Raw genomic sequence first — 57671 nt, forward strand, 5'->3', positions numbered from 1 at the left:
TGATCCGCCCTGGGGTGATCCTGACGCTAAACCAGCGTGAAGCTCAGCACCTTGGCATGCAGGAAGATATTGCCGGTTTTTGCCAGCGGTTATGGTCAACCACCGGGCAACTGGTGGTTGTGCGCTGCGGCGGGGAAGGCGGATATTACTTTGCCGGGCCGGACGATCAAGGCTGGATCGCCGCTCGTCAGGTCAAAGTGGTAGACAGCATTGGTGCTGGCGATAGCCACAGCGCCGGTTTGCTAGCCGGGCTGGCACTGGGCCTGACCGCCCGCCAAAGCATGACGCTAGCCAATAGCATCGCCGGTTACGTGGTATCGCAGGCCGGTGGGGATTGTGCGCCAACCCTGGCCCAGCTCCTGGCCAGCGAGGAACTCAATCCTCGCTGATAAACTCGTACATGTCGCTGCGGCAGAAGCTTTCGCTGTATTCGATCGGCTTTTTCCGGCTGTCGAACAGCGTTTGCTTGATGATCAGCAGCGGCATAGGTTCTTTCAACTGCAGCGCTTGCAGGGTTTCACCGTCGCTCATGGCGGCGCTGACCTGGCTACGCAGCGATCCCAACTCCACGTTGTTCAAACGGAAGTAGTCATACAGAGAAACGCCAATATCATCAACGTTGGCTATCGCCTCCGCCACCACATAAGACACCGCCACCGACATGGGGCGCTGATCGATAAAGTGAATACGTTTGAGTTTGTACACCGGCGTATGCTCGGCTAGCGACAGTTTCTCGGCCAGTGCGCTATCCGCTGGGATTTGCTCACGGCTGATCCACATGGTGTCCGGTTTACGGCCTTGCAGCATCACTTCGCGTGAAAAGCCTTTCACATCCGCCAGCGAATAGGCCAGTTTAGGTTGAGCCACGGTATTTTGAATGAAGGTGCCATAGCCCCGCGAGCGGCCGATAATGCCGTCCTGCTCCAGGCAGGCAAGGGCTTTGCGTACCGTAATGCGCGAGATCCCCAGCCGTTCGGTGAAATGGCGCTCACTGGGCAGAAAATCCCCCTGGCTCAATACGCCAAGCTCAATGGCCTGCCGTACCGATTCGTTAAAGCGCAGGTAGAGCGGCATAGCGCCAGCGCTGGTCAGATCGTGTTGCAGTTTGTCCAGCAGGCGCTGGTTGGGATCCGTGCTCATAGTCGACCGAAATCCTGTAGCCTCAATGCGATAGCTTATTTAAGGTGATTTCGCCGGGCGGTGCAACCGTGCACGGTGAGATCGGTGGAAATGGTTGGGCCTGGCAGACCAGGCCCGTTGTGGTATTTACTACTGAGAAGGTTTGGTGGCGCTGCTCTCCCGTATTTCTTTGACCTGATCGGCGGTGACTGGAGCGGCGTTATTCCCCCAACTTGTGCGTACAAAAGTGGCTATCTGGGCCACCTGCTGGTCGCTCAGACGCCAGCCAAAGTCCGGCATGGTTAGCCCGGTAGGGGCGTCTAAAGTCATCGGCGTACGTGAACCATGCAGAATGATGCTGATCACCGAAGCCGGGTCTTCCGCCAGCAACGCCGGATTATGGGCCAACTGTGGGAAGGTATTGCGATAGCCCTGGCCATCGCTGCGGTGGCAGGCGGCGCAGTTGTCCAGATAAGCCTGCCCGCCTGGGTTGCCTTGGTCGGTGCTGTAGAGTGCCAGCGGCTGGTTGGCCGTTGGCGTTTTCTGCTCATCCCCCGCAGGTAGCGATTTCAGATAGGCGGCGATCGCCTGCAAATCCTCGTCGCTCAGGTGCTGAGTGCTGTCTTGTACCACGTCTACCATGGAGCCAAAGGCGGCAAATCTGTCGCTGTGGCCGGTTTTCAGGAAACGAGTCAGATCTGCCGCGTTCCAACTACCCAACCCGCTGATTGCATCGCCACGCAGGCTGGCGGCGTGCCAACCCTCCAGCGTCCCGCCGCTCAGATAGTCGTCATCCGTCTGGTTCAGCGCCTTCTCCTGCAAGCCAATGCCGCGTGGCGTATGGCAACTGCCGCAGTGGCCCAATCCTTGTACCAGATAGGCCCCACGGTTCCATTGTGCGCTTTGGTTAGCGTCTGGCTGATAGGCGCCATCCTCGCGGAATATGCCGTCCCACATCGCCAACGGCCAGCGCATATTCAGCGGCCATGGGATATCGCTAGCCTTGTTCTGCTGCACCACCGGGGTTACCCGTTGGGTGAAGTAGAGATACAGATCGCGTATATCCTCATCATTGATTTTGGCGAAAGAGGGATAGGGCATGGCCGGGTAGAGCCGAGTGCCATCGCGCCTAATGCCTTTACGCAGGGCGTCAGCAAACTCCTGTAGATCGTAGGCACCGATGCCGGTGGTTTTGTCTGGGGTGATATTGGTGGAATAGATCGCACCAACCGGGGTGGTCATCTTCAGCCCACCGGCGAACGCCATGCCACCTGGCGCGGTATGGCAGGCGGCACAGTCACCGGCGCGGGCCAGATATTCGCCATGAGCGATTTGCCCGACCTGGTGGGTATCCTCGGCGGCCAGAGCGCTGGCGCTTAATACCAGCAAGGCCAGCAGCGAGGGGGTTAATCCTTTCATCGTCTTCTCCTTGCGTATCAGGCCTGAACCAACGGGCCGGGGTTGTTCAGATACTGCTTACGGATCGCTTCCGCTGAATAATAGGCCAGCGCACCGACGATCCCGGTGGGGTTATAAGCCAGGTTCTGCGGGAAGGCGCAGGCGCCGGTGACAAACACGTTGGAAACGTCCCAGCATTGCAGATACTTGTTCACCACGCTGGTTTTTGGGTTGTCGCCGGTGATTGCCCCGCCGGTAGTGTGGGTGGATTGATACGGACGCACGTCATAGTGCGAACCGCTGCCCATCACCGAAATCGCCATCTGCTTCGGCTCCATGGCTTTGGCGATGTTCGCCATCTTGCTGGTAATGTGCTGGGTCATTTTGATCTCGTTAGCCTTCCAGTCGAAGGTCATGCGCAGCAGCGGTAGCCCATAGGCATCCCGATAGGTGGGATCGAGATCGAGATAGCAGTCGCGATAGGGCATCACTGAGCCTTCAGAGCCAATGCTCATCGAGTGCTGATAATTATCTTTGATACCTTGTTTCCAGCCACTGCCCCAGGTGGGGGTCCCCGGCGGTAACGACATCTGTTGGATCGGGCGGCCACCGGTGCGGGTGGCGGAAATATAGGCGCCGCCGATAAAGCCTAGCGCGCCGTGATCGAAGTTTTCCGAGTTGAGATCGTCGATCACCGTGCCCGCGGCTCCGGCTCCGATAAACGGGTTGAAGTGGGTGTCCTTATCGTAAAACAGCGAAATGCCGCTGTTCATCTGATAGGCGTAGTTCTTGCCGACAACTCCTTCGCCGGTGACGGGGTCATAAGGTTTACCGATGCCGGAGAGCAACAACAGACGCACGTTATGCAGTTGGAAGGCGCTGAGGATCACCAGATCCGCCGGTTGTTCAATCTGTTGGCCCTGGGCATCGACATAGGTGACACCGGTGGCCTTTTTGCCACTGCTGTCCAAATTGACCTTGATGACCTGTGACTGAGTACGCAATTCAAAGTTTTTCCGCTTCATCAGCACCGGCAGAATGGTGGTCTGTGGTGAGGCCTTGGAATACATAAAGCAGCCGAAGCGCTCACAGTAACCGCAGTAGTTACAGGGGCCGAGTTGCACGCCGTAGGGATTGGTATAAGGCTCCGAGCAGTTGGCTGCTGGAATGCTGAACGGGTGATAGCCGAGCGACTCGGCCGCCTTACCAAACAGCGAACCGGAATAGAGCTGCTTGAGGGGTGCAGTGGGATATTCGCTGGTGCGTGGCCCTTCGAACGGGTTGCCGCCTTTGATGATGTTGCCTTGCAGGTTACCGGCCTTGCCTGCGGTGCCACAGACCTTCTCGAACTTATCGAAGTAAGGCTCCAGCTCGGTGTAACTGAGAGGGTAATCCTGCAACAACATGCCTTCGGGCACCCATTTGTCGCCATACTTTTCCGTCACCGTCGTACGCATTTTCAGATCGGCGGGCAGGGCGCGCCAGTGCATGCCGTTCCAGTGGACGCCTGCACCGCCAACGCCGTTGCCGGGCAAAAAGGATCCAAGCTGACGATAAGGCACGGCGAAATCCGCTGGCGTGTGGCGCACGGTGACGGTCTCGTGCGCCATCTCCTGCTCCAGTTTCAGACGGATGCCATAGGTCAATTCGTCGGCAATCCGTGGATAGGCAAAATCAGGGTAAGTATCGCGCTGCTCACCGCGCTCCAGTGCCAATACGCTCAGGCCGGTTTCGGTCAGTTCCATGCCCATAATGGCACCGGTCCAGCCAAATCCGACAATCACCACGTCTACCGGTGGCTTTTTTATCGTGCTCATTTATGCATTCCTTTTGCTGGAGATACTTACCGGGCCAAGGGGATAGGCCTGATTAGGATGATCGACCCAGTCGGTGTAATCCGCCCGCGCACCAGGGAAACCGATCAGTTTCCATGAGGCCATCGACTGGTTACCGCCGTGCTGCGGATCGGCCAGATAACCCTCTTTGGTGTTTTGCAGCAGTTGGCTGAAAAAGGCTTGACCGGGCAGGGCTTCGGAATCCAGCTCACCTTTCTCCAGCGCCGTCAGGATTTGTTCTTGCTGGCAATGTTCCAAGTCTGCAAAGGCTTTCTGGTACTGCTGCTGGCAGTGCGCATTGAGGCCTCGAATGCCAATACGGTAGGTATCACGCGGCGTCAGTTTGGACTGATAACCCAGTTCGGGGGCCGAAGGGACAAACGGCGGGTGCATATACCACAGGCCACCGTGGCCATAAGGCGTTTCCATCTGCTTATCGATAAAAATCGGCACGCCTTCTTCGACGGCACCGGGGCCATTGCTATCGCTGGGGATCAGTCGATCACAAGCCGCCAGCAGGAAGCGCCATTCCTCGTTATTGAAATAAGCGGGAACATAGTGAGAGGAGACACCCGCCGCCGAGGCTGGTGAGGGCGTCATCATCAAAACGCTGGTGCTTCCAGCGGCAGCCAGCGGTATTAGTGCTAGCGTTTTCTTTAGAAAGTTCCGCCGAGGCGGTTCTGGAGAGTGCTGTCGAGACATTATTCCACCTTGAATATGTTTCACAGAAATGCCCGCGTGGCCGCAGTCTTGGGCCGTAAAAACGGGCAGAGGGAGTTGCTATTCCATGACCAATAATGATTAGCAAGCTACTGGTATGGTGATTCAAGTTTAAGTCTTGGCAGCCAAAACAAACAATAAAGCATCTGTTTCAAAACATTTTCTTCACATTGTTTTTGATTTAGATCATTTCATTAACAGTTTACCTTGACTCATGCCCTTAACAGGCGGTTGGTGATTGGTCTAGTCGCTGGGGGTTAATTGGTCTGTATGCTGCGATCTGGCATCGGTATATGCTGTTGCGGAGAACCTACTTTTGCAGCAACCAGACGGATTACTTTTATGGCGATAAATCAATATGGTCAGCCGGTGGGCGAACCCTTGGCGCAATGGCATGCCTTGCCACGGCCGCAGGAGGTGACGCTGACGGGCAAATTTTGCCACCTTGCGATGTTGGACGCCGAGCGGGACTTTGCCGCGCTATTTGCGGCTTACCAGCTTGCGCCAGATGGACGTGACTGGACTTACCTGATGAGGGAGCGGCCTGAAAGCCCGCAGGAGATGCGTGCGCATCTGGAAAAACTGCAGGCTAACCCGGCGCTGGTGAATCTGGTGGTGTTCGATTCAGCCACCGATCTGCCCGTCGGTACGGTGGCCTTTATGCGGATTGAAGAGGCCAGCGGCGTGTTGGAAATTGGCCACGTCTGTTGGTCACCGCTGATGAAGCAGCGCTCCTGCGCCACCGAGGCGATTTACCTGATGTTGCGCCACACCTTTGACGAGTTGGGCTATCGCCGTTGTGAATGGAAATGCGATAGCCTGAATGCGCCTTCCAGGCAGGCGGCACTTCGCTTTGGTTTCCACTACGAAGGGCGTTTTATGCAGGCATTGGTCATCAAGGGCCGCAACCGGGATACCGACTGGTTCGCCATGATCGACCAAAACTGGCCCCAGATGCGTAGTGCGTTCGAAGGTTGGCTGGCTGACGAAAATTTTGGCTCCGATGGCCAGCAGATACAGCGTTTGCAGGCGTTTATGCCTTGATATGTAGGGGGCGAACATGTGCATGTTCGCCCCTATGTAGCTTACTGTTCGCTCAGCGCCGCTTTATTTCTTACCTGTTTAGCCTCGAAGCGTGAAATCCACCACCAGGCCAGTGCCGAGAATACCGCGGTCATACAGACGTTGATAAAGAAGGCTTTCATCAGATCGACCCCCGGCGGGAATGCCGACGCCGTCATGCTGACCACAAAGATGGTGATCAGCACCGAAACCACGCTCATGCCAAACTTGCGCGATCCCATGCGGAACTCGCGCGGCGTATCGTCATGCTTCCAGCGGAACACGAAGTAGGCCACCATGATAAAGATCGGCGGCAGCATCGCCGTACCCGCCGTCAGGTTGATCGCGGTGTTCATCATCTGCTGTACCGATTCGGAACCAAAGCCGTTAACCACCAACATCACGAACACGAAGGCAAATTGCCACCATGCAGCACGAACCGGAACGCCATGCTTGTTCAGTTCGGTGGTTTTCTGGCCGTAAACGCCTTTCGGGATCTCAGAGAAGTGGATCTTCACCGGCGCAGAGGTCCACATCATCATCGAACCAAAAATGGCGATGAACAGTACGATGCCCACCAGGCGGCCTACCAGCGTTTCTGAAATGCCGAAGTACTTGGCCATCCCGGTGAATATTTCCACCATGCCGCCCGCGTAGGTCAGGTTTTCACGCGCGACAAACACGTTAACCAGCAGGGAACCGACGGCATACATCCCGCCGATAACCGCACCGGCAATGATAATCACCTTGATAAACGACTTCTGGCCCCCTTTGACGTCATTGAGGTAGGCCGCTGCCGTTTCCGCACCGCCAGCCGCCTGGAAAATCCAACACATGATACCCAACGTTGCCCAGTTCACCGTCGGCGTCATCGCCTCCAGCGTGATCGGTTGCGCCGGGACGTGATCGCCGCTCAGCGCCATTAGTGCGCCCAACACGTAAATCGCAAACAGGGCGAATACCCCATAGGCGACGACTTCGGCAATCTTGCCCAGCCAACTGGCCCCCTTGGTGGAAATATGGGTGGTGGCGGCAAACAGTACGATCGAGATGATCGATACCATCACCGGTGAAAAGGCGTATTCGCGGCCCATAATGGCGTACGACGCATAGGCAATCACGTTAGGCAGCAGTGATACAAACCAGAACAGGTTGACGAACCAATACAGGAACGACCCCATATAGGCTGCTCGGGTGCCCAGAGGCTGTTTTAGCCAATCGTACATTCCCGACTCTGAGTTCTTATTGGCGGACACAAACTCCGCGATAATAAACACAAAGGGAATGAAGTAGACCAGGGTTGCAAACAAAAATACCGGGGCTGAACTCAAGCCCAGTTCAATGTTGTTGTTGACGATATTGCGTACGTTGAACACCGCCGCAAAGGTCATCGACAACAGGGCAAACTTGCCAATCGTGCCACGTAAAGAATCGGACATAGCGTCCTCCGATGAACGACATCAATGATGAACTCAATCTGGATTGAGCGGGAGTGATTTCCCGCCCGCTTCGTTTCATAGCCAGCAGGATCACTTGTTCAACATGTAGCCATCCTCAATGGTGACCCGCAGCACCACTTTTCTTACCCGGTTATCGCCGTGGAAGCGGTAGGCTTCCTGGTTGTCAAAAATCGCCAGTTGCCCGGCACGTAATTCACAGGTTTGCCCGGTGCCTTGCAGATATTCGCGGTCGGTTTCATCGCGGTAGGCCTCAACGGGGGAAAGGGTGGATTTTTTCGCAAACTCTACCGTTTCGCCGCCCTCGAGGTAGTAATGGATGGTGAAATAACGACGATTGCCTTCAAAGGTCGAGCGATTGCGGGTGACGCCGTCTTCAATCATATAAACCAGCGTATCGCCGATGGAGTGCATCACGCCGTCTTTGATATTGGCAATGTTGTCAATGGCTTCCACACAACGGTTCCATTTACGGCCGTCACGGTAAACCACTTTGAATTGCTCCAGGTTGTCTAATACGTGCATGGATCAGGCCTCGTTGGTGGTTGGAGTGAAGAAGTCGTTGGCAAAGTCATGGTTGGCCAGCGCCTGGGCGCTGACGTCACCGGCTTGCAGTGGCATCAGGGTCAGGCCATAGCGGAAGGGCGCCATGTAAACTCGGTAGGAGTCGAGGACTTCGCTGCCCCAGGAGTTGGAACCCAGGCCCATCACCTGGTGGTCAAGGTTGAGGGTGATATAACCGCTCGGTTGCAGCTCATTGGTGTGCTGCGACTGATGCAGGTTCTGGCTGGTGTAATGCCAGGCGCTGAAGTTGATCGGTTGCTGCGGTTTGACCAGCAGGCCGGTACCGTGGCGATTGGTGAGCGCGGCCCAGCGCACATGCTGGCGGTTACCGTTGTTTTGTGGGAACGGATAGTGTTCAAACATCTCGGCCACCGTAGTCTGGTAGATATCGATCAGGTTGGCCTGCTGGCTGTCCTGATAGTTTTCTTCCGGGCCGCGACCATAGTAGTTCACCCGGTCAAAGCCGCCGTTAATGCCGACATCCAGCCCGATGGCCGGGATCACGTACGGGTAATCGCCATAACGCTCGCCGCTGAGTTCCACGTTGAGCTGGCCTTCGGCATTGATCTGGTAGCGGTAGCAACAGCGCATGCCGAAGTCGAAGACCGGCGGGGCGATGATGCTGGTGACGGTGATTTCAACGCGGCCATCGGCCTGAACGACGTCCAATGTACGGAAGTGCTCTTGCATGATTTGCAGATGAGCGGGTTCCCACAGGCCCTGATACTCTTGTTTATGGTTATCGATCATCGGTTTGAAGAAGCTTAACGTCGGAGCAGAGGCGATGATTTCTTCCCCGTTGCTCATCCAGGAGGTCAGCTTGCCGTTCACCTTGGAGAAGGTCAGCGTAAAGTCCTGGCCGCTGATGCTGTACGCCAGGCGGCTTTCTGCTACCCGTAGTGGCAGGGCATTGAGGTTGGTATAGGCTTCTGCCTGTGCTGTGTTCTCTTTGAGCTGGAACTGGTACACCGCGATGTCGTGATTGGCCGGGCTGTACAGCGTGCTGGAGTTCTTGCGCACGGTGAAGTTCACAAAGGCTTCGCGCTCATCCAGCTCAGGCAGCTCAAGGCGGATCTCCCGTGAAGAGTTGGCCGCCAGATCTTTCAGCCGCAGGGACCGCGTTGCCAGCGTTTCCCCTTCTGCGCGGATCTCGGCGGTGAGAGTGTAGTCATCCAGATTGGTAAACCACAGTTTGTTCTCAACCAGGAAGGTGCCAAGGCGAGCCTCAAGCGCGCGGATCTTGACTGGCGCAATAACCTGCTTGTACTCCCTCAGGCCCGGCCCAGGCGTTTGATCCGGGAAGATCAACCCGTCCATGCAGAAGTTGTAGTTGTTCGGATAGTCGCCGAAGTCGCCACCGTATTTGTAAAACGCCTGGCCTTGCTCATCGTGCGCCAGAATGCCGTGATCGCACCACTCCCAAACGTAGTGGCCCTGAATATGATCGTGCTGGTAAAACACGTTCTGATATTCCGTCAGGCCGCCGGGGCCATTGCCCATGGCGTGAGCGTATTCACAGATGATGCGAGGCTTGGCGTGTGGGTGTTCACCAAACTCGTTCATCAACGGCGCGCGGGTATACATGGTGGAGATGATATCCACCACCTCGGCGTCGCGGTCTTCCTCGTAGTGCACCAGGCGGGTATCGTCAATGGCCTTGGTGGCGTGGTACATCGCGTGGATGTTGCAACCGTAGCCGGACTCATTGCCCAACGACCACATCACGATCGACGGATGGTTCTTTTGCGCGTGAACGTGACGCACAATGCGATCGACGAATACCGCTTCCCAGACCGGATCGTTGGTGATGCGGCTCAGGTCGCCCACGTTGGCAAAGCCGTGGGTTTCGACGTCGGTTTCGGCCATGACGAACAGCCCGTAAATGTCGCACAGTTCATAAAAGCGCGGGTCGTTAGGGTAATGGGCGGTACGTACCGAGTTGATATTGTGCTGTTTCATCAGGATCAGATCTTTTTCGACGCGATCCATGCCTACCGCACGGCCTTTCAGATGGTCGTTATCATGGCGGTTGACGCCGTGCAGCATCACATACTGGTTGTTGATGTAGAACAGTCCATCACGCACCTTGATATCGCGGAACCCGACGCGTTGAGGTATCACCTCCAGCACGGTGCCGCTTTGGTCTTTAAGCGTGATAAACAGCTGATAGAGATAAGGGTTTTCCGCTGACCACTGGATTGGATTTGCCAGATTGATAGCAAAATGGGTCTGGGTTTGTGCGCCGAGACTCTGCTGTACCAGCAGGTTATCGTTATCAAACAGGGCATATTCAATCACGTAGTCCGCTAGCGGTGTCCCCGATAGGTTTTCGATCTCCAGTACGCAAGACAGGGTCGCGCTTTGGTAGTCGGCGGCAAAATCGGTGCGAACGGTCAGATCCTGCACGTGAACCGGCTCTTTGCCCACCAGATAGACATCGCGGAAGATGCCGGCCGTCCACCACATATCCTGGTCTTCAATGTAGGTCGAATCCGCCCACTGCATGACACGCACGGCCAGCAGGTTTTCCCCTGAGCGCACGTAACCGGAGATATCAAATTCGGCGGCCAGGCGGCTACCCTTGCTAAAGCCCACATATTGGCCGTTAACGTACACTTCAAAATAGGTCTCAACCCCATCAAATTTGATGATGGTCTGCTTCCCGTTCCACTGTTCGCTCAGCGTAAAGCTACGTTGGTAAGCACCGGTTGGGTTGTCTGTGGGGACGAAAGGCACATCGATCGGGAAGGGGAAGCCTTCGTCGGTATACTGCAGAATGCCATGGCCTTCCATTTGCCACATGTTGGGCACCGTGATCTGGCCCCAGTCAGTCATCCTTTGTGAATAAAAATCTTCGGGCACCAGCAACGGATTGGTGAAGTAGTTAAAGCTCCATTGGCCGCTGAGCGCCATAAAGTGGCTGCTGAGGGCGCGCTGAAAGGTTTGGGCACGCTTGAGTGAGTCATATGAGAAGAAGTAGGCGCGGGGTGCCATTCGGTTCTCATGCAGGTGTTGAAAGTTTTCCCAATTATTCACGTCATCTCTCCTGGTCTGAATGCTGTAGGCCGCAGTCTTGGCATGGAATGCGTCAATGTTTGGAATGATTTTAGTAAAACATTTACTAAAACATAGCCGATAATTTGTTTTGCTTTAACTCGATCACGCTTTATGTCCATGGCGCTGGTGGATCTGTGATCGGGTTAAAGAAATGGCTGATTGGTGTGGTAGGCGGAGAGAAGTGGCATAAATTGGTGGGTTTTGAGGTAAAAAAGCCCGTAATTATTAGTGTTTTTTACTAATAACAGGGCGTTTGGATGCGGGATTGGTGCTTTAACGGGCGCAGCATGCGGCGCCCCAACATGGCGAGACTTGAGCGGTCAGTTACTTGGTGGTTTCACGCAGCTTTAACTTGCTTGGCACGTAGACCTGCAGCGGCAGGGCGCGGCCATCACGGAACTTCTCCAGCAGCAGGTTGACCCCTTGGATCCCCATCATTTCCGAGTGGATACGCACGGTAGAAAGCGGTGGGAAGGTAAAACGCGCGGTCGGGATATCGTTCACGCTGATCAGGGCGATGTCCTGTGGGATTTTCAACCCCAACTCATGAATGCTGCGCAGCACCCCAATGGCAATGGAGTCTGAGGCGACAAACAGCGCGGTAGGATAATCCGCGGTAGCCAGCATTTTTTTCGCCAACTCATAACCGGATGCGCTAGAGAAGTCACCACGGTAGATATCTTGCTCACGGACCACGCCTTTCAGCCGCCCATATTCTACAAAGGCCGCTTCACGGATATCCGCTTTATTCGGCTCATCGGCACCACCGATAAAACCGATGCGTTTGGCCCCGTGCTCAATAAAGAAGTCGATAATCTCTTTGCTGATCCTTGCCAGATCGATATCCACCGAGTCGTATTCGGAACCGGGCTCATTAAAATCAATAAAGCAGATATTGTCGGTTAACGCCGCTGCCTTACGCAGGGTCTCAGGCGTGGGTTTGCTGACGATCAGTACGCCGGTGATCTTCTTCAGGTCCGGTAGCTGGTTATTTTTATAGCAGTTAGTGAGTTCAATCCCCAGCCTCTCGCACTGGGTTTCGATGCCGTGACGGATGGAAAGGTAATAAGGATCGTTGATTTCCATCTCTTGCTTATAGCTGTATAGCGCCAGCACGTGGTGCTGTACCACCGCGTTAGTCAGATGCTTTTTGGCACTGCTGGTCTTGTATTCCAGCTTTTCGGCAATTTCCAGAATGCGATGCTTGGTCTCTTCTTTGACGTTGAGCGTGGGATCGTCATTCAAAACCCGGGAGACCGTCGCTAATGAAACTCCTGCTTCGGCCGCGATATCTTTCAGCGTTGCCATATCTATCCTTATCTCACAGCCTGAACGGCAAACTTCGTTATCTGGCATTGTAAGTGATGTCGGCGAACTTTCATCAGTTTTTAGTAAAAAATAAGGGTTGTGTGATTTACGGGTTCAGTCTTTAAGGGCCGAAGGCCTGAAATCAATACCTTCAGGCCGTACTGTCAATAATACCTGGTTGGATAGCTTTTTAAACTGCTATGATTGATACTCATTAGCTTGATTTCTTTGCATTAATCGACGCGAGAAACCGTATGAAGCCTAAATCTGTCACGCTGAATGACGTCGCCGAGTATTCTGGAGTGTCGTACCAAACCGTGTCGCGGGTATTAAATCGTGCTGAACACGTTTCGGATAAAACCCGCGCGAAGGTTGAGCAGGCCATGGCTGCGCTGAATTACGTACCAAACCGTGTCGCGCAGCAACTTGCAGGCAAACAGAGTTTTACGCTGGGGCTGGCGACTACAGAACTAGCTCTGCACGCACCCTCTCAAATCGCGTCGGCAATTAAAACGCAGGCAAACCAGATGGGATTTAACGTGGTGATTTCCATGGTGGAAGATCTTAGCGTTCATGCCTGTCGCACTGCGATAAATGAGCTGTTGTCGCAAAGGGTAGATGGATTGCTGATTAATGTTTCGCTCTGCGCTGAAGATGCTCACGCAATTGAACAAGTTTGTAGCGAGGTGCCTGCGCTGTTTTTGGACGTCGACCCTGATTCTGATGTCTCCAGCATTCTGTTTGATCCCTATGAGGGGGCTCGTCAAGGGGTAGAACATGTCGTTGCTCTTGGGCATCGTGATATAGCACTGATTACCGGGCCGCTGGTCTCGATTTCGGCACGCTTGCGCTATCAGGGGTGGCTGACGACCTTAGCAGAGCATCAGCTGAAACCTTGTTCGGTGCTCCATGGCGATTGGAGTGCGGCTTCCGGTTATCAGCTTGCCGGGCAGATCCTGAGCTTGCCAAAACACCCTACGGCGATATTGGTTGCTAACGATCAAATGGCGTTAGGGGTGCTGCGCGCGCTGCAGGAGTATGGGTTGCACATTCCAGCGCAAATGTCGGTAGTGGGGTACGATGATACTGAAGACAGTGCTTATTATTACCCACCGCTGACCACCATTAAGCAGGACTTTCGGATGTTGGGGCAGGAAAGCGTTAAACGCCTGGTTCAGTGTCTGGAAGATCGACATGTGCCTCATGCCGGTTCTTTGCGTCTGACGACTAGTCTGGTGCAAAGGCATACCACGGCGGCTATAAATCAGGATAAGGTATCGCTGCAATCGTTGTCTCAGGAGTTGCTGCGTATCGCACGTCAAATCTCCGCGCTTGAGGGCAAATAGCCGCTAACGTCAGGGATCGGTTGCGATCCCTGAGCTTAATTTGTGACCGACCTCGCTTTCCCAAGTATATTTGCTTTACACCCCTACGCGCATTGTTCATTTTATTGTTAATTGTGAGCGTATAACATTTAGAGGGGAAGCATGAACTCATCTCAAACAGGGAAATCACTCAGCGCTGTTTTATCTCGTCGAGACTGGGAAAATCCTGCCTGTACGCAATACCGTCGCCTACCCGCGCATCCGCCATTTCAAAGTTGGCGCAATGAGCAAGATGCAAGAGAAGATAGGGCTTCAACTCAGTCTGCTTCGTTAAATGGCACTTGGAAGTTTAGCTATTTTAGTCAGCCAGAAAGGGTGCCGGAGACCTGGCTACAGAGCGACCTGGACAACGCTGATGAAATACAGGTGCCGTCAAACTGGCAATTGGCTGGCTACGATGCACCGATTTACACCAACGTTACCTATCCGATCCCGGTTAATCCGCCTTTCGTCCCGGTAGAAAACCCTACAGGATGTTATTCGCTCACATTCAATGTCGATGAGGGATGGCTAGCGCAGGGACAGACCCGGATTATTTTCGACGGTGTCAATTCTGCGTTTTATCTGTGGTGCAATGGTCACTGGGTTGGTTATTCACAAGACAGCCGTTTACCTGCTGAATTCGATCTCAGCGACGTTTTGGTTCCAGGGGCAAACCGGCTGGCGGTGATGGTATTACGCTGGTGCGACGGCAGTTATCTGGAAGATCAGGATATGTGGCGCATGAGCGGGATTTTCCGCGATGTCAGCCTGTTGCATAAACCCGCCACTCATCTGAGCGATATCTCTATTACCACGCCATTAAGCGACAGTTTCCGCCGAGGGGAACTGGTGGTAGAGGTGCGGGCTCATCAGCCACAACAACACCGGGTGCAGGTGCAACTGTGGCGTGAAGATGCCCTGATCGGCGAACAAACGCAGGCCTTTGGCAGCGAGATCATCGATGAGCGCGGCGCTTATGATGAGCGTACGACCCTGCGCCTGCCGGTGGATCAACCCGCCTTGTGGAGTGCGGAGAACCCGGCACTGTATCGTGCCGTGGTCAAGTTGCTCTCCCCAACGGGTGAACTGGTGGAGGCTGAAGCCTATGACGTGGGTTTCCGCCAGGTTGAAATCAGCAACGGCTTACTGAAGCTTAACGGACAGCCGCTATTAATACGTGGCACCAACCGCCATGAGCACCATCCTGAGCAGGGTCAGGTCATGGATGAAGCCACCATGCGTCAGGATATCCTGCTGATGAAGCAGCATAATTTTAATGCCGTGCGCTGTTCCCATTATCCGAACCACCCGCTGTGGTACAAGCTGTGCGATCGCTACGGCCTGTACGTCGTGGATGAGGCGAACATTGAAACGCATGGCATGCAGCCGATGAACCGGCTGTCGAACGATCCGCTCTGGCTGCCTGCCATGAGCGAGCGTGTTACGCGCATGGTACAACGCGATCGCAACCATGCCTGCATCATCATCTGGTCTCTGGGCAACGAGTCCGGCCACGGCAGCAACCATGATGCGCTGTATCGCTGGGTGAAAAGCCAGGATCCTACTCGTCCGGTGCAGTATGAAGGCGGCGGTGCCAATTCGGCGGCAACGGATATTGTGTGCCCCATGTATGCCCGCGTCGACCAGGATCAGCCTTTCCCGGTAGTACCCAAATGGTCGATCAAGAAGTGGATCGGCATGCCCGATGAAAACCGCCCACTGATCCTGTGTGAGTATGCCCATGCGATGGGTAACAGCTTTGGTGGCTTTGATCGCTACTGGCAGGCTTTTCGTAAACATCCGCGACTCCAGGGGGGCTTTGTTTGGGACTGGGTCGATCAGGCACTGAATCGCACAGATGACAGCGGCCAAACCTATTGGGCCTACGGCGGCGACTTCGGTGATACGCCTAACGACCGCCAATTTTGTCTGAACGGGCTGGTATTCCCCGATCGCAGCCCGCACCCGGCACTGTTTGAAGCGCAGCGTGCCCAGCAGTTTTTCCAGTTCCAACTGCTCGAACAGCAGCCGTTAACGATTGAAGTGAACAGTGAGTATTTATTCCGTACCAGCGATAACGAGCGGCTTTATTGGAATGTAGCCTTGGACGGGAAAGCTATCGCACAGGGAGAGGCTGAACTGTCATTAGCGGCGCAGGGGACACAGAAAATCGTATTGGGTGATATTCCCGAACTGAATGAGAGCGGTGAACTGTGGTTGAACGTGGAGGTTCGCCAAATCAAGGCAACAGCATGGTCTGAAGAGCATCATCGTTGTGCCTGGGACCAGTGGCGTTTACCTCGACCATTAACCTTACCAATGGATCACAATGACGTTCAGGCGCAGTCACCTCGGTTAAACGAGCATAATGACGCTTTCAGCATTGAGTGGGATACACAGCGCTGGCAGTTCAATCGGCAAACCGGTTTGCTTGAGCAGTGGTGGCAGGATGAAAACGCCGCTCTGTTGACGCCGTTACGCGACAACTTTACCCGTGCACCGCTTGATAATGACATTGGTGTGAGCGATGCCGCTCACATCGATCCTAATGCATGGGTAGAACGTTGGAAGAGAGCGGGTATGTACGCGCTAGAAACGCGCTTACTGCAATGTGAAGCCGATTCGATTTCACAAGGCGTGCAGATCCGCACGGCCCATGCTTATGCCTACCAAAACAGCATCATGTTCATCAGCCACAAGACCTATTTGATCGACTGCCAGGGTAAACTGCAGATTGATGTCAATGTTGATGTAGCCTACGGAATTCCAGCACCGGCGCGGATTGGCTTGAGCTGCCAGTTGGCGGAGGTTGCCGAACATGCAACGTGGCTGGGGTTAGGCCCACACGAAAACTACCCTGACCGCCAGCTTTCCGCTCAGCTTGGGCGGTGGACGTTACCGCTTTCTGAGCTACAGACGCCATACATTTTCCCTACGGAGAATGGATTGCGTTGCAATACTCGCCAACTGAAATTTGGTCGTTGGCAGTGGCAGGGGGATTTCCACTTTGGCCTCAGCCAATATAGTCAGCAACAATTAGCGGATACCTCGCATAACCATTTGTTGCGCCCGGAGCAGGGGGTTTGGGTCAATATAGATGGTTTCCACATGGGGGTCGGCGGCGATGATTCATGGAGCCCGAGTGTGAGCCCGGATTTTATCCTGGATGCTGAGCACTATAACTATAAGCTGGTTTGGCAGTACGGTGAATAATACTTATTTATCATGGGATGGATTCTTGGTCGCACTTGTTTACTCCAGTCACAGGGTTATCTATGTGACTGGGGTAGTGGGTTTAGCTCATCCCTGCAACCCGACTTTTTATAATACAGAAAAACATCCATCATCCTACCTGATGAATATATAAATAATATCGCGTACCTGAGTATGGACTCAAACGCGCTTGGGTTTTGCACAAGGAGTTCGCATGTACTATTTAAAAAATACCAACTTCTGGATGTTTGGGCTGTTTTTCTTCTTCTATTTCTTCATCATGGGGGCCTACTTCCCATTCTTCCCTATCTGGTTGCATGACATCAATCAGGTCAGTAAAAGCGATACCGGCATTATCTTTGCCAGCATATCCTTCTTCTCATTACTGTTTCAGCCGATATTTGGCCTGCTGTCAGATAAACTGGGGTTAAGAAAACACTTGCTGTGGATAATCACGGGGATGCTGATATTATTCGCACCGTTCTTTATCTATGTTTTCGGCCCGCTATTACGCACTAATATTGTCTTGGGTTCCATTGCTGGCGGGATTTACCTTGGTTTTATTTATAACGGGGGTGCGCCAGCCATTGAGGCGTATATTGAGAAGGTAAGCCGCCGCAGCTCGTTTGAATTTGGCCGAGCACGCTTATTTGGCTGTGTGGGCTGGGCTTTGTGTGCCTCGGTGGTCGGCATTATGTTCACCATCAACAACGAGTTTGTATTCTGGCTCGGTTCTGGCTGTGCCGTGATACTGGCGATCCTGTTACTTATCGCTAAACCTGAGGCAGGCAGTACCGCCCAGGTTGCTGACAAATTGGGGGCTAACAGTAAGCCGTTTAATTTGCGCTTGGCGTTCGAATTACTGAAAGACTCTAAACTTTGGTTTTTAGCCCTGTATGTGGTGGGCGTTTCCTGTACCTACGATGTGTTTGATCAGCAATTCGCCAACTTCTTCACCTCGTTCTTCTCATCAAGCGAACAAGGTACGCGTGTTTTTGGTTATGTCACCACCATGGGAGAGTTACTGAATGCGTCAATCATGTTCTTTGCCCCGCTCATTGTTAACCGCATCGGTGGGAAGAATGCGCTGTTGCTCGCGGGGCTCATCATGTCGATACGTATTATCGGCTCTTCATTTGCGTCTACACCGGTAGAAGTGGTTATTCTGAAAACCTTGCATATGTTTGAAATTCCGTTCCTGATCGTTGGCTGTTTTAAATATATCACTTCGGTATTTGAGGTGCGCTTCTCTGCCACTATTTATCTGGTTTGTTTCTGTTTCTTTAAACAATTAGCGATTATGTTCATGTCGGTCTTTGCCGGGAATATGTATGAAAAAGTCGGTTTCCACGGAACCTACCTTATTCTGGGGCTTATTGCGCTATCGTTTACTCTGATATCAGTCTTCACTTTGTCGGGACGTGGGCCGCTGTCAGCGTTTAAACCTGAACCAGAAGCCGTAAGGAATATGGCATAGTCAACGACAAGGATAATACGATGATGACGCAACGGGAAAAGTTAGCCAGCGGGTGTTTATACACTGATATGGATGAAGGTATGGCAGAAGAGCGCCTGCGCGGAAAAGAATTGGTTTATGACTTTAATCATACGCGGCCTTCAGAGCAAAAAAAACGTGAAGCGCTGATCCGTCAACTGATGGGGAGCGTCGGCAAGAACGTTTGGATTGAGCCGCCACTGCATGTTGCTTATGGTAGCCAGATCGCTATTGGTGATAACTTTTACGCCAACTTTAATCTGGTAGTGGTGGATGACGGTAAGGTGCTGATTGGCGACAACGTGATGATTGCGCCGAATGTCACGATATCTACCACGGGGCACCCAGTGGATCCTGCGGTGCGTATTACCGGCCAGCAGTTTTCTTTGCCCGTCACCATTGAAGATAATGTCTGGATTGGTAGTGGGGTCATCATTAACCCTGGTATTACCATCGGTCGTAACAGCGTTATTGGTTCAGGGAGCGTGGTGACCAAGGATGTGCCTGCAGACGTGGTCGCTGCGGGCGTTCCCTGCCGTGTACTAAGACCCATCGGTGAGCACGATCGAGTTTTCTACCATAAAGGGCGGCGTTTCACAGATAGCTCACTATAAACGGCAGGGCTTGTTATTTCATAGGGGGGCAGATTCAGCTCGGTTAAAGTTAACCCGCCCTTGGGCGGGTAACTAAAGAGCCTCTAAAGCTGCAAGGGAAGGCGCTTACTTCAGCTCGTCAACCATGGTGGTGGCGCGGCCAATGTAGTTAGCTGGCGTCATGGCTTTCAGGCGGGTTTTCTCGTCTTCCGGTAGTTCCAGGCTATCGATAAAGGTTTGCATACCGGCTGCATCTACGCGCTTGCCACGGGTCAGCTCTTTCAGCTTCTCGTACGGCTTTTCGATACCGTAACGGCGCATCACGGTCTGGATCGGCTCGGCCAGCACTTCCCAGTTGTGATCCAGTTCGTCCAGCAGGTGTGCGCGGTTCACTTCCAGCTTGCTGATGCCTTTCATGGTGGCCTGATAGGCAATCAGCGCATAGCCCAGGCCCACGCCCAGGTTACGCAGCACGGTGGAGTCCGTCAGGTCACGCTGCCAGCGGGAAACCGGCAGTTTGCTAGCCAGATGGCCCAGTACCGCGTTAGCCAGGCCCAGGTTGCCTTCGGAGTTCTCGAAGTCGATCGGGTTAACCTTGTGCGGCATGGTGGAAGAACCGATCTCACCGGCAATGGTTTTTTGCTTGAAGTGGTTCAGGGCGATGTAACCCCAGATATCACGGTCGAAGTCGATCAGGATGGTGTTGAAACGTGCCACGCAGTCGAACAGCTCGGCGATATAGTCATGCGGCTCGATCTGCGTGGTGTACGGGTTCCAGGTCACTCCCAGCGAGGTGACAAACTCTTCGCTGAAACGGTGCCAGTCCACTTCCGGATAGGCCACGATGTGGGCATTGTAGTTACCTACTGCGCCGTTGATTTTACCGAGGATCTCAACGCGCTCTAACTGGCGATATTGACGCTCCATCCGGTAGGCCACGTTGGCAAACTCTTTACCCACGGTAGACGGGGTAGCGGGTTGGCCATGGGTACGTGACAGCAGCGGAATATCACGATATTCCAGCGCCAGCCCTTTGATGGATTCGATGATTTTGCGCCAGTGTGGCAACACCACATCCTGACGCGCAGTGTGCAGCATCAACGCATGGGACAGGTTGTTGATGTCTTCAGAAGTACAGGCGAAGTGGATAAACTCAGACACGGCGTGCAGAGCAGGTACTGATTCCACTTTTTCTTTCAGGAAGTATTCCACCGCTTTAACGTCGTGGTTGGTGGTTCGCTCGATGGTCTTGATGCGCTGGGCGTCTTCTTCACTGAATTCTGCGACGATCTTATCAAGGTAAGCGTTTGCGTCGGCGTCAAAAGCGGGAACTTCTTTGATCTCTGCGCAAGCGGCCAGTTTTTGCAGCCAACGTACTTCAACCTGCACGCGGAATTTCAGCAAGCCATACTCGCTGAAAATGGTGCGCAGTGCGCTGACTTTATCACCGTAGCGTCCATCAATGGGGGAAACGGCGGTCAGTGAGGATAATTCCATCGGTAGCAACTCCTGGGAAGTTTAACAATGAGCAACGATATTTTGCGCCTGCTTGAGCAGACGATTACGGGAAAACATTAACTGCAGGCGGCTACCGCCAACCTGCTGCCACAGCACGGCGGCACGGATACCGGCGAGCAGGGTGGCACGAACCTTGGCCTGCACCTGCGGATTTTGCAGGATGGCGGGTGAACCTGTTACCTGGATGCGCGGCCCCAATGGTGCCACAACATCGACATAGATACCGGCCAGGGCGCTGATGATGGTATCTGAACCCAGTTCATAATGCGCCAACTGACGCTCCAACTGGCTCAACCGCTCGCCGAGCGTATTCATCGCCGTTTTGTTGGCGTTCAGCTTGCGCTCCAGCACCATCAGGCTGATGGTGTAGCGGGTCAGCTCGGCGGCCGGGCCTTTGTTATTGGCGTTGAGTACGCCAATCAAGGTTTCCAGCCCCATCTTCAGGTTACGCTCTTCGCCGCCGAACACCGCCAGGGTAGAAGGGGGATCCATCTGCAACAGGCTGTTGAGTGAGGTATGGAAGGCTTCGCCATCCATTTGCCCTTCGTGCGCCAACTGCTGTACCAGACGGGCCGCTTGGCTAATCCCGGCCATGGCCAGCGTGATGTCGTAATAATTCTTCGCCACGGTTACTCCTGTATACGCTGTTCAATAATGCCGCCGCCCAGGCAGATATCGCCCTGATAGAACACGGCGGACTGGCCTGGAGTGACGGCTGCGACCGGCTCGTCGAAGCGAACTTCGATGCGCTCGGCGTCTAGCGGCGTCACGGTGCAGGGAATATCCTGCTGGCGATAACGGGTTTTAACCGTACAGCGCAGAGGTTGTGTCAACGGCAGGCGATCCACCCAATGCAACTGCTGGGCGATCAGGCCGATAGACATCAGGCGCGGATGTTCGTGGCCTTGAGCGACCACCAGAATATTGTTGGCGACGTCTTTATCCACTACGTACCACGGATCTTCGCTGCTGTCTTTCATACCGCCTATGCCCAAGCCTTTACGCTGGCCGAGGGTGTGGTACATCAAGCCCTGGTGTTCGCCGATGGTTTGGCCGTCGACGCTAACAATCGGGCCAGGTTGTGCTGGCAGATAGCGGCCCAGGAAGTCGCGGAATTTACGTTCGCCGATAAAGCAGATGCCGGTAGAGTCTTTTTTCTTGGCGGTAACCAGTTCCAGTTGCTCCGCAATGCGGCGGACCTCTGGCTTTTCCAACTCACCGACCGGGAACAGGCTTTGCGCGACCTGCTCGTGGCTCAGTGTATACAGGAAATAGCTCTGGTCTTTGTTACCGTCGACGCCGCGCAGCAGGCGGCTTTTGCCGTCCACGTCCTGGCGGCGGACATAGTGACCGGTAGCGATAAAATCCGCCCCCAGATCTTCAGCCGCAAACTCCAGGAACGCTTTGAATTTGATTTCTTTATTGCACAGGATATCCGGGTTAGGGGTACGGCCCGCCTTGTACTCTTCAAGGAACAGCTCGAACACGTTGTCCCAGTACTCCGCCGCGAAGTTCACCGTATGCAGCTCGATGCCCAGCTTGTCGCAGACGGCTTGTGCATCGGCCAAATCGGTGGCGGCCGAGCAGTATTCCTCGTCGTCGTCTTCTTCCCAGTTCTTCATGAACAACCCAGCGACCTGATAGCCCTGTTGTTGTAACAGATAGGCGGTAACGGAAGAGTCGACGCCGCCGGACATTCCGACGATCACTTTTTTCTGGCTGTTGTCTGACATGGGGATCTCACGAACTTGAACACGTACTGTGCGATAAAAAAACAAGCGCAGGATTTTACCACGTTGGCCGCCTGCGCGCACGGCCCTTATTTGCCGTTAAAGCGGCCAGTTAAAGCTGGCAACCAGCGACAACGGGTAGCGTTCCGGCTGCTGATAACAACGGATCGTCTCGGCCACCAGCGGTGAACGCAGGTTTTCAGCCTTCAGGATCTGCTCGGCGGTCAGCCATAGGCAGCAGTCTATATCATCGTCTTGCGGCTCGGTGGGCAGCGGCTGCTCCAGCTCAATCACAAAGCAGAAGCGCAGAAACGGCGTGCGGTCTGGCGCGATCCACTGATGCATCCGCAGAAAAGACTGCGGCTTGGCACGGATGCCGGTTTCTTCCCACAGTTCGCGCTCGGCGGCCTGGACCAGCGTTTCATCCGCTTCGAGATGGCCGGCTGGTTGATTCCACAGGGCTTTACCGTTGATGGTTTCTTCGACCACCAAAAATTTACCGGCGGCATGAACCACGCAGGCAACGGTGACGTGCGGCTTAAACATGGCGGTTCCTTATAGTGAATCGACGGTCTGCCATTCCCCAGGTTGCAAGCTCCCCAGGGAAAGATTGCCCATACTGTAACGAATCAGGCGCAGGGTAGGGAAGCCGATATGTGCCGTCATGCGACGCACCTGGCGGTTTCTGCCCTCGTAGAGCGTGATTTTCAGCCAACTGGTGGGGATGGTCTTGCGTTCGCGGATCGGTGGATTGCGCGGCCATAGCCATTCTGGCTCTTCAACCCGTTCCGCTCCGGCGGGCAGGGTTGGCCCATCGTTCAGCGTCACGCCAAGGCGCAATGCGGCCAGATCGCTCTCCTGGGGTTCGCCTTCCACCTGCACATAATAAATCTTACCGGTGCGTTTGCCGGGCTGGGTTAGCTGTGCCTGTAGCTTGCCGTCGTTGGTCAGCACCAGTAAGCCTTCGCTGTCGCGATCGAGCCTTCCTGCGGCATAAACATCGCTGAAAGGAATGAATTTTTTCAGAGTGACGCGGCCTGCTTCGTCGGTAAACTGTGGTAACACATCAAAGGGTTTGTTGAAGATGACCACTCGCCGCGGCGCCTGGGATTTCTGGCGTGCTGCGGGTTTACTGCGGCTGAATCGTTTAACTTGGTGATTTTTAACAGAGAATTTAGTCATGGTCTTTGAGATTTCGAATGATAAGCGCATTATAGCCTAATCCGTTTCGGATTGGCGCGAGCTGAATATTCAAGTAGTATTGACACGCATCTTACAAAGCATTAACAAAAATTGCGCTTGAAGACAGAAAGGAGAGGTTGATGGAAAGCAAAGTAGTTGTTCCGGCAGAAGGTAAAAAGATTACGGTTGATGCCCAGGGTAAACTGGTTGTTCCGCATAACCCTATCATCCCGTTCATCGAAGGTGACGGTATTGGCGTTGACGTGACTCCTGCCATGATCCACGTGGTGGATGCAGCGGTTAAAAAGGCCTACCACGGCGAACGTAAAATCTCCTGGATGGAAATCTATACCGGTGAAAAATCCACCCACGTTTACGGGAAAGACGTGTGGCTGCCGGAAGAAACACTGGAACTTATTCGTGACTACCGCGTAGCGATCAAAGGCCCACTGACTACGCCAGTGGGTGGCGGTATTCGTTCTCTGAACGTGGCACTACGCCAGCAGCTCGATCTGTACGTGTGTCTGCGCCCGGTGCGTTATTATCAGGGCACACCAAGCCCGGTTAAGCAGCCAGAGCTGACCGATATGGTGATCTTCCGTGAAAACGCCGAAGACATCTACGCCGGTATCGAATGGAAAGCGGGTTCTGCAGAAGCGGACAAAGTGATCAAGTTCCTGCGCGACGAAATGGGCGTGAAGAAGATCCGTTTCCCAGAGCAGTGCGGTATTGGCGTTAAGCCTTGTTCCGAAGAAGGCACCAAGCGCCTGGTTCGTGCGGCTATCGAATATGCTATCACCAACGATCGTGATTCAGTGACGCTGGTTCACAAAGGCAACATCATGAAGTTCACCGAAGGTGCCTTCAAGGATTGGGGCTACGAACTGGCACGTGAAGAGTTCGGTGGTGAATTGATCGACGGCGGCCCATGGCTGAAAATCAAGAACCCGAACACCGGTAAAGAGATCGTGGTTAAAGACGTGATCGCCGACGCCTTCCTGCAGCAAATCCTGCTGCGCCCGGCAGAATACGACGTGATCGCCTGTATGAACCTGAACGGTGACTACATCTCCGACGCCCTGGCCGCTCAGGTTGGTGGTATCGGTATCGCCCCTGGTGCCAACATCGGTTCCGATTGTGCGCTGTTTGAAGCCACCCACGGTACTGCGCCTAAGTATGCTGGCCAGGACAAAGTGAACCCAGGTTCCATCATCCTGTCCGCTGAGATGATGCTGCGTCACATGGGTTGGTTCGAAGCTGCCGACCTGATCGTTAAGGGCATGGAAGGCGCTATCGCTGCCAAGACCGTGACCTACGATTTCGAACGCCTGATGGAAGGTGCTAAGCTGCTGAAATGTTCAGAGTTTGGCGACGCTATCGTTAAACACATGTAATTGTGATTTAGCGTAACATGATAACGGGAGCTTATGGCTCCCGTTTGTTTTTTCCCCTTCAAAAAATCTTCTGCAAAACTGTATGAAAAAAAGCCAAAACTCGATGTTGGATCAGTTAACTGCAGTTCGAATGTTCCGCTTTTTCTTGGCAATACTTGATCTACCATTTTGACGAATCTATTCCAACCATACCCATTTGCTATTGCCAGTCTTTGCATCGTTATTATTGAGTGCAGATGTTGAGCTAACATTGGATTATGGCCAAGCAATGGCGTGCAGGTATGAGCGGTATAAGCGGGCTTGATTGCACAGTTTGCCCTGGTTGATGAAACTGCATGGCGTAGAGGATGAGGTAACCGCGTTCTTAGATATCTTGGTGATTGAAGCGACGGCGCTTTCGGTTATTCATGAGAAATGAAGGGGAAAGTTATAGGAAAGCTAATTCTTACAAGGATATGGCATTGTTTTTACCTCCTCAGTAGTCTACTTGTTGGTTTTGTTAGCAATGATATCCTGTTACTCTTTAGCCTAAAATATTGAAGGGATAGGGGCATGAAAAGGCTACTTCTGACGTTAGGAGTGATAACTCTCACGGGGTGCGTTAACCCCTACACTTATAGAGAAGATCAAGAGATTGTCGCCTCTTTTACGACATCTAACGGAGTTCAGGAGACGCAGGAATGTATCTTGGTTGCGTGGCAAAGTAATATGACTGGGGGAGGAGCTGTTACATCACAGAAAACAGGGAAGTACTACAGCATCATTTCGATAGCGGATAATGCAGATGTCTATAGTGATGGCGGCATAACCAAGATTGATTTCTACTCGCTGAGAGGTTCACTGGACCCGTGGCGAGGAGTAAAAAAACGAACAGAAGGAATAAAATCCTGTCTATAACCACCTTCGGGTGGTTTTTTTACGCCTGGAGAAAAGCATGAGTGACATTGTAAGTATTGCTCTGCGTGTCGATACCAGCAACTTGCAGAGAGGAAACAGTGAGCTGGATAAATTCCAGCAAAAAAGCGTTGGCGCGGAGGGAAAGGATGGTCGTCTTGGCATTACAGGTACGGCTAGCGGTGCCAGTGTTGCTTTGACCGATGGTTCAGGAAATGTGCTTGAGCTGGGAAAACCCAGCAAAAACTTTTCGCTCCAGAATGGTAATAACACCCTTCCTTTTACCGTTTACCTTCAGGGAGATGGTGTGCCGGAAAATATTCAAGCGGGTGATTATCAGGCTATGGCTGGTTTCATGCTGAAATTCCAATAACTAAAAATTCACTATTGAGTATCGGGAGCCTATGGCTCCCGTTTGTTTTCCTCAAAAACAGATCAGCAGCCAAACGCCGATGAGCTTTATCTTTGCTGCAGAGCAGTAAGTAACTTATGGGTAAGCGAAGCTATCTGCGTATCGCTGCCAAAATCCATTTTATTGGTTTTTTGTTATATATCAATTTGTTGCATGGTTTTCTTATATGGAATTGCAGTGCTGTTAGAACAATAGAGAAATCCGGTCTTTCATATAAGAACGTTGTTTAATTTATTGATTTTAATGGTAATAAATGTTTTGCCCTGCATTTTATACTACTTCACTAAGAATATTCTGTTCTTGGCGATAATATTTATCCCAACAGCAAGGCAGTATGCAACACCGAACGAATGATTCGTGATGGGGTAAGGGATAAAGGTTCGCTGAAAAGGCTTTCAACACGGAACTACCATTCATTGATATCTTGTGAATGTATTTCTATTTGATTTTATTGCACCAGTTATTGTCCTGCATTTTCAATGCTGTGTTATTGCCGATATGTACTCGTCATATTTATAGAGTTATGTATTGCATAAATATATCCACATTTTTGTGGGTAACCTATTAGTTTAATGACGTAAGGTCACTAGGAATAAATATGAAAAAATTAACAGTTGTAGCTTCCCTGGTTGCGGTATTTGGTTCAGTGGGTCTGGCTCAGGCCGCTTCTACCGGTACCATCACCTTCAACGGTGAACTGACCGCCAACACCTGTGATGTCGTAGTCGATGGTCAGACGGCAGATGCCACCGTCGTGCTGCCAACCGTTGGCACCAGCCAGTTGAACGGCGCGACCCAAACCGCTGGTGAAACGGGTTTCGTGATGGCACTGAACAACTGTTCAGGCACACTGCAGACTGCCTCAGCCTTCTTTGAAGCGGGGGCTTCGGTAGATTCCGTGACCGGGCGCCTGAAAAACCTGACTGGCACGGCTTCCAACGTCAGTCTGCAACTGTTGGACGCATCCAGCACGTCTCGGGCAGTGATCGAGGCCGGTAACGCGAATCAGGTGACCAACACCACTTATCAAGATGTTACTAGCGGTAGCGCTACCCTGCCTTATGCAGTGCGTTATTATGCTGAAGGAGCCACTACTGCTGGCACCGTGATCAGCAATGTAGTCTATTCTATTCAGTATCAATAAGCAGTTTTAGAAGGGGGGAGTCATCCCCCTTTATCTCCCGTTGGGTTAGGAGTTTTTTATGAAACTTTTTCCTCTAAATACTGCGCGTCAGGTTTGCACTCTTGCCGCGATTGCCCTTTTCAGTGGCAGCAGCCTGGCCAGCGTGGTACTCACCGGAACTCGTGTGATTTATCCGTCGGACGCCAAAGAAGTCAGCGTCAAAATCAATAATGTCGGTCCCTCGCCGGTACTGCTGCAGAGCTGGATAGATAATGGCGATCCCAATGCCAAACCTGCGGCAATCAAAGTTCCCTTTGTACTGACTCCACCCATGAACCGGGTTGAGCAGGGTAAGGGCCAGACACTACGTATCAGCTATGCTGGCGGAAGCTTGCCAATGGATAAGGAATCGGTGTTCTGGCTGAATGTGCTGGAAGTTCCGGCCAAGAGCGAAGCCAAAACGAACGAAAACCGTCTGCAAATGGCTTTCCGTACCCGGATCAAGCTGTTCTATCGTCCGGCGGGCCTGCAAGGCAATGCCAATGATGCTTCTAAAGCGGTAACTTGGAACACGCAAGGCGGCAAAGTACAGGCAACCAATCCCACGCCGTTTTATGTCAACTTTGTGAACCTGTCAGTCAACGGCAAAAAACTCGATAACGCCATGGTGGCACCGCGCTCAAGCATGGTGTTGAATCTGGCTGGCAATGGGGGCAACAAAATCAGTGGGAGTGTTGTTAATGACTATGGTGCGGTCAACCCCTTCGATGCTGTAATAAAGTAACATAATAATATCTATCACTATTTTTATATTTAAGTCTTAGTGATAGACCCGGTATCAAGCTCTTGAGGGGGCGGGATGTCAAAATTTTTGCGCTACGCTATTCGTGAGCCGTTCGCCTCTTTGGCGGTAGCGGCGTTATCGATTTTTGTGGCGGGAAGTGTCAACGCGGCAACTGAAAACGCACCGCAAACCAGTGCCAAGAGCCTGGAGTTCGACTCGTCTTTTTTGAACGTTGATGACGTTCAGTCGGTCGATCTCAGCCGTTTCGCTGAAGGCGCCTCAGGGTTGCCCGGAATTTACAAAACCGCGCTGTATGTTAACGATCAACTGATCAGTAATACCGATATTGAATTCAAGTCTCGGGCCGATAAGTCGGTCTATCCCTGCCTGACCAGCGACATTATTAGAAATATTGCGTTCAACTACGAAAAACTGCCCGCCGACTTTTTAAAACAGCAGTCTAGCGGCGCCCTATGTATGGATCTGCAAAATAAGCTTCCTGAAGCACAGGTGAACTTCGACAGTAATGAACAACGCCTGGATATCATTATCCCTCAGATTTACATGCTCAATATTGCCCGGGGCACAGTGAGCCCGGAATTATGGGACAGCGGTATCCCGGCGTTCCTGCTTGGTTACAACGTTAATGGTTACACCAGCGAATCGCACGGCAACACCTTTAACTCGCTGTTCGCCGGGGTGAACGCCGGGCTGAACGTGGGGGCTTGGTATTTGCGTCACAACGGCTCTTATAGCCAGATGAGTGACGGGCCCAGCCAATACAGCAGTATTAATACCTATTTACAGCGCGACATTCCGCTACTGAAAGGGCGAATGTTGCTGGGGGAATCGAATACTACCGGGCAATTGTTTGATACCTTGCCTTTTACCGGGGCTCAACTGGCCAGCGACGAGCGGATGTTACCGGAATCCCTGCGTGGCTATGCGCCGGAAATCCGGGGGATCGCCCGCACCAATGCTCGTGTGACCGTGACTCAGGGGGGCCAGGTTTTATATGAAACCACAGTGACGCCGGGGGAGTTCCTGATTAATGACCTTTACCCGACCGGTTACGGTGGCGATCTTGTGGTTACCGTGCGTGAGTCCGATGGCACCGAACAGACTTTCAGTGTGCCTTATGCTTCGGTGGCACAACTGCTGCGCCCGGGGTCATCGCGCTATTCCGTCACTGCGGGTCAATTGCGTAGCGAAAACCTGCGTGATGAACCGACTCTATTCCAGAGTACTTATCAATATGGCCTGACCAATGCCATTACCGGCTATGGTGGCTTGCAAATCAGCCAGGATTACTATGCGGTGCAGGTAGGGGCGGCATTGGGGATCCCGATAGGGGCTCTGGCCTTTGACATCACTCAGGCCGGCACGAAACTGGGTGATAGCACCGATGCGAACGGGCGGAGCCAGCCAGGCGGCACCCTAAGCGGGCAGCGTTACCAACTGAGCTACAGCAAGCTTATCAGCGAAACCAACAGCAACCTTTCGGCGGTCTTCCATCGCTCTTCTTCCCAAAACTACCTGGATTTTCTGACTGCCGCGCAAACCCGTGATGCGGCAGAACAGGGGAATTTTCTGGACTCCATATCACGAGTCAAAAACCGCCTGACGCTGACCGCCGGGCAAGGCTTGCCGGATAACTGGGGGCAACTGTATGTCAGTGGCTCAGTGCAGGATTACTGGAATCAGGATGGCAGCGACATACAGTATCAGGTGGGGTATAACAACCGCTATAAGAGCCTGTCATACGGCATCAGTGCCAACCGCAGTCACTCAAGCATCGGGCAGATGCAAACCAACTACCTGCTAAGCTTCAGCTTGCCACTGGGCCGGAATGACGAACTCCACACGCCACAGCTGAGAATGGACCTATCTCATGACAGCAGTGGGCGTTATGGCCAGCAGGCCACGGTATCTGGTACCTCCGGCGTGGAGAATCAGTTCAGTTATGGCATAACCGCGATGAACGCCAACCAGGGGATGGGGACCAGCGGTTCGGTGAATGGCAACTACCGCAGCCGCGTCAGCGCACTGAGTGGAACCTACAGCACCGGGAAAGGCTACCAGAGCGGCTCTGCCGGTATGACAGGGACGGTGATCGCCCACGCAGGAGGGATCACCTTTACTCCCTACACCTCAGACACCTTTGCCCTGGTAGAGGCCAAGGGAGCAGAAGGGGCCAGCGTGTCGTCGTATCCTGGGGTGAACGTTAACTCCCGCGGCTATGCAATGGTGCCTTACCTGAATCCCTACCAGATGAACGAAATCAGTATTGATCCGAAAGGCACCGCAGGGGATGTTGAGTTGGATAACACCAGCCAGAAAGTTGCACCGTATTCCGGGGCGGTGGTGAAATTGAAATACAACACTAAACAAGGGACGGCGATTCTGGTGAATGCGACCTATCAGGGGGAACCGGTACCGTTCGGCGCCGATATCTTTGATAGTAAAGGCAACAATGTGGGTTCAGTGGGGCAAGGTGGGCAAATGTATGCTCGTGTAGCGGAAGACAAAGGAGAGCTGATTGTGAAATGGGGCGCCGGTAGTGAAATGCAATGTACTGTGGGGTATATGCTGATGCCGCAGGCAAAAAACAGCCCCGTTTCGGCGATCCAGGTCTTCGATTCAGTTTGCCAATAGGGCTAAATAGGTTAATGGACAGAATACTTAAAAATCAGCCCCCGGTGACGCCAAAAATAAACAGAATACATATTTTGGGTGCCTCTGGAGTGGGGACAACATCGATCGCAAGACGATTGGCTGAACGAATTGATTGCCAACATTTTGATTCCGATGATTTCTATTGGCGCAACACATCACCGCCCTATACCGTGGTGTATCAAACTCAAGAAAGACAACGGCGCCTGTCAACTGCATTAGCAGCCCACAGACAGTGGATACTGAGTGGCTCGCTATGTGGCTGGGGCGACATGTTTATCCCATTTTTTGAGCTAGTGGTCTACGTATACGTAGAAAATGAAACTCGTCTTGAACGTATCCGCCACAGAGAGTCAATGAGATTCGGGGATGCCATTTTACCCGGCGGTGATCAATATGAGCGCTACAGGGAGTTTGTCGAATGGGCTGCAGCGTATGAGACATCAATTGACGTCAGTAGAAACGCTGTCCGGCATCAGCAATGGCTGGAAAAAGTAAATTGCCCCATTGTTATGGTCATCAACCACAGAACAGTTGACGATGCGGTGAATGACATTATGGCTCATATGCGGATGGGAAACTGATGGTAGTTTAGAAGCAGTGCTCTTATTCCAACCGAGTTGAGCGTCAGAGGTTGGGAGTTCATACTCACGGTGCAAGCCACACTGGAAATCTCGGGATAAATTCCTAAATGAAGAGGGTAGGCACTACCCACTCACTATACACGGATATAATGGCCGTGTTTGCCATATCCATTCAAACAACGTTCCGAAGTCCCATGTGGTCTTTGCCGCTATCGAGCCCATTGATAGCGGTTATTTTGCAGCCACTCCCGCCTATCTCAGCCGACGCAGTTCGTTCCTGGCACTCTCAATCTTCGCGTTTACGGAAATAATGTCCACAGTGGGGGCAGATCAGCGTGACGTTTTTTTTCACCTTGCTGCGATTTTGCGGCGAACTTTTTGCGCATTCAGGGCAGGTGACATCAACGGGGGCGTCACCGAATAGCTTAAAAGCATCAAAGAAAGACATCTTTTTCACCGGGTAGAGGTAGGAGGAGTTCAGTGTACCTTTATCGCTCGGTGATAGCTCCACATAGATTGGTAAACCACTGGTAGAGACGTAGCTAGCCGCGCGCTAAAAAGGGAGTAACAAGTGGGATGACGGGTCAGGGGGAAGAAAAAAGCCCCGCAAAAAATGAGGGGCAAACACAACAACACCAGGGAAATCATTGATGATTAATCTGCTATTACTATATGTTTTTTGAGACGAGAGTTCATCAATAAATTGCTGCATTATTGCAACATTATAGTTAATTAATTTGTATGCATTTGGCTTTATTCATACGTTTTGTGAATTTGTTCGCTATTTGTGAGCAATAAGCGCGCATGCTGGTTGTTTTTTGTTGAATTGATGGCTTGGGGGATGGTTTCTTGCTCCATCACTCCGTTCCGGACAGAATGTGACTTGAATCACATCGGGCAGATCCCCTATATTCCCCACCATAACGAAGTTGTCGTGTTGCGATGCAGCGGCGCAGAGAGTTTTACATTTGTCCGGAGTTGTTGATGGAGTTAACTACGCTTTTGCTTTACGTGATTGCCGTCAGTGCGGTGATGGTGACGCCTGGCCCGTCCATGCTGTTGGCGCTAAACAATGGTGCAATCCACGGTATGCGTATTGCCAGTTACGGTTTCCTGGGGGCGGTATTGGCCGATCTGTTGCTGATCGGCGCCGTCGGTTGCGGACTTGGGGCGTTGTTGCAGGCCTCTGAGCAGTTGTTTGCCGTGGTGAAATGGGGGGGGGCGTTATATCTGGTCTACCTGGCCTGGGTGCTGTGGCGAGCGCCGGTAAAGGCGTTGGCGGTAAACGCTAGCGCCGCCGCTGCGACCGGGAAAACGGCATTCCTGCGTTCCCTGATGGTCGGTTTGTCCAACCCTAAGGGCCTGCTGTTTTTCTCGGCCTTTCTGCCGCAGTTTATTCAGCCAGAAAAGCCGATCGCCATGCAATACCTGATCTTGGCATTGGTCAGCGCGATGATCGACTGCGTGATGATGACGATCTATGCCTACGGCGGCCGCCATGCGATGCGGAAATTCTCGGCGAACGTGATGCGCTGGGTAAACCGTAGCTGTGCTGGCATGCTTGGCGTATTGGCCGTAGGTGTTGCGCTTTATCGGCGTAGCGATGTGAGCTAGAGCCTATCGGTTAAATCAGCGGGCGCAGCATACTGCGCCGCTACTTGGCGAGAATGTCTAGAGTTTCAGGGAGCTTACCAGCTCCCTTTTTAATAGGTGACTGCCTGTGTTAGCAAAAGAGGACAGCTTAGGCATATGACCTACTGACGGATCTGCAGTTAACTCGCAGCCCGGATTGTTCCACGTCATAGCGGTATAGTTCGCATCTGATTGGTAGTAGTGCTGGTAGATGTGAAATATATGCACCACGGTAGTCACCGTTAATATAATCACCAACGCAATTAAAACGTAAGTGATTTTAATTTTGCTCAGAAAATTCTTTTTCTCTTTACGAGGTAATTCAGGCTCGCCCTGATTAATTGCGATCTCTTCAATGGCGACATCACTAGCTATTCTTAACCCTACTTTTGGTATGGTTTCTATGATGTTTTTATCAATACCCATGCTCTTGATGATCCGCCGTAGCGTGCTCAGGCATTGGTTGAGATTATTATTGCTGGCCTGTAGACCGTAATCATCCCACACTTTTTGCAGAAGCACTTCTCTCTCAACAATTTCTCCTTTATTTTTAATAAGAAAGGAGAAAAGTCGAGCTGCAGACGAGGAAATAGTGACGATTTCTTCCTGAAGTTCCTGATGATAAAAACCGACGCTATTCGGGCAGAAAAGGACATCTCCTTCGATGAGATATTGAGGCTTTGTCATGCTGATTCACTCCATGTCAGACAGTGTAATTAACTTAATTAACGTTAATCCTAAGTCTTATAATATTGTTTTTTTGTCGGTAGAGCAACAAAGAAGCAATATAAAATATAGTGTAACCAGCAAATTTCAGTTTAAAATCCGCTCTATTTCGTAACGGCAGTTATTAATATTAAGTAAATGGCCTGTAAAATATTAACCGGTATTTAATAAAAATTAAGATCGCTAACTTACTGATAATTTTGCTAAACAAAGGTTCTAACTAGTCCGACCTCTAAGAATCAGCCTAGTTAGAAAAATGTATCAATTTAAGTAACAGATTTGTGCGGAGGCAGCGATGAATTAAACCCCAATTCGATCGCGCAGAGTGTAGTAGGCAGCACCAATGGCGGTGAAGGGGATTTGCAGGTTACGGCCACCAAAGAACGGCAGGTGCGGCAGTTTGGCAAAGGCGTCAAAACGTTCGGCATCGCCACGCATCAGCTCTGCTATCAGCTTGCCCGCCAGATGGGTGCAGGTCACGCCGTGCCCGCTGTAGCCTTGCATGTAGTAGACATTGTTTTCCAACCGACCAAACTGCGGCATGCGTGATAGCGTCAGCAAGAAATTGCCGGTCCAGCGGTAATCAATGCGTACGCCTTTCAGTTGCGGGAAAGTTTTCAGCAGCTTGGGGCGGATCAGGTTGTCGATATCATCCGGATCCCTGGCGCCATATACCACACCACCGCCGTACAGCAGTCGGTTATCACCGGTTAAACGGTAATAATCCAGTAGGTAATTGCAATCTTCCACGCAATAGTTTTGTGGGATCAGTGAGGCTGCCACTTCTGGAGCCAAGGGCTCGGTGGTGACCACTTGAGTCCCGCACGGCATACTACGTTTGGCCAGCCTTGGCTCCAGTTTATCGCCTAGATAGGCGTTCCCGGCCACGATCACGTAACGAGCGGTGACTTGGCCGTTGGCGGTGCTGACCACTGCTGGCTCTCCGTGACGGATATTGGTGACTGCGGACTGCTCGAAGATCCGTCCTCCTTGCAGGCGAATGGCCTCGGCCTCTCCCAACGCCAGGTTGAGCGGGTGGATATGGCCGCCGCTGTGATCGAGTAACGCGCCAACATAGCGATCGCTGCTGACCTCCTGGCGGATACGGTCGGCATCCAGCAGTTCAAGTTGCGTATTGCCGTAACGCTCCCAGTGCTGCTTTTGTTCGATCAGCGCGTGGTACTGCTTATTGTTAAGCGCGGCGAAGATCCCGCCGGGGCGATAGTCACAGTCAATGGCATAGCGCTTGATACGGCTGCGGATAATCTCTGCACCTTCAAACATCATGCTACCCAGCAGCTTGGCGCTTTCTGCACCGTAACGGCTTTCGATCACGTCGATGTCGCGGCTGTAGGAGTTGACCAGTTGGCCACCGTTGCGGCCGCTAGCACCAAAGCCGATACGGGCAGACTCCAGCACTACCACGTTATAACCGGCTTCGACCAGAAACAGCGCCGATGACAGGCCAGTGTAGCCACCCCCCACGATACAGACGTCACAGTCGATCGATTCATTCAACTGCGGATAAGGCTGATGGTCATTGGCCGTTGCCGCATAGTAGCTTTTTACGTGTTCAGTCATCATAAATTCCTTATCCCAGTGAAATCCAGGTGGTTTTCAGTTCGGTAAATTTATCCAGCGCATGCAGCGATTTATCGCGGCCGTTACCGCTTTGCTTGTAGCCGCCGAACGGTACGGTCATATCGCCGTCGTTGTAGTTGTTGACGAACACGGTGCCCGCTTTCAACTGGCGGGCCATGCGGTGTGCCCGTGACATATCGCGGGTCCAGACGGCCGCACCCAACCCATATTCGCTATCGTTGGCTAATGCGAGTGCCTGTTGCTCACCGTTGAAGGTCGTGACGGCCAAGACAGGGCCAAAAATCTCGTCCCGCGCGACGTGCATCGCGTTATCCACTTGAGTGAGAATAGTAGGGCCGAGATAGCCGTGATGATCGCCTTGCGGATGAGCTCGCCCATCAAGGAACAGCGAGGCTCCCTGGCTCAAACCCTGTTCGATATAGCCGGTGACTTTTTCACAGTGCTGTTGGTCGATCAGCGTACCCATCAGCGTTTGCGGATCGAGCGGATTGCCCGGTGCGAAGGCCGCGGCATGCCGCTGCAATGCCTGTAAAAAGGCCTGCTGAATACTTTCCTCTACCAGCAGGCGCGTACCGGCAATGCACACCTGGCCCTGGTTATAAAAGATCCCGGCCGCCGCGCCTTGCGCCGCCTTATCCAGGTCCGGGCAGTCGGCGAAGATAATGTTGGCGCTCTTGCCACCGGCCTCCAGCCACACGCGCTTCATGTTGGATTCACCGGCGTACTTCATCAACTGCTTGGCCACCTGGGTGGAGCCGGTAAAGGTGAGAGCGTCAACGTCGTTATGCAGTGCCAACGCCTTGCCCGCATCGTGGCCGAAACCAGGAATAATGTTCAGGACGCCATCGGGTAATCCTGCCTGCTGTGCCAAAGCGCCTAGATAAACCGCGGTGAGCGGTGATTTTTCCGAGGGTTTAAGCACTACGCTGTTACCAGCCGCCAGCGCCGGGCCTAACTTCCAGCAGGCTAACAGCAGCGGAAAGTTCCACGGCACGATGGCACCCACCACGCCGATGGGCTCCCGCTGGATGAGGGCGAGCGCATCATGGCCGGTTGGGGCAATTTCGCCATACACCTTGTCGATGGCTTCGGCGTACCAGCGGATACAGCGGATCGCCCCTGGGATATCGTCGCGCAGGCTGTGGCGGATGGGCTTACCGGTATCCAGCGTTTCCAGCAGTGCCAGTTCTTCGCTGTGTTGTTCCATCAAGCTGGCGAGTTTGAACAACGTTGCCTTGCGTTTGGCAGGGGAGGCTTGCGACCAGTCGCCGCGTTCAAACACCTCGCGAGCCGCCTTGACGGCCAAATCGATATCAATGTGGCTGCCACGGGCCATCTGTACCAGTTCACGAGCCCCGGCAGGATCCTGAATGCTAAAGGTTTCCCCTTCTGCCGCCGGGAGGTAGCGGCCATTGATAAACAGCCGGTTTTCAATCTTCAGGGCCTGTGCCCGTTGTTGCCAATATTCCAGGTGGTGGAAGTCCATACCTTGCTCCGTTAATCAGAATGTCGTCGGCGTATGTGCGCTGATAATTCGGCAAATGCGCGCCGAGGTGTTGCTGAAACTATGGGGGATCGCGGTGTTGATGGCGTAGCTCTGGCCTGCCCGTAGGTGAAAGCTTTGCCCGTTGACCTGCAGCATCACTTCGCCTTCCAGCAGGGTGCCAATCTCTTCCCCCTGATGTTTGAGCCGTTCACCGGTGGTGGTGCCCGGATCGTAGGTTTCGATCATCATTGCCAGGGTGCGGTTGGGATCGCCGTTGTGGATCAGCTTCATCGAAACCCCCTGGCTGCCGATTTCGATCAGATGGTCATGGTCGATCACGATCTGCGGCTCATGCGGCTGTTCCGGTTCGGTAAAGAAAGCCGATAGCGACAGCCCATACACAGTCAGCAGCTTTTGCAGCGTACTGATGGCCGGGCTGACCTTGTCCTGTTCAATGGTGCTGATGGCGCTGTGCGTCAAGCCAGACAGTTCGGCTACCCGGCGCTGTGATAGCCCTAACTGCTGGCGGATCTGCGACAAGCGTTTCCCCGGAGCCAAGCTGACGTCGCTCATAGGCGTTTTTCCTTTTGATAGTGCTGACAGGCGTTAATAAATCCTTCGAACAGCAGACGGGACAGGGCGTATTCATCGCTGTTCCATTCAGGATGCCACTGCACCCCTAAGGCAAAGGGCTGATCGCGAATGCTGAGGGCTTCCACCAGGCCGTCGGCGGCATAGGCTTCAACACGCACGCTTGGGCCGAGGGTTTTGGCTCCTTGGCCGTGCAGGGAATTCACCCAGAATCGGTGGCAATCCGGCAGCAACTGCGCCAGCAATCCTCCGTCTTGCACGGTAACTTCATGAGCCGGGGCATATTGCTGCTCCAGCGGCAGATCGTGATCTTCACGGTGCTCGAGTAGCTCGGGTTGTTCATATAAACGACGGTGTAGCGTACCTTGCGTCGCGACCACCAGCTCTTGCATACCGCGGCAAATGGCGAAAAGGGGGATGCGCCTGCTCAGTGCCTGGCCGATCAGCGCCAGGCTCAATTCATCGCGCCCAGGATCGGCGTCAGGCTCATCGCCGTTTTCACCATAAAGGTGCGGCTGCACATTACTGGGGCTACCCGGCAGCAGGATGCCGTCGAGGTGGGGCAGCAACTCTGCCAGCATTTCCGGCTCTGCCAGCGCGTGCGGCAGGGCGATCGGTAATCCTCCGGCAGCTAACACTGCATTTAGGTACTTTTCTTGCAAGGTCTGGGTGAGGTGCTGGTTTAACCTATACCTGCACATCACGACGCCGACGATTGGTCTGTTAAATATATTGCCCATGCTATCCCCTACAGGTTGTTCGAAATTATGACCGATAAGCCGTTTAATCGCCTTTTTTGTTCAATATTCACTAAATCTAGCAGTCAAATGGCCAATATTCAAACCAAAATTAACACTTGCAAAACATTTTTGTTGCATCTATGTTTCATTGGTGGACATTATATTGAGCAAGATGGTCAAAACATCGAAGCCAGTAAGTGTGAGAACCACAGACCAAACATAACGGCGGGTGAAACATGCAAACCAACATCGTAGAAGTCGAAAACTTTGTGCAACATAATGAAGAAAGGCGAAGTAGCACGTTCCAGCGCGAAGTGAAGAAGTATCTGGAACGTTATCCGTTAACCCAGCATATCGACGTGCTGCTGACCGATCTCAACGGCAGCTTCCGCGGCAAGCGCATTCCGGTGAGCGGGTTGGGTAAACTGGAGAAGGGCTGTTACTTCCCAGCCTCGGTGTTCGCGATGGATATTCTTGGCAACGTGGTGGAAGAGGCGGGTTTGGGGCAGGACATGGGTGAGCCGGACCATATTTGTGTGCCGGTAGCCGGAACCCTGACGCCATCGGCGGCCGATCCGCAATATCTGGGCCAGGTACTGCTCACCATGCTGGATGAAGATGGTACTCCCTTTGACGTTGAACCGCGCAATGTGCTGAACCGAGTGTGGCAGCGTTTGCGTCAGCGCGGGTTATTCCCCGTAGTAGCGGTAGAGTTGGAGTTCTATCTCATCGATCGCCAACGCGATCCGGAAGGTTATTTGCAACCCCCTTGCGCCCCCGGCACCCAGGAGCGTAACACCCAGAGCCAGGTCTATTCGGTAGATAACCTCAACCACTTTGCCGACGTGCTGAGCGAAATCGACGAACTGGCTCGCCTGCAAGGGCTCCCGGCCGACGGTGCGGTAGCGGAAGCGTCACCGGGCCAGTTTGAGGTTAATCTACATCACACCAATGATGTATTGCAGGCCTGTGACCATGCCCTGGCGTTAAAGCGGCTGGTACGCATGGTGGCAGAGAAACACCATATGCATGCAACCTTCATGGCTAAGCCTTACGAGGAACATGCGGGCAGCGGTATGCATGTGCATATCAGCATGCTGGACAAGCAGGGTAACAACGTCTTTGCCGATGCGGATGGCGAAGACTCCGCGTTGTTGAAGCAGGCGCTGGCAGGCATGATCGCCTTGATGCCTGCCTCTATGGCGCTGCTGGCTCCTAACGTTAATGCTTACCGCCGCTTCCAGGCGGGGATGTACGTTCCTACCCAGGCATCCTGGGGCCATAACAACCGCACCGTAGCGTTACGTATTCCCTGTGGCGATCGCGACAGCCACCGCGTGGAGTATCGCGTGGCGGGTGCCGATGCCAATCCTTATCTGGTGATGGCAACCATTCTGGCCGGGATTGTCTACGGCCTCGACACTCAGTTACCGCTGCTTGAGCCAGTCACCGGCAACGGGCTGGAGCAAGAGGGGCTACCTTTCCCGATCCGCCAGAGCGATGCGCTGTATGAGTTCGAACACCAGCCGGTGCTCAATGCGCTGCTGGGCGAACGTTTCAGCCACGTCTATCTGGCCTGTAAGACCGATGAGCTGCAGCAGTTTGAGCGGCTGATCACCGAAACCGAAATCGAGTGGATGCTGAAAAACGCCTGACGTCCTCAGCCCGATCCTACTGCGCGCCGGCGCATTCCCGCGGGCTACCTGTGGCCTGGCGAAGCCGTGCGCGACGGTGATGACTTCTTCCAACTTGGCGTACAGGACGCCGGTGAGGAATAACCCAATGACGATAAGTGCCATCGACGATAATGGCGCGGGCAAACCGCAACTGCGCAAGACATTGAAACTGTGGCAAGTGGTGATGATGGGCCTGGCCTATCTGACGCCAATGACGGTGTTTGACACCTTCGGTATCGTTTCTGGCGTGACAGACGGGCACGTTCCGGCGTCCTACCTGTTGGCATTGGCCGGGGTGCTATTTACCGCCATCAGCTATGGCAAGCTGGTGCGCCAGTTCCCGACTTCGGGCTCGGCTTACACCTACGCGCAAAAGGCTATCAACCCGCACGTGGGGTTCCTCGTTGGCTGGTCATCGCTGCTGGATTACCTGTTTTTGCCGATGATCAATACGCTATTGGCCAAAATCTATCTTACGGCCCTGTTCCCAGAGGTTCCGCCGTGGGTCTGGGTGGTAGGCTTTGTGATCCTGATCACCGCGATCAATCTGAAAAGCGTCAGTCTGGTTGCAAACTTCAACACCCTGTTTGTGGTGGCGCAGGTGGCGATTATCGTGGTGTTTATCTTCCTGGTGGTACGGGGGTTGCACAATGGCGAAGGGGTTGGCCAGGTGTGGAGTCTGCAACCCTTTATCAGTGAAAACGCCCATTTATTGCCGGTTATTACCGGCGCCACCATCCTGTGCTTTTCGTTTCTGGGTTTTGACGCCGTCACTACGCTGTGTGAAGAAACGCCCGATGCCGCTCGTGTGATCCCGCGCGCTATCTTCCTTACTGCACTCTATGGTGGGGTGATCTTCATCACCGTGTCGTTCTTTATTCAGCTGTTCTTCCCGACGCTGGAGCGTTTCAAACAGCCTGATGCGGCACTGCCGGAAATCGCGCTGTATGTGGGCGGCAAGCTGTTCCAGTCGATCTTCCTGTGCATCACCTTTATCAACACCCTGGCTTCTGGCCTGGCTTCCCATGCCAGCGTGTCCAGGCTGCTGTATGTGATGGGGCGCGACAATGTGTTCCCGGAAAAATTCTTTGGTTACGTGCATCCTAAATGGCGCACGCCAGCGCTTAACGTGCTGCTGGTTGGTCTGGTGGCGTTATCGGCATTATCCTTCGACTTGGTGACGGCGACCGCCCTGATCAACTTTGGCGCGCTGGTGGCCTTTACCTTCGTCAACCTTTCGGTGATCAGCCACTTCTATATTCGACAAGGGCGCAACAAGAGCTGGAAAGACCGCTTCCATTACCTGATCCTGCCGCTGGTGGGTGCGTTGACGGTAGGGATCTTGTGGCTGAACCTGGAAAAAAGCTCCCTGACCATGGGGCTGCTGTGGGCGGCGCTCGGGTTTGGCTATCTAGCCTATCTTACCCGTCGTTTCCGCCAGCCACCGCCGCAGTTGGAGCGCCAACCTCAGCAGTAAAGGCATGGGCGCAGCGTTGTGCCCTTTCTTTTTCCCTGGTAGGGCAGTAGAGTAAAAAATCGTATAAAAATAACCAATTGGATCCTACGCTAATGCCTCCGTTGTCTGCTTCCCATAAAGCTACCTTGCTCGGCCTGCTGGCCATTGTGTTATGGAGCAGCGTGGTTGGCCTGATCCGCAGCGTCAGCGAAGGGTTGGGGGCGGTCGGCGGGGCGGCGATGATCTATAGCGTGGGCACGCTGTTTCTGCTGGGGGTGATGGGCATTCCCAAGCTGCGCGAGTTCCGCCGTTCCTATCTGATCCTCGGCAGTCTGCTGTTTGTGCTGTATGAGATTTGCCTCTCGCTGTCGCTGGGCTATGCCAACAACCGTATGCAGGCCATTGAGCTGGGGATGATCAACTACCTTTGGCCCTGTTTTACCGTGTTGATGGCCATTCTGTTCAATGGGCAAAAGGCCAAATGGTGGGTGGTGCCTGGTTTGTTACTTTCCCTGTTCGGGATTGGCTGGATCATGAGTGGCAGCGGCGGTTGGTCACCGGCACAAATGCTGGCCAACGTGCGCAGTAATCCGTTGAGTTACGGGCTGGCATTCAGTGGTGCGGTGATTTGGGCCATCTATTGCAACGTGACCAAGAGGATCGCCCAGGGCAAAAACGCGGTAGTGCTGTTTATCTCGCTGACCGCGCTGGCGCTGTGGCTGATTTATCCTTTCAGTAATGAAAGCGGCATGCACTTTAGCCTGCCGGTTGTGGTGGCGTTGCTGTGCGTGGGGACGGCGATGGGGGCTGGCTATGCCGCTTGGAACGTCGGGATCCTGCATGGCAATATGACGCTGCTGGCGACCGTATCTTACTTTACCCCGGTATTGTCATCGGTGTTTGCCGCCGTGGTACTCAGCACCGCGCTGACCCTCAACTTCTGGCAAGGGGTGATGATGGTCACGCTAGGATCGCTGATTTGCTGGCGGGCCACCCGCGCCGACTGAGGCCTATTTTTTACCTGCGCAGGCGGCAGAATAATGAATTTCGAGCTAATCTCAAGGTAAGTGTTCTGCCAGAAGGAACGGGAAAATGAGAAAAGATATTCAATTTATTCAGCAGCCAGCGCTTAATGGTCACAGTTTCAGCACTGGTGATATCGTTCGCCTGACCACCGCTAACCTACCGCATGAATACCAGTTGGATGTGATGATCCTGCGCCGTGACGATAAGCTGATCCACGGCTCGGTAGTCGTGGCCTCGCCGAAAGTCGATATCCCGGTCAGCCAATGGGAAATTGCCACGGGGGATGAGGTGGTATTCCGGCAAGAGAACATTGCCAAGGCCGTACCCGGAGCCCGCTGAAAAAACCAACCTGTTCGCCCTATAAAGGGGGGTCGTATCCTGCGCCCGCCTGCCACTAAGCCGACATAAGCGTCGGCTTTTTTACGCGCTTTTTAACCCCAGGTTAAAATTTGGTGTTGTACACCAAGACACCAAAAATCGTCATTTGAAACTTATCGACATGATGAAAATCACATCAAAAATGTTTTGTACTGCAATTTATTTTAATAAATGAGAACGCAATCGATTACGCGATGGTAAAATGCCTGACTGGATCACAGATTATTACAGTGAGAGCTTTCTATAATGCGCACGGCTAACGGCAATAGGTAACCGTTCGTTTACAGCAGGCGTCGCCAGACACATATCATTCCAACGGGCAGGGAATTGGCCCACTCAGCATGTGGTAATAAAATGAAGAAAATAGCTCTCGCAGCAGGTGTGCTTCTTTCCGCGTCTTTCAGCCCCGCTTCCATGGCGGCAGAAAGCAAAGACAGCCAGTATCTTTCAGACTGGTGGCATCAGAGTGTCAACGTAGTAGGCAGCTACCATACCCGCTTCGGGCCGCAGCTGAACAATGACGTGTATCTGGAGTATGAAGCCTTTGCCAAGAAAGACTGGCTGGATTTCTATGGCTACGTGGATGTGCCAAAGTTCTTCGGCACCGGTAACACGCCAAACCGTGGTATCTGGGATAAAGGTTCACCGCTGTTTATGGAGATCGAACCGCGCTTCTCCATCGACAAACTGACCGGCACCAACCTGGGCTTTGGGCCGTTCAAAGAGTGGTATTTTGCCAACAACTACATTTACGACATGGGGCGTAACAACGCCTCCCGTCAAAGCACCTGGTATATGGGCCTAGGCACCGATATCGAAACCGGTCTGCCGATGAGCCTGTCGATGAACATTTATGCCAAATACCAATGGCAGAACTATGGTGCATCCAACGAGAACAGCTGGGACGGCTATCGCTTCAAGGTGAAATATTTTGTGCCGTTGACCGAAATGTGGGGCGGCAACCTGAGCTATATCGGTTTCACCAACTTTGACTTTGATTCCGATCTGGGCAGCGACAACTTCGTGGTGGATGGCCGTCAGGCACGTACCAGCAACTCTATCGCCTCCAGCCACATTTTGGCGCTGAACTACGATCACTGGCATTACTCTTTCGTGGCACGTTACTTCCATAACGGTGGTCAATGGAATGATGGGGTGGACATCGGTACGCCGCAGGGGCCAATCAAGTCTACCGGCTGGGGTTACTACCTGGTTGCCGGTTATAACTTCTGATTTTTCGTGGTATCAGAAACAGGAAACCCCGCGTTGGCGGGGTTTTTTTTCATCATTATGGCTAACTTTCCGCGGGTAAATGTTTAACCGGCATAACCAATTTACCCTTGATAACGTAGCACTCATTGTCGATCCACTTGAGGATTTGCTCACGGCTGACACCTTCAAATTGCGCATAGCGATAAATATCACCATTGAAGTGCAGCTGGATGTACTCCATCAACGTCATGTGCATGGTTATAACTCCTAAACGCCCAGAAATAGCGGTTTCGCCACGCTGAGTGGTTGAGCTTTTCAAGGCCTAAAGGTAAATTATTCGCAACAAAACAGCAACAAAAAAGACTAAAAAGTGGCGTTATAGTAGCGAAAAGTAGTAAAAGAAATCCCGCACGGGACGGCGGGAAATTGAGTAGTATCATTTATCGATGACATAAGATGGGTTTTGAGGTGCAACGAAAAAGAGCAGGTTTACTCATTTCTGTGGCCGACTAAAATTACTGGATGGCTTATTTTGCCGCAAGAAAAATCTACGGCATTTACTCGGATATCATGAGTAGTTTTGCGCGTGAACAATTTTTTGCCTGATAGCCACGACCTGTTTTTTAATAATTGGTGTGAATGATATGTCGGGCTGATAGGCGGGCGCAGCATGCAGCGCCCCGTCATGGCACGGCGAACCTTTACGCTCGGGCGCAGATGTTCTTTTTGAACGTGAGTACACGGCTGCGGCTGGCGATCAGATCGACCTGGTAACCCCGGAAATACAGACAAAACCGATTCAGGTTGGGCCCATCGTTGCTTTCAACCAATATCCTCCCATCCCCCAGCGAACTTAGGGTGCCGGTTTGCACCGCCGGGCCGACCCCGATGTGGATCTGGTTGCCGCAAATTTCAAACGCGGTGCGGTATTGTGGATGATACCAGTGCCCTTGAACCTGCTTGAGACAAACCGTTTCGCTAGCGACCGGCAGAAAGCGGCGTGCAACGTGGCCAACTTCACCTTCTATGGCTTCACCTGTCCACTTAAGGCGCATTGGCTGATGGGCCGAGAGCGATACTGCATAACCGTCTTCACTTTGATACAGCGGTTCGTTGGAGCCCAGATAGGCCACGTTGCCCCCTTTAACTTCCAACCAATAGGGTTCCGCCCGGGTGGCGTAGATGCCATCTGGGATCGCCGTGCTGCGTTGGGGCAGCGGTGCGTTCAACAGCGCCGCCATCACCTGTAAAATGATGGCAAAGCTGTCACAATCTTCACGGTTGGCGACCAGCAGGGCACCTGCTTGCCGGTCAGGCGCTAGCAGAAAATAGGTCTTATAACCGGCATGAGAACCGCCATGTCCGAGCAATATCTGGCTGCCAAGCGGCGTTTGCGCCAGCCCTAGTCCGTAACGGCTGACTTGGCCCTGGCTGAGCCGACGCGGGGCACTTAGCTGCGTCAGGACCCCTTTGCCAGGGCCGTTATTGGCCAGCAGGCATTGCAACCAGCGGGTGAGGGCGTTGGCGCTCCCTGTCAGGCTGCCAGAGGCGGAGAGATGCAAGCCGGCGCTGGTCTGTTGCCAACCATTGGCCGTATGCCAATAGCCGGGAGCTAGCCCAGACACCACATCAAACCAGCTTTCGGGTGCTTGTAGCTGTACGTCCAGAGGGCGGGCCAGATGCTGCTGAACCAGATCATCAAAAGCGTATCCTTTAGTCTTCAGCGCCGCTTCTACCAGGCGGTAGCCGGTATTGGTGTAGGTGATCTCACTGCCTACCGGGTAGTTGAGCCGGGTTAAACCATGGATAAACTCCATTACTGGCTGGGCCTCACTGACGGTGTTGACCGAGACGCCAAGCAGCCCCAGCGTTTGCCGAATATCGGGTAGCCCGCTGGTCATGTCCAAAGCCTGGCCAACCGTCACCTCCGCCAATTGTCCCTGCAATTCGGGCAGTAGACTGCCAAGGCGATCGTCAAGCTGCAGAGCGTTATCGGTGGCATTAAGCGCCAGCGCGGCAAAAATATGTTTGGTGATGGAGGCATAGCGCACCACGGTATCAGCAGTGAAAGGATCGCGGCGTGCCAGATCGGCCAGCCCAGCACACACCACTGCCTGGGTGTTATCAGTGTCAAACAGGGTGATAGCCCCACCGGGTTGGCCTGCGGTTTGCCAGCCTGCCAACAGTTGAGCGGCGGTTGCCTGTGCGGCGCGCCAGTTTAGCGGGGTGTCAGACATAGTTTCCTCCTGAGATAACGAACGCCACACATCACCGTGGCCGACTACACACGAGTGTCTACCACAGCCACGATAGAGACGTGGATGGCGGGTAAGGCAAGGGTGGTCTTTCAATCCCTGATCTCTGGCCAGCAACGGGTGGGCATGGGATGAAAGAGGCCCAATTGTGGCGCAAGGCAAAAGTCACGGGCCGCTGTTTTGTGCGCTGTTCAGACCAGTGGGCAACCTTTCCATCAAAATTGGGATGCAGTGCTCAAATCGTCATGGAAGGGTATGAAAGACAGGAGGGGATATCGGTGAGGGCAAGATTGACTCCGGCGCAATAGCGGCACCGGAGTTGTGGCGGATTAGCGTTGTTGCTCGCCCCAGGCCAGCATGCTTTCTATCATCTGCTGCAACAGGCGTTGTAAAGGTGCGGCACGGGCGGCATCAAACTCAAATGTCTGCTCGGACATATAGTTCACCTGCGCCAGCTCCAGCTGCACCGCGTGCTGGTTTTCCTGCGGTTGACCATAGGCACGGGTAATGTAGCCCCCTTTAAAGCGCCCGTTGAGCACGTGGCTGAACTGCTGTTGTTGCTGACAACAGGTGACCAGCCTGTCACTCAGTGAGGAAGGGCAGCTTTCACCCCCGTTGGTGCCCAGGTTGAGATCGGGTAGCTTGCCGTCGAACAGGCGCGGTATCACGGAGGCGATCGAGTGGGCGTCAAACAGTAAGGCGTAACCGTGTTGGGCTTTTAGCCGTGTCAGCTCATTCTGTAGTTGCTGATGGTAGGGCTGCCAGATGTTCTGCAGGTATCCGGCCCGTTCTTCGTCCGAAGGGGCGGCGTCCGGCAGAAAACTGGGGCGGCCATCGAACAATACATCCGGAAACAGACCGGTGGTGGCAGTGGTGTAGAGCGGTTTGTCATCTGCCGGCCGGTTGAGGTCAATCACCAGGCGCGAATAGTTACCCACCAGGATGCTGGCACCCATGGCACGGGCAAAATCGTACAGCCGTGGAATATGCCAGTCGGTGTCTTGCAGGGGGCGGGCCTCATCGGTGAGCCCTTTCTCAACCGCTGGCGTCAAGCGGGTGCCAGCATGGGGAATACTGATCAACAGCGGCAGTTGGCCGCTCTGGAACTCGAAAGGATCGCAAATCATTAACGGACTTCTCCTCGGAAAATCACCGTGCAGGGCAGTTGGCCGCCCAACCAGTAAGCCAGCTCTGCCGGGCGTGCCAGCGGCCAGTGAACAAAATCGGCCACTTTGCCCACTTCCAGCGAGCCGTGGGTTTCCTGCAGGCCCAAAGCCTTGGCGGCATGCAGCGTGACGCCTGCCAGCGCTTCTTCCGGCGTTAGGCGGAACAGGGTGCAGGCCATATTAATCATCAGACGCAGCGATAGTGCGGGTGAGGTGCCAGGGTTGGCATCACTGGCAATGGCCATCTTGACGCCGTGTTTGCGGAACAGCTCAACCGGTGGGCACTGCGTTTCTCGTAACAAGTAGTAGGCCCCCGGTAACAGTACCGCCACGGTTCCGGCCGCTGCCATCGCCATTGCATCTTGTTCGGTGGCATATTCCAGGTGATCGGCGGAAAGGGCATGATGCCGTGCCGCCAATGTGCTGCCACCCAGAGCCGAAAGCTGCTCCGCGTGCAGTTTCACCGGCAGGCCAGCTTGTTCTGCGGCTGCGAAAACCCTCTCAACCTGCTCAGGGGAGAAGGCCAGATGTTCGCAAAACGCGTCTACTGCATCTGCCAGACCTGCTGCTGCGGCTTCAGGGATGATGGTATTGCACACCAGATCGATATAGTCGTCGCTGCGTCCGGCATATTCCGGTGGCAGGGCATGAGCGGCCAGACAGGTGGTTTTCACTTCGACAGGTAATATTTCTGCCAGACGACGTGCGACACGTAGCATTTTCAACTCGCTTGCCAGCGTTAAGCCGTAGCCGGATTTGATTTCTACGCAGGTGACACCCTCGGCCAGCAATGGCCGTAGGCGGAACAATGCTTGCTCCAGCAACAACTCTTCTTGCGCATCGCGCGTGGCCTTGACCGTGGAGATAATACCACCGCCCTGAGCAGCAATCTCTGCGTAGCTCACCCCGTTCAGACGTTGTTCAAACTCGCCGCTGCGGTCGCCACCAAACACCAGATGGGTATGACAATCCACCAGGCCAGGGGTGATGATGCCACCGTCAAGCTTCACCGTTTTGGCCGCGACCAAGGCTGGCATAGTGGCCTGTTCACCCAACCAGACGATCTTGCCTGCACGCACGGCGATCGCACCGTTGCTGATGATGTGATATTTGCCGTCACGCATGGTGACGATATCGGCCCCGTGCCACAGGCTGTCGCAGTGGATCTCAGACGTCATGGTGTTTCCGCTCCCACATGGTTGTATATACAATTAAAAACAACCTAGCGCATTCGCCGGGCTGCGACAAGAGAGGGGATAAAAATTTGTTACCGAGATGTGATGAAACGCGAAAAAGGCAGGGTTTAGCGGTACCAGAAACGGCCCTAGGGGCGCTGCACATAAACTGCGCCCCCTGGGTAGCACGCTCTGTCCAACTTAAACCTGATTGGTAAAACGGCCAAACAGCTGATAGCGGCTGCCTGGATAGAGCAGGCGCGCAGAAGTCACCACCATTTTGCCAGACCAGGTGCGACGATGGATCAGCAGGCCCGGCTCGTGGTCTTCCAATTGCAGCAGTTCGCGCTCCTGCTTGGTTGGCACCACGGCTTCGACAATATGTTCACCTGCGGTCAGCGGAGCGGACTGGGTCAGGTAAATATAGGGCGTGACCCGATCGAAATCCTGCTTCATATAATCTGGGGCTGCCAGCGGATTGACGCAGCGATCTTCCACCTGCACCGGCACGTCATTTTCATAATGCACAATCTGCGAGTAGAACAGCTGCTGGCCCGGCGGGATCCCCAATGCCGTCGCCTCCTCTGCGCTGGCAGGGCGGGCGGTCAGCTGCAAAATTTTACTGCTGTGGCGGTGCCCTCGGGCGGCGATCTCATCGGCGATATTATGCACTTCCAGCAACGCGGTGTGTGCCTTGGCCTCGGCCACGAAGGTGCCAACGCCCTGCATGCGGATCAAAAAGCCCTCGCTGGTCAATTCACGCAAGGCCCGGTTGATGGTCATGCGGCTGACGCCCAGCTCGCTGACCAGTTCACTTTCCGAGGGCACGCGTTGGTGCGGCTGCCAGAGGCCCGCACGGATTTGGCTTACGATGGCCTGTTTGACCCGTTGATAGATCGGGGCGGGGGTATCGCTCATTGCTGCAGCCAGCTGCAACACGGTCTGTTGATCTACCACGACGTTAACCTCGTCAAATAAAAAAATAATAACACCAGTTTACTGTTGATGTTGAAGATATGTATATGTATATACAAGTAAGCGTCCGTTCACCAGATGAATGAAACTGGTTTACAAATTTTTTACCTGCGCGGCGTGACAGTCGTGCGTTCTTAGCCGTTACACCTACTTTGGAATACTGCTATGCCTGCTTATTTTGCCTCTCGCGCACTGCTTCCGACCGGTTGGGCCCGTAACGTACGGCTCGAAGTCGATGCTCACGGCCAATTGACCCAAGTGACCACCAATGCTGACTCAGGCGGTTGCCTGCGCCTGCACGGCGACGTGGTGCCGGGCATGCCGAACCTGCACTCTCATGCCTTCCAGCGCGCGATGGCCGGGCTGGCAGAGGTAGCGGGCAACCCGCAAGACAGCTTCTGGACCTGGCGCGATCTGATGTATCGCCTGGTTCAGCGCTTAACCCCGGAGCAGGTTGGGGTTATCGCCCGTCAACTGTATATCGAAATGCTCAAGGGCGGCTACACCCAGGTTGCCGAGTTCCATTATCTGCATCACACACCGGAAGGAAAAGCTTACGCCGACCGGGGCGAGATGACAGGTCGCCTCAGTGAGGCAGCGCTTCAGGCAGGCATTGGCATGACCCTGTTGCCGGTGCTTTACAGCTACGCCGGGTTTGGTGCTCAGCCTGCGCAAGCGGGGCAGCGGCGCTTTATTCAGAGTGCGGAGAGCTACCTCGAACAGCAACAGGTGATAGCTCGCCAACTGGCAGGTCAGCCATTGCAGAATCAGGGGTTATGTTTCCATTCGCTGCGGGCGGTTGAACTGGGACAGATGCAGCAGATCCTGGCGGCCTCTGACCAGACCTTGCCGGTACATATTCATATCGCCGAGCAGCAAAAAGAGGTCAACGACTGCCTGGCTTGGAGCGGTCAACGCCCGGTGGCCTGGCTGTATGAACATTTGCCGGTGGATAGCCGCTGGTGTCTGGTGCATGCCACTCATCTGGATCGTGTGGAGCTTGAGCAACTGGCTCACAGCAAAGCAGTGGCCGGATTATGTCCGACCACCGAGGCGAATCTAGGAGACGGCATTTTCCCAGGCGACAGTTATTTGCACCACCAAGGGCGCTGGGGGATCGGTTCGGACAGCCATGTTTCCCTAAACGTGGTGGAAGAGTTACGCTGGTTTGAGTATGGGCAGCGGCTGCGCGATCAGCGCCGTAACCGCCTGACCACGCCAGAGCAACCCGCTGTGGCAGACGTGCTTTATCAACAGGCATTACGGGGCGGTGCTCAGGCCTGTGGTACGGCAATTGGCAAGCTGGCGGTAGGCTATCGTGCGGACTGGTTGGTGCTGGATGGTGACGACCCGTATCTGGCATCTGCGCCTGATGCCTCTATCCTCAACCGCTGGCTGTTTGCCGGGGGCAAAGAGCAGATCCGCGACGTATTTGTTGCTGGCCGCCAGGTGATTGAGCAGGGACGTCACGCGTTGCAACAGCAAAGCAGCGCTGAGTTCCTACAGGTGCTGAAAACGTTCCAACAGGAGGCGTGATGAAACTGAACCGTTTCGATTTTGCCGAGCTGCCGGTGAGCCCTTGGCGTAATGGCGGCGGAGAAACTCGCGAAATTACCTGCCAACCGCCGGGCAACACCGAATTCGGCTGGCGTGCCAGCATTGCTACCATCGCGCAGAATGGGCCTTTCTCGGCCTTTAACGGCATTGACCGGTCCATCACTTTGCTGGAAGGCGATGGCGTACATTTGTTCAGCGAAGGCCTGATCGATCACCGGTTGCAGCGCATCGGTGAGCCGTTTGCTTTCTCTGGGGATGTGTCGCTAGAGGCCAGATTATTGGGCGGCAGCAGCCAGGACTTCAACATCATGACGCGGCGTGGTCACTACCAGGCGCAGGTGCAACGCATTGCTGAAACCATCGGGCTATCGCTACAGCATGCCGGTGTGTTGTATGTGCTGCGAGGGCAATGGCAGTTGCCAGACGGCAAGTTGCTGGCCGCACGACAGGGTTGCTGGTGGCTACCAGGGGATGGCCCGCTAAGGCTGGTGGCTCAGGGCAATGATGCGCGGGCCTTATGGGCCGATATCGTGCCTGCCACGCTGTTATAGGGGGCTGTAGGCCGAGCCTGCGCATTCTTTGTCACCAATCTGGACTATTCCGATTACTCTGCCAGGGCTGACGTGAGAATATAACACCAAGAGAGGCCGGGCTTGCATACCTTGGGCTCTTACAGGATCGCCAACCATTTCGGTTGGCGATTCACTTTCCCTCTTTCAGCATGTTGATCGCTGCACCGATCAGGATGCGCTGCTCGATATCGTGGCTTTCCGCCAGATGCTGCGCCAACTGCCTGGACAGGCTCTCCACCGACAATTCCTCGCCTCGATGACGCAACTGCATCACGCTGTCGCCAATCAATCGGGCAACCTCATCCCATACTGGTTTGATCTCCTTTTCCGAGAACTTCATCGCTAACCTCGGCTGGGTGATTTTTGCTCAATGTAGCAGTTGCCAACCGGCTACGCCAGCCGTCAGGCCATAGAGAAAATAAAACCGGAAGTATAAAAATCATCCCATCAGTGTTTCTTCTTGTTTTTATATTCAATACTGGATTGGTCAAATCAACGAGAGGGGCGCAACCATGAAATTGGTCGAACAATTAGCGGCTTATTATCAACTTAGCCGAGATGCCGAAGTGAAAAACCGCTGGTGCCGTTGGTGGCTACCACAGGGGGAGGCCCGCATCGCCTATTTGCGTGAGCTGTTGGAGCCAGTGGCCAAAGCGCCTCCTACCCGAGCGGGAGAGGCGGTTAACAAAATGCAGGATTAGCCGAAGACGATAGCTGCCCAGCGCAATAGCAGCAGGGCCAGACAGATCAGCACCAGGATCACAAACATTTTCCAGTGCTTGGTACGCATACGCTTGGTTGGCAATTCGGGGTTCCTTATTTTTCTTTAGACGCAGAGGTACCAACTACCCAGAGCGATGAGGATGATGGCTATAACTGTGATGATTTTCAGTAAATCACTGAAGGTGTCATCGGGATCTTGCTCTGCCTGGTTCATTTTATTGCCCTGGCAGGTTGGCTGCCATTGAGGACATGTTGATCCACAGTATGAATGCTGCACTGCAATACGCACAGAACTTTACCGTAAAGTCAGGTAAAAAGCAGGGGCTGCGAGCCGGTGCGGCAACGTGATGGATGCAGACGTGAGGGAATACGGTGTAATATTGCCTGAGCACCTGTGACTCAATCAATAAAGGTAAAGCAATGGCCATTCCTGAAAAGTATGAAAATGTAGAACGTTGGGCGTTTGGTGATACCGAACAGCAGGCGGATGAGTTGGTGAAACTGGTGCTGGATGGCGTCAAGACCGCCACCTGCTCCAATCTGGATGGCGAAGGTATTCCGCAGCCTGGCGATGTCTTTGTGGTGGTGGACGGCAAGAATGAGCCGGTGTGCGCCATTGAGCTGACGAAGGTGGATATGAGCACCTATGAGCAGGTGGATGCGGCTCATGCCCTGGCTGAGGGGGAAGGCGATCGCTCGCTGGATTACTGGCGCAAAGAGCACAAACGCTTCTTCGAAGAGTATGAACTGTTCTCACCGGATATGACGCTGGTGTTGATGCATTTCAAGGTTATCGAAAAATTCTGAGTGATGTCTCAGCCTGAAGTGCCCTACGTGTGCCAATGGGCGACGCCAGAGCTGGCTGCCGATCTGATTGCCGGGCGTGCCACGTTGGCGGATGATGCCAACTGGGTGCTGAGCGGGGCGGCCAGCCAGGCGGAATATGTCGAGTGGGCCAACCACGTGTGCGGCATGGCCTGTCTGAAAATGGTGCTGACGCACCGGGATGGCACGGTGCCGCCCTTGCTGGAGCTGGCACGCCGCAGCATGCCTTACGGGGCCTATGTGCGCGACGGCGAACGGATCAAGGGGCTGATTTATGCGCCCTTTGTGGTGTTTGTGCGTGAACAGTTTGCGCTAACGGCAGAGGTGCGAGTCAATCTCGATGAAAGTCAGTTGCCGCAGTTGCTGGAGCAACACCGCTATTTTATCGCCTCGGTGCATCCGAGTATCCGGCAGCCAGCGGCACAGCCGCCAGCGCGGGGTGGGCATCTAGTGTTGGTGTTCGCTGCAGATCGGCATAGCGTTACCTTTCATAATCCTTCCGGTGATAGCCTTGCCAGTCGCCAGAAGGTGACAATGTCACTGGCAGATTTTGGCCGTTTCTTTGCCGGGCGCGGTATCGCCATCGCATAAAACAACGTGCCGTGCCCAATGGGAACACGGCGCGTCTTTTCTCCTGAACCTCTCTACTCCAGCCGCATCACCCAGGCATCCGCATGTCGATCGTAATGCTGTTTGTACAGCAGCGACTGTTGGCCATCCAGCATAGCCGGAATACTGGTGTGCTCGTCCCAACCGTCTAGCTGCATGCACAGGTCGGGGTCCGATTTGCAGGGGATCGCCAGGGTGCTTTTCCCTTCGGCGTGTTCAGATGCTGGCGTTAAATGCGCGTCATCAACCTCGAAGCTGCCTATTTTCACGACGGTTTTGCCCATTGGAACTCCTTGCTGAAACTAGTGGTATGAGGTGTGACCAGTTGTGACCACCCAATAAGCATAGACAAACAGGCGAAAAAGTCACAATAAAAGTAGCCATTGGTCCGCGGGACGCTGCCGTGGCACTAGACCCAACCATCAATGCTTACTTAATAGTCACGATAAATATTAACGTTCCTCACTATCGCACTCCTTAACAATTTTAAAGTCGAGGTATAGCGCTATTTTCTGGAGTAAAGTTTGTTAATAACATGGAAAATGGTTTTTTATTCTTATTTCATTCAAAGCAGATAAATTCCGCTTAAGCTAAATTTATTGATCTATATTTAACCACGATAGCCTGTTTCATCAGGTTGTTACCGTCAGGGTTCCCTTGCAAAAAAACAGAACCCGGCTTGAGCGTCGTCCTTTGGCAGTTTTTGGCAGTGCGTGAGTCCACCAGAGAATTTCCATACGCAACCTGGTTGCATGAATACACATCGGTGTAAGTTGTTATTGGGAGTTATCATGGGCGAAAAAAAGCGTTTATTACTGGCCTTGTTGGCTGCTGCAACCTTGACGTTGGCTTCTGGTGTGCAGGCGGCGGGGACCTTGACAGGGCAAGTCGGTATTCAGTTGACGATCGGTAGCGGCTGTACCGTGGGTAATGGCGGCGCGACTGGCGGCACCAACCAATGGGGGACCTTGAACTTTGGCAGTTACTCCGATCTGACCAGCGTAATCAACGGTACGGTGTTTGGTGCCAATGGCTCCAGCGCGGTCACCATCACCTGCAGCAATGGCCTCAGCCCGACGCTGTCGCTCAATGGCGGTCTGGCGGCAACGGGCGGGCTGCGCGCCATGAGTTCCGGCGGCGACACCATTCCTTATCGCCTCTATTCTGATAGTGCACGTACCACGGAAATCGCCATTAATACGCCGATTGCTTTAACGACGGGCACCACGGCGCAAAACATCCCGATTTATGGCCGCGTATTACCTGGCGACCAACTCAGCACCACACCAACCGCAGGGACTTACAACGATACCGTAGTCGCCACGCTTTCCTGGTAAGGCTGTTATTCCGTCGGGGGCGAATCAGCCCCTGGCTGGTTTTCTATACGGGAAGGAATGAGCATGGGGATCAGGGTATTGCTGCTGTTGCCAGCGATCTTGTCGCAGTCTTTGCTGCTCAACATTTCCTTAGGCCAGGCGGCGACGATCGGTATTGCGGCTACGTTGCTGCCCGCCTGTGAAGCGGGAACAACGACGTCTGGCAATACCAGCTTTGGCACGATGAATTTCGGCAATTTTGCCGCTGTGAACACTGTGATCAACGCGACCAGCGCCCAGTTGGCGGGTTCAATCCGTGTCAAATGCGTCAGTGGTCTGAGTTATAAAATCTTGCTGGATGGGGGCAGCAGCGGTGTGGTTACGAATCGCAAAATGGTAAATACCACCAATAGCTCGGCTAGCGTATTGTACAACCTTTACACCAACCAACCTGGGGGAACGATTTGGGATAACACCACCGGGTTGAGTGACACTGGCAACGGAGCCGATCAATGGCACACCGTCTATGGCCGTGTTCCCGCGCAAACCACACCGGCAGCCGGTATTTATCTGGATACGGTGAATGTCACCGTGTCCTGGTAGCGGGGGCATTGATGCGCAATGTCTCCTTGCTCATGCTGCCGTTGATGATGTGCGGTGCGCTACGTGCTGCCACGCCAACTAGCACCACCTTTACCGTGACGGCAACCCTGACCAACGGCTGTGCTTTTGGCAGCTCGTTTTCCAGCCCCACATCCAACCTCGGCACCATCAATTTTGGCACCATGACGACCCTTGCCAGTAATGTCGATACCGTGAGCACCGCCGGTGCCGGTTCGGTGGTGGTGACCTGTACGCCGGGAGCGACTGTCAGCATAGCCATGGATTACGGCATCCACGGGGGCAGCGCTACCCGGCGTTTTATGCAAAACAGCGCCAATAGCGACACGCTGGGTTATCAGCTGTTTCGCGATGCCAACCGTAGTCAGGTCTGGGGCAATGGCGCATTGGTGATGTCTATCCCCAGTTTTCCCAGCACCACACAAACTTACCCGGTTTATGCCCGGTTATACGCCGTGACCACACTGCCTTCGGCAGGCACTTATACCGATACGGTCACCGTAACATTAACTTATTGAATCATCAGGATATGAGCCATGTCTACCTTGTTTACCCGTATGATCAGCGCTGTAGTACTGAGTTACACCCTGTGTGCTTCAATCACGACACAAGCCGCCAGCTCGGTGCTGGTCTGGCCGGTGTATCAAATCATTGAGTCCGATCAGAACGGTTCCGCCTTATGGCTGGAAAATCGCGGGGCAGAACCCGTTTCTCTACAGGTGCGGGTATTGGCGTGGAAACAGGAAAATTTTAACGATCGCTATGCCGATCAGAATAACGTGGTCGCCAGCCCACCGTTTGCCACCGTACCGCCGGGGCAACGGCAGTTGATCAGGCTGATCCGCAATACGCCAGTACCGGCCAATACTGAGCAAGCCTACCGCATCATCGTTGATGAAATCCCGTCGCCGATCAGTGGCGCTGCCGGGGGGCAAAGCAAAGCGGTAGTAGGGCTGCAATTACAGATGCGCTATCTGCTGCCGCTGTTTATGTATGGAGGCGGCTTGTGGACCAACGAACGTAGCGATATCAAACGTGATGCTGCCACGGCGACGCGCCCAGTGTTGCAATGGCACACGATCAATGACGGTGGAAAAACCTATTTGCAGGTTCGTAATAGCGGCATTGTGCATGCGCGGCTGAGTAATGTGTTCTGGTCAGAGAAAGGCAACCAACAGCAGGGAGTGAAAACCATGATCGCGGGTTTTATGGGCTACGTCTTGCCTGGGCAGTCGATGCGTTGGCCGGTTCCTGCCGGGGTTAGCCCTGGTGCACAACTCAATGCACAAATTGCCCATAACACCAAACCCATCGTCATTCCACGCGGCGAATAGCGGCAGGAAGCGCGACGAATGCCGATCCGAGCCATTACTCGTTCCGATCATCAGTATCCGCTGTATTGCCGGGGCGGTCTGTGCCTGCTTTGCCTGAGTACCTTCTGCGTTCAGGCGCAGGAATACTCATCATTGCCCGATGCCCCGCGTGCGGCACCGGTGATCACCAATGCGATGTTCTACCTGACCCTGGTCGTCAATGGCCAGAGCGACGGGCAGGTTGTTCCTGTGACCTATCGGGACAATGCGTATTACGTGGAGGCCGGCGTGCTGGCAAAGAACCACGTGCAGACCAATGGTCAGCAAGGGTTGATTAAGGTCGAGGAGTTGCCTGGGGTGAAGGTGAAATATGATTCGGCCGCCCAGCAGCTGATTTTTCAGGTACCGGATGCCTGGCTGCCAAAACAGGACGTCGGCGGCGGTGAGTTGATGAATTACACGGTGGCGCAAAGTAGCACCGGTCTGCTGCTTAACTACGATTCCTATTATACCGATCCTCACGAAGGTTCCAGATCGGTTGCCACCTGGATGGAGCA

The 57671-nt window shown here is 53.7% G+C and carries 55 protein-coding genes (2 of these 55 only partly in view); 28 read left to right on the forward strand and 27 right to left on the reverse strand.

Annotation, left to right across the window (positions count from 1 at the left end; genetic code table 11):
* Positions 1-389, forward strand: partial view of a PfkB family carbohydrate kinase gene (locus ACMV5H_RS05235; protein ID WP_218519436.1) — the end only. The gene continues 586 nt to the left of window position 1, outside the view; 389 of the gene's 975 nt are visible here — the last part of the coding sequence; its start codon lies off the left edge, out of view; it ends in the stop codon at positions 387-389.
* Here ACMV5H_RS05235 and ACMV5H_RS05240 read toward each other — a convergent pair.
* The 4 genes from ACMV5H_RS05240 to ACMV5H_RS05255 form a co-directional block, all read right to left on the reverse strand.
* On the reverse strand, positions 376-1140 hold the full coding sequence (locus ACMV5H_RS05240; protein ID WP_414821545.1) for a GntR family transcriptional regulator: 765 nt from the start codon (positions 1138-1140) through the stop codon (positions 376-378). The genes ACMV5H_RS05235 and ACMV5H_RS05240 overlap by 14 nt on opposite strands.
* 129 nt (positions 1141-1269) lie before the next feature.
* On the reverse strand, positions 1270-2538 hold the full coding sequence (locus ACMV5H_RS05245) for a c-type cytochrome (protein WP_414821546.1): 1269 nt from the start codon (positions 2536-2538) through the stop codon (positions 1270-1272).
* 17 nt (positions 2539-2555) lie between these two features.
* Complete coding sequence (locus ACMV5H_RS05250) at positions 2556-4334, reverse strand: GMC family oxidoreductase (RefSeq protein WP_115158383.1); 1779 nt, start codon at positions 4332-4334, stop codon at positions 2556-2558.
* The gene (locus ACMV5H_RS05255) at positions 4335-5054 is read right to left on the reverse strand and encodes a gluconate 2-dehydrogenase subunit 3 family protein (RefSeq protein ID WP_081050635.1); all 720 of its coding nucleotides are present in this window, start codon (positions 5052-5054) and stop codon (positions 4335-4337) included. It lies immediately after the preceding gene.
* Positions 5055-5414: 360 nt separating this feature from the next.
* Between ACMV5H_RS05255 and ACMV5H_RS05260 the strand changes: the two genes are divergently transcribed.
* Entirely contained in the window at positions 5415-6116 is a 702-nt protein-coding gene (locus ACMV5H_RS05260; RefSeq protein ID WP_414821547.1) for a GNAT family N-acetyltransferase, read from the forward strand.
* Between the two features lie 41 nt (positions 6117-6157).
* On the opposite strand, the gene ACMV5H_RS05265 is transcribed toward ACMV5H_RS05260, so the two are convergent.
* The 4 genes from ACMV5H_RS05265 to ebgR all read right to left on the reverse strand — a co-directional run bounded on the left by ACMV5H_RS05265 (position 6158) and on the right by ebgR (position 12520).
* Positions 6158-7573, reverse strand: coding sequence for an amino acid permease (locus tag ACMV5H_RS05265; RefSeq protein WP_021804679.1), 1416 nt, complete (start codon positions 7571-7573; stop codon positions 6158-6160).
* Positions 7574-7663: 90 nt separating this feature from the next.
* Complete coding sequence (locus ACMV5H_RS05270) at positions 7664-8116, reverse strand: beta-galactosidase subunit beta (protein ID WP_059200577.1); 453 nt, start codon at positions 8114-8116, stop codon at positions 7664-7666.
* A gap of 3 nt (positions 8117-8119) precedes the next feature.
* Positions 8120-11191 (reverse strand): beta-galactosidase subunit alpha, encoded by a 3072-nt coding sequence (gene ebgA, locus ACMV5H_RS05275; protein WP_414821548.1) that lies wholly within the window; start codon positions 11189-11191, stop codon positions 8120-8122.
* Between the two features lie 345 nt (positions 11192-11536).
* Positions 11537-12520 carry a transcriptional regulator EbgR gene (gene ebgR / locus ACMV5H_RS05280; RefSeq protein WP_094981836.1) on the reverse strand — a complete coding sequence of 328 codons (984 nt, stop codon included), beginning with the start codon at positions 12518-12520 and terminating at the stop codon, positions 11537-11539.
* Positions 12521-12774: 254 nt separating this feature from the next.
* Here ebgR and ACMV5H_RS05285 point away from each other — a divergent pair, with 254 nt between their 5' ends.
* The 4 genes from ACMV5H_RS05285 to ACMV5H_RS05300 all read left to right on the forward strand — a co-directional run bounded on the left by ACMV5H_RS05285 (position 12775) and on the right by ACMV5H_RS05300 (position 19209).
* A complete protein-coding gene (locus tag ACMV5H_RS05285) occupies positions 12775-13866 on the forward strand; it encodes a LacI family DNA-binding transcriptional regulator (RefSeq protein ID WP_414821549.1) in 1092 nt (363 codons plus the stop codon).
* A 141-nt stretch (positions 13867-14007) separates the two neighbouring features.
* Positions 14008-17100, forward strand: coding sequence for a beta-galactosidase (locus ACMV5H_RS05290; protein WP_414821550.1), 3093 nt, complete (start codon positions 14008-14010; stop codon positions 17098-17100).
* A 214-nt stretch (positions 17101-17314) separates the two neighbouring features.
* Positions 17315-18577 carry an MFS transporter gene (locus ACMV5H_RS05295; protein ID WP_021804673.1) on the forward strand — a complete coding sequence of 421 codons (1263 nt, stop codon included), beginning with the start codon at positions 17315-17317 and terminating at the stop codon, positions 18575-18577.
* 23 nt (positions 18578-18600) lie between these two features.
* Positions 18601-19209, forward strand: coding sequence for a maltose acetyltransferase domain-containing protein (locus ACMV5H_RS05300; protein ID WP_257014223.1), 609 nt, complete (start codon positions 18601-18603; stop codon positions 19207-19209).
* Between the two features lie 105 nt (positions 19210-19314).
* Here the strand turns inward: ACMV5H_RS05300 and purB are convergent, their stop codons facing one another.
* The 5 genes from purB to rluE form a co-directional block, all read right to left on the reverse strand.
* A complete protein-coding gene (gene purB / locus ACMV5H_RS05305) occupies positions 19315-20685 on the reverse strand; it encodes an adenylosuccinate lyase (protein ID WP_021804671.1) in 1371 nt (456 codons plus the stop codon).
* Positions 20686-20706: 21 nt separating this feature from the next.
* Entirely contained in the window at positions 20707-21333 is a 627-nt protein-coding gene (hflD, locus tag ACMV5H_RS05310; protein ID WP_021804670.1) for a high frequency lysogenization protein HflD, read from the reverse strand.
* A gap of 2 nt (positions 21334-21335) precedes the next feature.
* Positions 21336-22439, reverse strand: coding sequence for a tRNA 2-thiouridine(34) synthase MnmA (gene mnmA, locus ACMV5H_RS05315; protein ID WP_021178255.1), 1104 nt, complete (start codon positions 22437-22439; stop codon positions 21336-21338).
* Between the two features lie 96 nt (positions 22440-22535).
* Positions 22536-22982, reverse strand: coding sequence for an NUDIX hydrolase (locus ACMV5H_RS05320; RefSeq protein WP_414821551.1), 447 nt, complete (start codon positions 22980-22982; stop codon positions 22536-22538).
* A 9-nt stretch (positions 22983-22991) separates the two neighbouring features.
* A complete protein-coding gene (rluE, locus tag ACMV5H_RS05325) occupies positions 22992-23618 on the reverse strand; it encodes a 23S rRNA pseudouridine(2457) synthase RluE (protein ID WP_094981864.1) in 627 nt (208 codons plus the stop codon).
* A 140-nt stretch (positions 23619-23758) separates the two neighbouring features.
* Here rluE and icd point away from each other — a divergent pair, with 140 nt between their 5' ends.
* The 6 genes from icd to ACMV5H_RS05355 all read left to right on the forward strand — a co-directional run bounded on the left by icd (position 23759) and on the right by ACMV5H_RS05355 (position 31482).
* Complete coding sequence (gene icd, locus ACMV5H_RS05330; protein ID WP_021804667.1) at positions 23759-25012, forward strand: NADP-dependent isocitrate dehydrogenase; 1254 nt, start codon at positions 23759-23761, stop codon at positions 25010-25012.
* Between the two features lie 934 nt (positions 25013-25946).
* Positions 25947-26279 (forward strand): fimbrial protein, encoded by a 333-nt coding sequence (locus ACMV5H_RS05335; protein WP_414821552.1) that lies wholly within the window; start codon positions 25947-25949, stop codon positions 26277-26279.
* A gap of 637 nt (positions 26280-26916) precedes the next feature.
* Positions 26917-27462 (forward strand): fimbrial protein, encoded by a 546-nt coding sequence (locus ACMV5H_RS05340; protein ID WP_021804664.1) that lies wholly within the window; start codon positions 26917-26919, stop codon positions 27460-27462.
* Positions 27463-27520: 58 nt separating this feature from the next.
* Positions 27521-28225: a fimbria/pilus periplasmic chaperone gene (locus ACMV5H_RS05345; protein WP_094981829.1), complete on the forward strand. Its 705-nt coding sequence runs from the start codon at positions 27521-27523 to the stop codon at positions 28223-28225.
* Between the two features lie 75 nt (positions 28226-28300).
* The gene (locus ACMV5H_RS05350) at positions 28301-30880 is read left to right on the forward strand and encodes a fimbria/pilus outer membrane usher protein (RefSeq protein ID WP_414821553.1); all 2580 of its coding nucleotides are present in this window, start codon (positions 28301-28303) and stop codon (positions 30878-30880) included.
* Between the two features lie 14 nt (positions 30881-30894).
* Entirely contained in the window at positions 30895-31482 is a 588-nt protein-coding gene (locus ACMV5H_RS05355) for an AAA family ATPase (RefSeq protein WP_414821554.1), read from the forward strand.
* 286 nt (positions 31483-31768) lie between these two features.
* On the opposite strand, the gene ACMV5H_RS05360 is transcribed toward ACMV5H_RS05355, so the two are convergent.
* A complete protein-coding gene (locus tag ACMV5H_RS05360; RefSeq protein ID WP_021178250.1) occupies positions 31769-31930 on the reverse strand; it encodes a YnfU family zinc-binding protein in 162 nt (53 codons plus the stop codon).
* A gap of 536 nt (positions 31931-32466) precedes the next feature.
* Here ACMV5H_RS05360 and ACMV5H_RS05365 point away from each other — a divergent pair.
* Positions 32467-33096 carry a LysE family translocator gene (locus ACMV5H_RS05365; protein WP_021804652.1) on the forward strand — a complete coding sequence of 210 codons (630 nt, stop codon included), beginning with the start codon at positions 32467-32469 and terminating at the stop codon, positions 33094-33096.
* Positions 33097-33153: 57 nt separating this feature from the next.
* On the opposite strand, the gene ACMV5H_RS05370 is transcribed toward ACMV5H_RS05365, so the two are convergent.
* The 5 genes from ACMV5H_RS05370 to puuD all read right to left on the reverse strand — a co-directional run bounded on the left by ACMV5H_RS05370 (position 33154) and on the right by puuD (position 38259).
* Positions 33154-33801 carry a winged helix-turn-helix domain-containing protein gene (locus tag ACMV5H_RS05370; protein ID WP_051363671.1) on the reverse strand — a complete coding sequence of 216 codons (648 nt, stop codon included), beginning with the start codon at positions 33799-33801 and terminating at the stop codon, positions 33154-33156.
* A gap of 339 nt (positions 33802-34140) precedes the next feature.
* On the reverse strand, positions 34141-35421 hold the full coding sequence (locus ACMV5H_RS05375; protein ID WP_021178247.1) for an NAD(P)/FAD-dependent oxidoreductase: 1281 nt from the start codon (positions 35419-35421) through the stop codon (positions 34141-34143).
* A 10-nt stretch (positions 35422-35431) separates the two neighbouring features.
* A complete protein-coding gene (puuC, locus tag ACMV5H_RS05380) occupies positions 35432-36928 on the reverse strand; it encodes an aldehyde dehydrogenase PuuC (RefSeq protein ID WP_414821555.1) in 1497 nt (498 codons plus the stop codon).
* Positions 36929-36943: 15 nt separating this feature from the next.
* The gene (puuR, locus tag ACMV5H_RS05385) at positions 36944-37501 is read right to left on the reverse strand and encodes an HTH-type transcriptional regulator PuuR (RefSeq protein WP_021178245.1); all 558 of its coding nucleotides are present in this window, start codon (positions 37499-37501) and stop codon (positions 36944-36946) included.
* Positions 37498-38259, reverse strand: coding sequence for a gamma-glutamyl-gamma-aminobutyrate hydrolase (gene puuD / locus ACMV5H_RS05390; RefSeq protein WP_021178244.1), 762 nt, complete (start codon positions 38257-38259; stop codon positions 37498-37500). Before puuD ends, puuR begins: the two co-directional genes overlap by 4 nt.
* A gap of 236 nt (positions 38260-38495) precedes the next feature.
* Between puuD and ACMV5H_RS05395 the strand changes: the two genes are divergently transcribed.
* From ACMV5H_RS05395 to ACMV5H_RS05415, 5 genes are all read left to right on the forward strand, one after another.
* Positions 38496-39914 carry a glutamine synthetase family protein gene (locus tag ACMV5H_RS05395; protein ID WP_021804647.1) on the forward strand — a complete coding sequence of 473 codons (1419 nt, stop codon included), beginning with the start codon at positions 38496-38498 and terminating at the stop codon, positions 39912-39914.
* 127 nt (positions 39915-40041) lie between these two features.
* A complete protein-coding gene (locus ACMV5H_RS05400) occupies positions 40042-41412 on the forward strand; it encodes an APC family permease (RefSeq protein WP_115158397.1) in 1371 nt (456 codons plus the stop codon).
* Positions 41413-41504: 92 nt separating this feature from the next.
* Positions 41505-42398: an aromatic amino acid DMT transporter YddG gene (gene yddG, locus ACMV5H_RS05405; RefSeq protein WP_021804645.1), complete on the forward strand. Its 894-nt coding sequence runs from the start codon at positions 41505-41507 to the stop codon at positions 42396-42398.
* A gap of 85 nt (positions 42399-42483) precedes the next feature.
* Positions 42484-42756: a hypothetical protein gene (locus ACMV5H_RS05410; protein ID WP_021804644.1), complete on the forward strand. Its 273-nt coding sequence runs from the start codon at positions 42484-42486 to the stop codon at positions 42754-42756.
* Positions 42757-43149: 393 nt separating this feature from the next.
* A complete protein-coding gene (locus ACMV5H_RS05415) occupies positions 43150-44028 on the forward strand; it encodes a nucleoside-specific channel-forming protein Tsx (protein WP_021804643.1) in 879 nt (292 codons plus the stop codon).
* 61 nt (positions 44029-44089) lie between these two features.
* Here ACMV5H_RS05415 and ACMV5H_RS05420 read toward each other — a convergent pair whose 3' ends face one another.
* From ACMV5H_RS05420 to hutC, 5 genes are all read right to left on the reverse strand, one after another.
* Positions 44090-44263: a hypothetical protein gene (locus ACMV5H_RS05420; protein WP_021178238.1), complete on the reverse strand. Its 174-nt coding sequence runs from the start codon at positions 44261-44263 to the stop codon at positions 44090-44092.
* Between the two features lie 445 nt (positions 44264-44708).
* Positions 44709-46244, reverse strand: a complete 1536-nt coding sequence (locus ACMV5H_RS05425; RefSeq protein ID WP_115158398.1) for a serine hydrolase domain-containing protein — start codon at positions 46242-46244, stop codon at positions 44709-44711.
* Between the two features lie 347 nt (positions 46245-46591).
* Entirely contained in the window at positions 46592-47389 is a 798-nt protein-coding gene (hutG, locus tag ACMV5H_RS05430) for an N-formylglutamate deformylase (protein ID WP_021804641.1), read from the reverse strand.
* A complete protein-coding gene (hutI, locus tag ACMV5H_RS05435; RefSeq protein ID WP_115158399.1) occupies positions 47389-48606 on the reverse strand; it encodes an imidazolonepropionase in 1218 nt (405 codons plus the stop codon). The genes hutG and hutI overlap by 1 nt, the downstream gene beginning before the upstream one ends.
* 198 nt (positions 48607-48804) lie before the next feature.
* Positions 48805-49560, reverse strand: coding sequence for a histidine utilization repressor (hutC, locus tag ACMV5H_RS05440; protein ID WP_414821556.1), 756 nt, complete (start codon positions 49558-49560; stop codon positions 48805-48807).
* A gap of 183 nt (positions 49561-49743) precedes the next feature.
* Between hutC and ACMV5H_RS05445 the strand changes: the two genes are divergently transcribed.
* On the forward strand, positions 49744-51114 hold the full coding sequence (locus ACMV5H_RS05445; RefSeq protein ID WP_115158401.1) for a formimidoylglutamate deiminase: 1371 nt from the start codon (positions 49744-49746) through the stop codon (positions 51112-51114).
* Positions 51114-51686, forward strand: coding sequence for a HutD family protein (locus ACMV5H_RS05450; RefSeq protein ID WP_094981823.1), 573 nt, complete (start codon positions 51114-51116; stop codon positions 51684-51686). Before ACMV5H_RS05445 ends, ACMV5H_RS05450 begins: the two co-directional genes overlap by 1 nt.
* Positions 51687-51837: 151 nt before the next feature.
* Here the strand turns inward: ACMV5H_RS05450 and ACMV5H_RS05455 are convergent, their stop codons facing one another.
* Complete coding sequence (locus ACMV5H_RS05455; protein WP_094981822.1) at positions 51838-52047, reverse strand: DUF2767 family protein; 210 nt, start codon at positions 52045-52047, stop codon at positions 51838-51840.
* Positions 52048-52219: 172 nt separating this feature from the next.
* Here ACMV5H_RS05455 and ACMV5H_RS05460 point away from each other — a divergent pair, with 172 nt between their 5' ends.
* Positions 52220-52408, forward strand: coding sequence for a hypothetical protein (locus ACMV5H_RS05460; protein ID WP_059200596.1), 189 nt, complete (start codon positions 52220-52222; stop codon positions 52406-52408).
* Here the strand turns inward: ACMV5H_RS05460 and yniD are convergent.
* Positions 52405-52512, reverse strand: coding sequence for a small membrane protein YniD (gene yniD / locus ACMV5H_RS05465; protein ID WP_223499378.1), 108 nt, complete (start codon positions 52510-52512; stop codon positions 52405-52407). The genes ACMV5H_RS05460 and yniD overlap by 4 nt on opposite strands.
* Positions 52513-52850: 338 nt before the next feature.
* Here yniD and ACMV5H_RS05470 point away from each other — a divergent pair, with 338 nt between their 5' ends.
* Entirely contained in the window at positions 52851-53237 is a 387-nt protein-coding gene (locus tag ACMV5H_RS05470) for an ASCH domain-containing protein (RefSeq protein WP_021804633.1), read from the forward strand.
* Positions 53238-53240: 3 nt separating this feature from the next.
* Positions 53241-53846: a hypothetical protein gene (locus ACMV5H_RS05475; protein WP_094981821.1), complete on the forward strand. Its 606-nt coding sequence runs from the start codon at positions 53241-53243 to the stop codon at positions 53844-53846.
* A gap of 53 nt (positions 53847-53899) precedes the next feature.
* On the opposite strand, the gene ACMV5H_RS05480 is transcribed toward ACMV5H_RS05475, so the two are convergent.
* Positions 53900-54148, reverse strand: coding sequence for a DUF1480 family protein (locus tag ACMV5H_RS05480; RefSeq protein WP_021178226.1), 249 nt, complete (start codon positions 54146-54148; stop codon positions 53900-53902).
* Positions 54149-54655: 507 nt separating this feature from the next.
* Between ACMV5H_RS05480 and ACMV5H_RS05485 the strand changes: the two genes are divergently transcribed.
* The 5 genes from ACMV5H_RS05485 to ACMV5H_RS05505 form a co-directional block, all read left to right on the forward strand.
* Positions 54656-55201 carry a spore coat U domain-containing protein gene (locus tag ACMV5H_RS05485; RefSeq protein ID WP_021804630.1) on the forward strand — a complete coding sequence of 182 codons (546 nt, stop codon included), beginning with the start codon at positions 54656-54658 and terminating at the stop codon, positions 55199-55201.
* A gap of 63 nt (positions 55202-55264) precedes the next feature.
* Positions 55265-55783: a spore coat U domain-containing protein gene (locus ACMV5H_RS05490; protein WP_021804629.1), complete on the forward strand. Its 519-nt coding sequence runs from the start codon at positions 55265-55267 to the stop codon at positions 55781-55783.
* Positions 55784-55794: 11 nt separating this feature from the next.
* Entirely contained in the window at positions 55795-56319 is a 525-nt protein-coding gene (locus ACMV5H_RS05495; RefSeq protein ID WP_115158403.1) for a spore coat U domain-containing protein, read from the forward strand.
* A gap of 18 nt (positions 56320-56337) precedes the next feature.
* Positions 56338-57135 carry a molecular chaperone gene (locus ACMV5H_RS05500; RefSeq protein ID WP_414821557.1) on the forward strand — a complete coding sequence of 266 codons (798 nt, stop codon included), beginning with the start codon at positions 56338-56340 and terminating at the stop codon, positions 57133-57135.
* Positions 57136-57153: 18 nt separating this feature from the next.
* On the forward strand, positions 57154-57671 hold the 5' end (the start) of the coding sequence (locus ACMV5H_RS05505; protein WP_414821558.1) for a fimbria/pilus outer membrane usher protein. 2005 nt of this gene lie beyond the right edge of the window; the window shows 518 of its 2523 coding nt (coding positions 1-518); it begins with the start codon at positions 57154-57156; its stop codon lies off the right edge, out of view.

The sequence above is a fragment of the Serratia sp. N21D137 genome (genome assembly GCF_047530005.1).
GTDB classification, from domain to species: Bacteria; Pseudomonadota; Gammaproteobacteria; order Enterobacterales; family Enterobacteriaceae; genus Chania; species Chania fonticola_B.

Bases quoted from the DNA above. Each gene is read 5' to 3' on its own strand.
- ACMV5H_RS05300 (WP_257014223.1), top strand. From the start codon at position 18,601: ATGACGCAACGGGAAAAGTTAGCCAGCGGGTGTTTATACACTGATATG.
- ACMV5H_RS05485 (WP_021804630.1), top strand. From the start codon at position 54,656: ATGGGCGAAAAAAAGCGTTTATTACTGGCCTTGTTGGCTGCTGCAACC.
- ACMV5H_RS05470 (WP_021804633.1), top strand. From the start codon at position 52,851: ATGGCCATTCCTGAAAAGTATGAAAATGTAGAACGTTGGGCGTTTGGT.
- puuR (WP_021178245.1), bottom strand. From the start codon at position 37,501: ATGAGCGACGTCAGCTTGGCTCCGGGGAAACGCTTGTCGCAGATCCGC.
- ACMV5H_RS05425 (WP_115158398.1), bottom strand. From the start codon at position 46,244: ATGTCTGACACCCCGCTAAACTGGCGCGCCGCACAGGCAACCGCCGCT.
- ACMV5H_RS05355 (WP_414821554.1), top strand. From the start codon at position 30,895: ATGGACAGAATACTTAAAAATCAGCCCCCGGTGACGCCAAAAATAAAC.
- puuD (WP_021178244.1), bottom strand. From the start codon at position 38,259: ATGGGCAATATATTTAACAGACCAATCGTCGGCGTCGTGATGTGCAGG.
- ebgR (WP_094981836.1), bottom strand. From the start codon at position 12,520: ATGGCAACGCTGAAAGATATCGCGGCCGAAGCAGGAGTTTCATTAGCG.
- ACMV5H_RS05320 (WP_414821551.1), bottom strand. From the start codon at position 22,982: ATGTTTAAGCCGCACGTCACCGTTGCCTGCGTGGTTCATGCCGCCGGT.
- ACMV5H_RS05340 (WP_021804664.1), top strand. From the start codon at position 26,917: ATGAAAAAATTAACAGTTGTAGCTTCCCTGGTTGCGGTATTTGGTTCA.
- ACMV5H_RS05285 (WP_414821549.1), top strand. From the start codon at position 12,775: ATGAAGCCTAAATCTGTCACGCTGAATGACGTCGCCGAGTATTCTGGA.
- ACMV5H_RS05255 (WP_081050635.1), bottom strand. From the start codon at position 5,054: ATGTCTCGACAGCACTCTCCAGAACCGCCTCGGCGGAACTTTCTAAAG.
- icd (WP_021804667.1), top strand. From the start codon at position 23,759: ATGGAAAGCAAAGTAGTTGTTCCGGCAGAAGGTAAAAAGATTACGGTT.
- ACMV5H_RS05410 (WP_021804644.1), top strand. From the start codon at position 42,484: ATGAGAAAAGATATTCAATTTATTCAGCAGCCAGCGCTTAATGGTCAC.
- puuC (WP_414821555.1), bottom strand. From the start codon at position 36,928: ATGGACTTCCACCACCTGGAATATTGGCAACAACGGGCACAGGCCCTG.
- ACMV5H_RS05500 (WP_414821557.1), top strand. From the start codon at position 56,338: ATGTCTACCTTGTTTACCCGTATGATCAGCGCTGTAGTACTGAGTTAC.
- ACMV5H_RS05495 (WP_115158403.1), top strand. From the start codon at position 55,795: ATGCGCAATGTCTCCTTGCTCATGCTGCCGTTGATGATGTGCGGTGCG.
- ACMV5H_RS05250 (WP_115158383.1), bottom strand. From the start codon at position 4,334: ATGAGCACGATAAAAAAGCCACCGGTAGACGTGGTGATTGTCGGATTT.
- ACMV5H_RS05295 (WP_021804673.1), top strand. From the start codon at position 17,315: ATGTACTATTTAAAAAATACCAACTTCTGGATGTTTGGGCTGTTTTTC.
- ACMV5H_RS05360 (WP_021178250.1), bottom strand. From the start codon at position 31,930: ATGTCTTTCTTTGATGCTTTTAAGCTATTCGGTGACGCCCCCGTTGAT.
- hutG (WP_021804641.1), bottom strand. From the start codon at position 47,389: ATGATTTGCGATCCTTTCGAGTTCCAGAGCGGCCAACTGCCGCTGTTG.
- ACMV5H_RS05455 (WP_094981822.1), bottom strand. From the start codon at position 52,047: ATGAAGTTCTCGGAAAAGGAGATCAAACCAGTATGGGATGAGGTTGCC.
- ACMV5H_RS05335 (WP_414821552.1), top strand. From the start codon at position 25,947: ATGAGTGACATTGTAAGTATTGCTCTGCGTGTCGATACCAGCAACTTG.
- ACMV5H_RS05480 (WP_021178226.1), bottom strand. From the start codon at position 54,148: ATGGGCAAAACCGTCGTGAAAATAGGCAGCTTCGAGGTTGATGACGCG.
- mnmA (WP_021178255.1), bottom strand. From the start codon at position 22,439: ATGTCAGACAACAGCCAGAAAAAAGTGATCGTCGGAATGTCCGGCGGC.
- ACMV5H_RS05365 (WP_021804652.1), top strand. From the start codon at position 32,467: ATGGAGTTAACTACGCTTTTGCTTTACGTGATTGCCGTCAGTGCGGTG.
- ACMV5H_RS05245 (WP_414821546.1), bottom strand. From the start codon at position 2,538: ATGAAAGGATTAACCCCCTCGCTGCTGGCCTTGCTGGTATTAAGCGCC.
- ACMV5H_RS05450 (WP_094981823.1), top strand. From the start codon at position 51,114: ATGAAACTGAACCGTTTCGATTTTGCCGAGCTGCCGGTGAGCCCTTGG.
- ACMV5H_RS05290 (WP_414821550.1), top strand. From the start codon at position 14,008: ATGAACTCATCTCAAACAGGGAAATCACTCAGCGCTGTTTTATCTCGT.
- ACMV5H_RS05395 (WP_021804647.1), top strand. From the start codon at position 38,496: ATGCAAACCAACATCGTAGAAGTCGAAAACTTTGTGCAACATAATGAA.
- ACMV5H_RS05345 (WP_094981829.1), top strand. From the start codon at position 27,521: ATGAAACTTTTTCCTCTAAATACTGCGCGTCAGGTTTGCACTCTTGCC.
- ACMV5H_RS05460 (WP_059200596.1), top strand. From the start codon at position 52,220: ATGAAATTGGTCGAACAATTAGCGGCTTATTATCAACTTAGCCGAGAT.
- purB (WP_021804671.1), bottom strand. From the start codon at position 20,685: ATGGAATTATCCTCACTGACCGCCGTTTCCCCCATTGATGGACGCTAC.
- ACMV5H_RS05475 (WP_094981821.1), top strand. From the start codon at position 53,241: ATGTCTCAGCCTGAAGTGCCCTACGTGTGCCAATGGGCGACGCCAGAG.
- ACMV5H_RS05270 (WP_059200577.1), bottom strand. From the start codon at position 8,116: ATGCACGTATTAGACAACCTGGAGCAATTCAAAGTGGTTTACCGTGAC.
- hutI (WP_115158399.1), bottom strand. From the start codon at position 48,606: ATGACGTCTGAGATCCACTGCGACAGCCTGTGGCACGGGGCCGATATC.
- ACMV5H_RS05260 (WP_414821547.1), top strand. From the start codon at position 5,415: ATGGCGATAAATCAATATGGTCAGCCGGTGGGCGAACCCTTGGCGCAA.
- rluE (WP_094981864.1), bottom strand. From the start codon at position 23,618: ATGACTAAATTCTCTGTTAAAAATCACCAAGTTAAACGATTCAGCCGC.
- ACMV5H_RS05400 (WP_115158397.1), top strand. From the start codon at position 40,042: ATGACGATAAGTGCCATCGACGATAATGGCGCGGGCAAACCGCAACTG.
- ACMV5H_RS05240 (WP_414821545.1), bottom strand. From the start codon at position 1,140: ATGAGCACGGATCCCAACCAGCGCCTGCTGGACAAACTGCAACACGAT.
- ACMV5H_RS05370 (WP_051363671.1), bottom strand. From the start codon at position 33,801: ATGACAAAGCCTCAATATCTCATCGAAGGAGATGTCCTTTTCTGCCCG.
- ACMV5H_RS05445 (WP_115158401.1), top strand. From the start codon at position 49,744: ATGCCTGCTTATTTTGCCTCTCGCGCACTGCTTCCGACCGGTTGGGCC.
- yddG (WP_021804645.1), top strand. From the start codon at position 41,505: ATGCCTCCGTTGTCTGCTTCCCATAAAGCTACCTTGCTCGGCCTGCTG.
- ACMV5H_RS05420 (WP_021178238.1), bottom strand. From the start codon at position 44,263: ATGCACATGACGTTGATGGAGTACATCCAGCTGCACTTCAATGGTGAT.
- ACMV5H_RS05350 (WP_414821553.1), top strand. From the start codon at position 28,301: ATGTCAAAATTTTTGCGCTACGCTATTCGTGAGCCGTTCGCCTCTTTG.
- ACMV5H_RS05415 (WP_021804643.1), top strand. From the start codon at position 43,150: ATGAAGAAAATAGCTCTCGCAGCAGGTGTGCTTCTTTCCGCGTCTTTC.
- ACMV5H_RS05375 (WP_021178247.1), bottom strand. From the start codon at position 35,421: ATGACTGAACACGTAAAAAGCTACTATGCGGCAACGGCCAATGACCAT.
- ACMV5H_RS05265 (WP_021804679.1), bottom strand. From the start codon at position 7,573: ATGTCCGATTCTTTACGTGGCACGATTGGCAAGTTTGCCCTGTTGTCG.
- ACMV5H_RS05490 (WP_021804629.1), top strand. From the start codon at position 55,265: ATGGGGATCAGGGTATTGCTGCTGTTGCCAGCGATCTTGTCGCAGTCT.